Annotated in this window: 52 protein-coding genes (1 of these 52 running past the window's edge); 45 read left to right on the top strand and 7 right to left on the bottom strand. The window is 42.6% G+C overall.

The window, feature by feature from the left end:
- From C505_RS24110 to C505_RS0117590, 31 genes are all read left to right on the top strand, one after another.
- A partial coding sequence (locus C505_RS24110) for an EF-Tu C-terminal domain-related protein (protein ID WP_018693919.1) occupies nucleotides 1–96 on the top strand: 96 nt, incomplete at its 5' end.
- 178 nt (nucleotides 97–274) lie between these two features.
- Nucleotides 275–1,222 (top strand): Wzz/FepE/Etk N-terminal domain-containing protein, encoded by a 948-nt coding sequence (locus C505_RS0117440; protein WP_018693920.1) that lies wholly within the window; start codon nucleotides 275–277, stop codon nucleotides 1,220–1,222.
- 211 nt (nucleotides 1,223–1,433) lie between these two features.
- Nucleotides 1,434–2,558 carry a non-hydrolyzing UDP-N-acetylglucosamine 2-epimerase gene (wecB, locus tag C505_RS0117445; protein WP_018693921.1) on the top strand — a complete coding sequence of 375 codons (1,125 nt, stop codon included), beginning with the start codon at nucleotides 1,434–1,436 and terminating at the stop codon, nucleotides 2,556–2,558.
- A gap of 2 nt (nucleotides 2,559–2,560) precedes the next feature.
- Nucleotides 2,561–3,835, top strand: coding sequence for a UDP-N-acetyl-D-mannosamine dehydrogenase (gene wecC / locus C505_RS0117450; protein ID WP_018693922.1), 1,275 nt, complete (start codon nucleotides 2,561–2,563; stop codon nucleotides 3,833–3,835).
- A gap of 21 nt (nucleotides 3,836–3,856) precedes the next feature.
- Nucleotides 3,857–4,849 (top strand): NAD-dependent 4,6-dehydratase LegB, encoded by a 993-nt coding sequence (locus tag C505_RS0117455; protein ID WP_018693923.1) that lies wholly within the window; start codon nucleotides 3,857–3,859, stop codon nucleotides 4,847–4,849.
- Nucleotides 4,849–6,003: a LegC family aminotransferase gene (locus C505_RS0117460; protein ID WP_018693924.1), complete on the top strand. Its 1,155-nt coding sequence runs from the start codon at nucleotides 4,849–4,851 to the stop codon at nucleotides 6,001–6,003. The genes C505_RS0117455 and C505_RS0117460 overlap by 1 nt, the downstream gene beginning before the upstream one ends.
- The gene (gene neuC / locus C505_RS0117465) at nucleotides 5,996–7,174 is read left to right on the top strand and encodes a UDP-N-acetylglucosamine 2-epimerase (RefSeq protein WP_018693925.1); all 1,179 of its coding nucleotides are present in this window, start codon (nucleotides 5,996–5,998) and stop codon (nucleotides 7,172–7,174) included. The genes C505_RS0117460 and neuC overlap by 8 nt, the downstream gene beginning before the upstream one ends.
- Entirely contained in the window at nucleotides 7,171–8,244 is a 1,074-nt protein-coding gene (gene neuB, locus C505_RS0117470) for an N-acetylneuraminate synthase (RefSeq protein ID WP_018693926.1), read from the top strand. Before neuC ends, neuB begins: the two co-directional genes overlap by 4 nt.
- Nucleotides 8,241–8,882, top strand: coding sequence for an acetyltransferase (locus C505_RS0117475; protein ID WP_018693927.1), 642 nt, complete (start codon nucleotides 8,241–8,243; stop codon nucleotides 8,880–8,882). The genes neuB and C505_RS0117475 overlap by 4 nt, the downstream gene beginning before the upstream one ends.
- 9 nt (nucleotides 8,883–8,891) lie before the next feature.
- Nucleotides 8,892–9,947, top strand: a complete 1,056-nt coding sequence (locus C505_RS0117480; RefSeq protein ID WP_018693928.1) for a nucleotidyltransferase family protein — start codon at nucleotides 8,892–8,894, stop codon at nucleotides 9,945–9,947.
- Nucleotides 9,944–10,660, top strand: a complete 717-nt coding sequence (locus tag C505_RS0117485; RefSeq protein ID WP_018693929.1) for an acylneuraminate cytidylyltransferase family protein — start codon at nucleotides 9,944–9,946, stop codon at nucleotides 10,658–10,660. Before C505_RS0117480 ends, C505_RS0117485 begins: the two co-directional genes overlap by 4 nt.
- A gap of 1 nt (nucleotide 10,661) precedes the next feature.
- Nucleotides 10,662–11,666 (top strand): Gfo/Idh/MocA family protein, encoded by a 1,005-nt coding sequence (locus C505_RS0117490; RefSeq protein WP_018693930.1) that lies wholly within the window; start codon nucleotides 10,662–10,664, stop codon nucleotides 11,664–11,666.
- 3 nt (nucleotides 11,667–11,669) lie between these two features.
- Nucleotides 11,670–12,989, top strand: a complete 1,320-nt coding sequence (locus tag C505_RS0117495) for a glutamate-1-semialdehyde 2,1-aminomutase (protein WP_018693931.1) — start codon at nucleotides 11,670–11,672, stop codon at nucleotides 12,987–12,989.
- Nucleotides 12,990–13,086: 97 nt separating this feature from the next.
- Nucleotides 13,087–13,884 (top strand): nitrilase-related carbon-nitrogen hydrolase, encoded by a 798-nt coding sequence (locus C505_RS0117500; RefSeq protein ID WP_018693932.1) that lies wholly within the window; start codon nucleotides 13,087–13,089, stop codon nucleotides 13,882–13,884.
- A complete protein-coding gene (locus C505_RS0117505; RefSeq protein ID WP_018693933.1) occupies nucleotides 13,877–14,665 on the top strand; it encodes an oxidoreductase in 789 nt (262 codons plus the stop codon). Before C505_RS0117500 ends, C505_RS0117505 begins: the two co-directional genes overlap by 8 nt.
- A 50-nt stretch (nucleotides 14,666–14,715) precedes the next feature.
- Nucleotides 14,716–15,687 (top strand): Gfo/Idh/MocA family oxidoreductase, encoded by a 972-nt coding sequence (locus C505_RS0117510; RefSeq protein ID WP_018693934.1) that lies wholly within the window; start codon nucleotides 14,716–14,718, stop codon nucleotides 15,685–15,687.
- A 27-nt stretch (nucleotides 15,688–15,714) separates the two neighbouring features.
- On the top strand, nucleotides 15,715–16,674 hold the full coding sequence (locus C505_RS22840; protein WP_018693935.1) for a Gfo/Idh/MocA family oxidoreductase: 960 nt from the start codon (nucleotides 15,715–15,717) through the stop codon (nucleotides 16,672–16,674).
- An 8-nt stretch (nucleotides 16,675–16,682) separates the two neighbouring features.
- Complete coding sequence (locus C505_RS0117520) at nucleotides 16,683–18,095, top strand: lipopolysaccharide biosynthesis protein (protein WP_018693936.1); 1,413 nt, start codon at nucleotides 16,683–16,685, stop codon at nucleotides 18,093–18,095.
- Nucleotides 18,088–19,161, top strand: coding sequence for a hypothetical protein (locus C505_RS0117525; protein ID WP_157369181.1), 1,074 nt, complete (start codon nucleotides 18,088–18,090; stop codon nucleotides 19,159–19,161). The genes C505_RS0117520 and C505_RS0117525 overlap by 8 nt, the downstream gene beginning before the upstream one ends.
- Nucleotides 19,158–20,348 (top strand): hypothetical protein, encoded by a 1,191-nt coding sequence (locus C505_RS0117530; protein WP_018693938.1) that lies wholly within the window; start codon nucleotides 19,158–19,160, stop codon nucleotides 20,346–20,348. The genes C505_RS0117525 and C505_RS0117530 overlap by 4 nt, the downstream gene beginning before the upstream one ends.
- Complete coding sequence (locus C505_RS0117535; RefSeq protein WP_018693939.1) at nucleotides 20,345–22,120, top strand: hypothetical protein; 1,776 nt, start codon at nucleotides 20,345–20,347, stop codon at nucleotides 22,118–22,120. The genes C505_RS0117530 and C505_RS0117535 overlap by 4 nt, the downstream gene beginning before the upstream one ends.
- Nucleotides 22,121–22,153: 33 nt before the next feature.
- Entirely contained in the window at nucleotides 22,154–24,004 is a 1,851-nt protein-coding gene (gene asnB / locus C505_RS0117540; protein ID WP_018693940.1) for an asparagine synthase (glutamine-hydrolyzing), read from the top strand.
- The gene (locus C505_RS0117545; RefSeq protein ID WP_040440253.1) at nucleotides 24,001–25,611 is read left to right on the top strand and encodes a heparinase II/III family protein; all 1,611 of its coding nucleotides are present in this window, start codon (nucleotides 24,001–24,003) and stop codon (nucleotides 25,609–25,611) included. The genes asnB and C505_RS0117545 overlap by 4 nt, the downstream gene beginning before the upstream one ends.
- Before the next feature lie 48 nt (nucleotides 25,612–25,659).
- Nucleotides 25,660–26,850: a glycosyltransferase family 4 protein gene (locus tag C505_RS0117550; protein ID WP_018693942.1), complete on the top strand. Its 1,191-nt coding sequence runs from the start codon at nucleotides 25,660–25,662 to the stop codon at nucleotides 26,848–26,850.
- On the top strand, nucleotides 26,847–27,836 hold the full coding sequence (locus tag C505_RS0117555) for an NAD-dependent epimerase/dehydratase family protein (protein WP_018693943.1): 990 nt from the start codon (nucleotides 26,847–26,849) through the stop codon (nucleotides 27,834–27,836). The genes C505_RS0117550 and C505_RS0117555 overlap by 4 nt, the downstream gene beginning before the upstream one ends.
- Nucleotides 27,833–28,846 (top strand): MraY family glycosyltransferase, encoded by a 1,014-nt coding sequence (locus C505_RS0117560; protein ID WP_018693944.1) that lies wholly within the window; start codon nucleotides 27,833–27,835, stop codon nucleotides 28,844–28,846. The genes C505_RS0117555 and C505_RS0117560 overlap by 4 nt, the downstream gene beginning before the upstream one ends.
- 200 nt (nucleotides 28,847–29,046) lie before the next feature.
- Nucleotides 29,047–30,975, top strand: a complete 1,929-nt coding sequence (locus C505_RS0117565) for a polysaccharide biosynthesis protein (protein ID WP_018693945.1) — start codon at nucleotides 29,047–29,049, stop codon at nucleotides 30,973–30,975.
- Nucleotides 30,976–31,140: 165 nt separating this feature from the next.
- A complete protein-coding gene (gene glmU, locus C505_RS0117570; RefSeq protein ID WP_018693946.1) occupies nucleotides 31,141–32,514 on the top strand; it encodes a bifunctional UDP-N-acetylglucosamine diphosphorylase/glucosamine-1-phosphate N-acetyltransferase GlmU in 1,374 nt (457 codons plus the stop codon).
- A 4-nt stretch (nucleotides 32,515–32,518) separates the two neighbouring features.
- Nucleotides 32,519–34,351: a glutamine--fructose-6-phosphate transaminase (isomerizing) gene (gene glmS, locus C505_RS0117575; protein ID WP_018693947.1), complete on the top strand. Its 1,833-nt coding sequence runs from the start codon at nucleotides 32,519–32,521 to the stop codon at nucleotides 34,349–34,351.
- A gap of 365 nt (nucleotides 34,352–34,716) precedes the next feature.
- On the top strand, nucleotides 34,717–35,739 hold the full coding sequence (locus C505_RS0117585) for an SGNH/GDSL hydrolase family protein (protein ID WP_018693949.1): 1,023 nt from the start codon (nucleotides 34,717–34,719) through the stop codon (nucleotides 35,737–35,739).
- Nucleotides 35,740–35,842: 103 nt separating this feature from the next.
- Nucleotides 35,843–36,973: a thioredoxin domain-containing protein gene (locus C505_RS0117590; protein WP_169337066.1), complete on the top strand. Its 1,131-nt coding sequence runs from the start codon at nucleotides 35,843–35,845 to the stop codon at nucleotides 36,971–36,973.
- Nucleotides 36,974–37,013: 40 nt separating this feature from the next.
- Here C505_RS0117590 and C505_RS0117595 read toward each other — a convergent pair whose 3' ends face one another.
- Nucleotides 37,014–38,201 carry a putative manganese transporter gene (locus C505_RS0117595; protein ID WP_245556375.1) on the bottom strand — a complete coding sequence of 396 codons (1,188 nt, stop codon included), beginning with the start codon at nucleotides 38,199–38,201 and terminating at the stop codon, nucleotides 37,014–37,016.
- A gap of 338 nt (nucleotides 38,202–38,539) precedes the next feature.
- Between C505_RS0117595 and C505_RS0117600 the strand changes: the two genes are divergently transcribed.
- From C505_RS0117600 to C505_RS0117615, 4 genes are all read left to right on the top strand, one after another.
- The gene (locus tag C505_RS0117600) at nucleotides 38,540–38,932 is read left to right on the top strand and encodes a hypothetical protein (protein WP_018693952.1); all 393 of its coding nucleotides are present in this window, start codon (nucleotides 38,540–38,542) and stop codon (nucleotides 38,930–38,932) included.
- 45 nt (nucleotides 38,933–38,977) lie between these two features.
- A complete protein-coding gene (locus C505_RS0117605) occupies nucleotides 38,978–39,508 on the top strand; it encodes a hypothetical protein (RefSeq protein ID WP_018693953.1) in 531 nt (176 codons plus the stop codon).
- 113 nt (nucleotides 39,509–39,621) lie between these two features.
- Nucleotides 39,622–40,068, top strand: a complete 447-nt coding sequence (locus C505_RS0117610; RefSeq protein WP_157369183.1) for a hypothetical protein — start codon at nucleotides 39,622–39,624, stop codon at nucleotides 40,066–40,068.
- Nucleotides 40,043–40,399, top strand: coding sequence for a hypothetical protein (locus tag C505_RS0117615; protein ID WP_018693955.1), 357 nt, complete (start codon nucleotides 40,043–40,045; stop codon nucleotides 40,397–40,399). Before C505_RS0117610 ends, C505_RS0117615 begins: the two co-directional genes overlap by 26 nt.
- Nucleotides 40,400–40,425: 26 nt before the next feature.
- Here C505_RS0117615 and C505_RS0117620 read toward each other — a convergent pair whose 3' ends face one another.
- Nucleotides 40,426–42,264: a M1 family metallopeptidase gene (locus C505_RS0117620; RefSeq protein ID WP_026318065.1), complete on the bottom strand. Its 1,839-nt coding sequence runs from the start codon at nucleotides 42,262–42,264 to the stop codon at nucleotides 40,426–40,428.
- A 186-nt stretch (nucleotides 42,265–42,450) separates the two neighbouring features.
- Here C505_RS0117620 and C505_RS0117625 point away from each other — a divergent pair, with 186 nt between their 5' ends.
- Nucleotides 42,451–42,786 (top strand): hypothetical protein, encoded by a 336-nt coding sequence (locus tag C505_RS0117625; protein WP_018693957.1) that lies wholly within the window; start codon nucleotides 42,451–42,453, stop codon nucleotides 42,784–42,786.
- A gap of 11 nt (nucleotides 42,787–42,797) precedes the next feature.
- Here the strand turns inward: C505_RS0117625 and C505_RS0117630 are convergent, their stop codons facing one another.
- The 5 genes from C505_RS0117630 to C505_RS0117650 are packed head-to-tail and all read right to left on the bottom strand — an operon-like array spanning nucleotide 42,798 to nucleotide 48,772.
- A complete protein-coding gene (locus tag C505_RS0117630; RefSeq protein WP_018693958.1) occupies nucleotides 42,798–43,637 on the bottom strand; it encodes a phytanoyl-CoA dioxygenase family protein in 840 nt (279 codons plus the stop codon).
- A gap of 14 nt (nucleotides 43,638–43,651) precedes the next feature.
- Nucleotides 43,652–44,461, bottom strand: coding sequence for a PhzF family phenazine biosynthesis protein (locus tag C505_RS0117635; protein WP_026318066.1), 810 nt, complete (start codon nucleotides 44,459–44,461; stop codon nucleotides 43,652–43,654).
- A 17-nt stretch (nucleotides 44,462–44,478) separates the two neighbouring features.
- On the bottom strand, nucleotides 44,479–45,663 hold the full coding sequence (locus tag C505_RS22845) for a hypothetical protein (RefSeq protein WP_040440249.1): 1,185 nt from the start codon (nucleotides 45,661–45,663) through the stop codon (nucleotides 44,479–44,481).
- A 9-nt stretch (nucleotides 45,664–45,672) separates the two neighbouring features.
- Nucleotides 45,673–46,485 (bottom strand): outer membrane lipoprotein-sorting protein, encoded by an 813-nt coding sequence (locus C505_RS0117645; protein ID WP_018693961.1) that lies wholly within the window; start codon nucleotides 46,483–46,485, stop codon nucleotides 45,673–45,675.
- Entirely contained in the window at nucleotides 46,472–48,772 is a 2,301-nt protein-coding gene (locus C505_RS0117650) for an efflux RND transporter permease subunit (RefSeq protein ID WP_018693962.1), read from the bottom strand. Before C505_RS0117650 ends, C505_RS0117645 begins: the two co-directional genes overlap by 14 nt.
- Nucleotides 48,773–49,187: 415 nt before the next feature.
- Here C505_RS0117650 and C505_RS0117655 point away from each other — a divergent pair, with 415 nt between their 5' ends.
- The 9 genes from C505_RS0117655 to sctE form a co-directional block, all read left to right on the top strand.
- A complete protein-coding gene (locus C505_RS0117655) occupies nucleotides 49,188–50,696 on the top strand; it encodes a YifB family Mg chelatase-like AAA ATPase (protein ID WP_018693963.1) in 1,509 nt (502 codons plus the stop codon).
- 164 nt (nucleotides 50,697–50,860) lie between these two features.
- Entirely contained in the window at nucleotides 50,861–51,499 is a 639-nt protein-coding gene (locus tag C505_RS22850; RefSeq protein WP_018693964.1) for an HD domain-containing protein, read from the top strand.
- Nucleotides 51,500–51,780: 281 nt separating this feature from the next.
- Nucleotides 51,781–52,251, top strand: a complete 471-nt coding sequence (locus C505_RS0117670) for a type III secretion system chaperone (protein ID WP_018693966.1) — start codon at nucleotides 51,781–51,783, stop codon at nucleotides 52,249–52,251.
- A 14-nt stretch (nucleotides 52,252–52,265) separates the two neighbouring features.
- Nucleotides 52,266–53,810, top strand: coding sequence for a hypothetical protein (locus tag C505_RS0117675; RefSeq protein ID WP_018693967.1), 1,545 nt, complete (start codon nucleotides 52,266–52,268; stop codon nucleotides 53,808–53,810).
- Between the two features lie 236 nt (nucleotides 53,811–54,046).
- Nucleotides 54,047–55,132, top strand: a complete 1,086-nt coding sequence (locus tag C505_RS0117685) for a DUF1521 domain-containing protein (protein ID WP_018693968.1) — start codon at nucleotides 54,047–54,049, stop codon at nucleotides 55,130–55,132.
- A 48-nt stretch (nucleotides 55,133–55,180) separates the two neighbouring features.
- Nucleotides 55,181–55,480, top strand: a complete 300-nt coding sequence (locus C505_RS0117690; RefSeq protein WP_018693969.1) for a hypothetical protein — start codon at nucleotides 55,181–55,183, stop codon at nucleotides 55,478–55,480.
- A 15-nt stretch (nucleotides 55,481–55,495) separates the two neighbouring features.
- Nucleotides 55,496–56,119 carry a hypothetical protein gene (locus C505_RS0117695; RefSeq protein ID WP_018693970.1) on the top strand — a complete coding sequence of 208 codons (624 nt, stop codon included), beginning with the start codon at nucleotides 55,496–55,498 and terminating at the stop codon, nucleotides 56,117–56,119.
- A gap of 71 nt (nucleotides 56,120–56,190) precedes the next feature.
- The gene (locus C505_RS0117700) at nucleotides 56,191–56,676 is read left to right on the top strand and encodes a SycD/LcrH family type III secretion system chaperone (protein ID WP_018693971.1); all 486 of its coding nucleotides are present in this window, start codon (nucleotides 56,191–56,193) and stop codon (nucleotides 56,674–56,676) included.
- A gap of 9 nt (nucleotides 56,677–56,685) precedes the next feature.
- Nucleotides 56,686–57,671 carry the 5' portion of a type III secretion system translocon subunit SctE gene (gene sctE, locus C505_RS0117705; protein WP_018693972.1) on the top strand. Its footprint extends 175 nt past the window's final position, so 986 of the gene's 1,161 nt are visible here — the first part of the coding sequence; the start codon lies at nucleotides 56,686–56,688; its stop codon lies beyond the right edge, outside the window.

Genomic DNA, 57,671 nt, shown 5'->3' on the forward strand with positions numbered 1-57,671 from the left:
ATCTGCCCAATCGCAATGGATGAAGGTCTACGTTTCGCGATCCGTGAAGGTGGCCGTACAGTTGGTGCTGGTGTTGTTGCTAAAATCATCGAATAATTTCGAGATTGACAACACAACCCATCATGAGAAGCAGCTCTTTGAGCTGCTTTTCTCATTTCTAGGACACAGAAAATCCTGATTACCTTAGAAATATGTCAAACATTCATCAAATTGCTTTTATTTCAGCCAACAAGCCCGCATAATGAGCCTGTCCCGAAAAAATGGGTAGGTGCTTATGACAACAACAGTAGCTGTATCTTCTCAAGAGGTTCTCATTGATCAAAAGGAACTATTGCTTCAACTTTGGAAAGGACGGTGGTTTACTTTTTTTTGCTTATGTTGTGCGATAGGGCTTGGTGTATTAGTGAGTCGCAATGCTACGGATATCTACCAATCTGAGGCGACATTGATCCCAGCCCGGAATCATGTTGGCATGGGAGAAAGCTCAGGTGGTGCAATGGGTGGATTAGCCATGCTCTCAGGGATTGGTCTCGGTGTTGGAAAAAGTTCTCAAGCTGAGCTAGATATAGCAACGATGAAATCCCGTCAATTTATCATTAAATTGATCGATAAATATCAATTGGCCCCTTTGATCATTGCCGTAAAAGATTGGGATATGCAGCAGCAAGAAGTAATTTTTGATACGGAAAAGTACAATCCAGGCAGTCAAATTTGGCTAGATGAATCGGGCCAAAAAACAAAGCCTCCATCAGTACTTAAGTTGTATAAAGAATTTATGGATAACTTAATCATTGACTATGATTCAGTCACTCAAATCACTAGGATTAAGTATAATCATATCTCCCCGAAGCTCTCTAAAGAGTGGATTGAAATCCTAATTAATGAGTTTAATCTATGGGCTAGACAAAAGTCTGTTACGGACTCGACAAAAAGGATCCAATATTTAAAAACTGCCATTTCCAATACTAAAGTAGCGGAAATGAAAGCGTCTTTTATGCGTGTCATTGAAAGTCAGCTACAGTCGCTGATGATGGCTGAAGTTCAAGAAGATTTCGCTTTTGAGATGATTGACCCACCCCTTGTTCCCGAATCACCCATTCGACCAAACCGTGTTTTGATCATGCTGATTGCAATCGTGGCAGGTGGCCTATTCTCTTGGATGGTGATTGTACTACGTTATTTTATTCGTCAATCCCGTCAGTCAATTGCGCCATCGGGTTGATAAATTCATATTGACCAATATTCATTTATCAACCATTTTTATAATAAGTTATTAAATATCGTACCAATTTAAACAATAAAACCAGAACAAAATGTGAAGAAAACGTACAAATAATTCGTTAAAGTGAAAATAGATTTGCTGTCTGTGATGCTCGTTTTTTGCTGTGACCGTCCAATAAATCTGCTGTTCTATCTGCTACAGAGATTTTTTTATGAGAGTTTTGCTCGTATTTGGAACACGGCCAGAAGCAATCAAAATGGCGCCACTTGCGCTGGCAATGAAAGAAGATGCTGACTTTGACTGTCGTGTCTGCGTTACAGCACAGCATCGAGAGATGCTCGATCAGGTATTGGCGCTATTCGAGCTGACGCCTGAATATGATTTGAATATTATGCAGTCTGAGCAGACGCTCAATGATATTACTGCAAAGATCATCACGTTTATTCGCCCGGTGTTTCATGATTTTGAACCGGATTTAGTGCTGGTTCATGGTGATACGTCAACGACGTTTGCTACGGCGCTTGCTGCATTCTATGAACAAATTCCTGTTGGACATGTTGAGGCGGGTCTACGTACTGGCAACCTTTATTCTCCCTGGCCAGAAGAGGCCAACCGCCATCTAACGGGCGTGCTGACACGCTATCATTTTGCGCCAACTGAGAATTCACAGTCGAACTTACTGAAAGAGAATACCGATCCCCAACACATCTTTGTAACAGGGAATACGGTTATCGACGCATTATTGATTATTCAGGATAAAATTTCCAAGTCTCCAGCCTTAGTTGAGCCACTGGTTCAGGAATATCCTTTCTTATCCAATGATCGTCGGATGCTACTTGTTACTGGACATCGCCGCGAGAATTTTGGGAGTGGTTTCCAAAATATTTGTCAGGCACTATGTGAATTTGCCCAAGAAAATACATCTATTGATATCGTTTATCCCGTTCACCTCAATCCAAATGTAAAAGGGCCTGTCAACAAACTCCTTGGCCATGTGGACAATATCCACCTCATCACCCCGCAAGATTACTTACCGTTTGTTTACTTGATGACAAGAGCAGAAGTGATCCTGACAGACTCGGGTGGGATACAGGAAGAGGCGCCTTCACTTGGAAAACCCGTCCTTGTCATGCGGGATACAACAGAGCGTCCAGAAGCGGTTGAAGCTGGAACAGTCAAGCTTGTTGGTACTGATAAAGCAGAAATTACACGAGCACTGAACGCTTTATTCCGTGATAAGGATGAGTACGAGAAAATGAGTCAGGCACATAACCCATACGGAGATGGCAAAAGCAGTCAAAGAATTTTAACGATCATCAAAAAGAATAGAGGCTAGTTATGTCCTATCTTTTCAACTCCGTCAGTATTGTCGGCTTAGGCTACATCGGTTTGCCGACAGCTGCCGTGATTGCCTCCCACAAAGTTCAGGTGGCTGGCGTTGACATCAACCCATCGGTCACAGATTTAATTAATCAGGGCAAAATACATATTGTTGAACCCGATCTGGAGCAGCTTGTGAAATCAGTTGTTCAAGAGGGGTATTTATCTGCGTCGACTGAGGCACACTCCGCAGATGTCTTTATCATTTCAGTCCCAACACCATTCAAAGGCGAGCATACGCCTGATTTATCTTATGTTCGCTCTGCCTGTGAGACGATTGCACCTGTCTTAAAGCAAGGTGATCTCGTGATTTTGGAATCTACTTCTCCGGTTGGGACGACCGAAAAAGTTTCTGATTGGTTAGCTGCGAATCGCTCAGATCTAAAATTCCCACAATACGATCGAGATGTACCGGATGTGTTTATTGCACATTGTCCTGAACGGGTTCTTCCTGGGCGGATCATTCGAGAGCTAGTAGATAATGATCGTGTGATTGGTGGGTTAACCCCTTCATGTTCTGAGAAAGCGGCTGCGTTCTATCAAATCTTTGTGAAAGGTGAGTGCATACTTACTGATGCTAGAACCGCTGAAATGACAAAGCTCACAGAGAATGCATTTCGTGATGTGAATATTGCCTATGCAAATGAACTCTCTCTGCTATGTGACAAATTTAATGTGGATGTGTGGGAACTCATTTCTCTGGCGAATCGCCATCCACGCGTCAATATCCTCAGCCCTGGACCGGGGTTTGGTGGCCATTGTATCGCGGTTGATCCCTGGTTCCTTGTTTCTGCTGCACCTGACGATGCGCGTTTGATCCGATGTGCACGAGAAGTAAATGATTCAAAACCATTCTGGGTGATGGAGCAGGTGAAATCGGCCTGTCTGGATATCGCAATTCAGGAAAATCGCCCAATTTCGGAAGTTTGTGTGGCGTGCTTTGGGCTCACTTTTAAAGCGGATATTGATGATTTACGCCAAAGTCCTTCTCTACGAATTGTTGAAGAGCTGGATCGGGAAGGGGAATATCAACTTCTTGCCGTTGAGCCGCATTGTGATGTTGTCCCAAATACACTGAAAAATACAACTCTTGTGTCATCTGAACAAGCCCTTGAAGCGGCTGATGTCTGCGTGCTGTTAGTTGATCATAGCGAATTCAAACAACTCCCAATCACAGGGATAAAGAGTAAAGCAGTCGTTGATTTAAAGGGGATCTGGAAAGCGGTGAGCTAAATCCAGAAAAGGTAGAAAAAAATGAATAAACAACAAACACAGGTTTTAGTGACGGGCGCTGATGGATTTATTGGTTCTCATTTGGTTGAACTACTTGTTGCAGAAGGCTTCCAAGTGAAGGCGCTCAGCCAATACAACTCATTCAATCATTGGGGGTGGCTTGAAGATATTGAATGCTTACCACAAGTTGAGGTTGTCTGCGGTGATATCCGTGATCCGCACTTTTGCAGACAACTCATGCAAGATGTTGATGTTGTTTACCATTTGGCTGCTTTGATCGCGATCCCGTTTTCTTATGTTGCACCTGAGAGTTACGTTGATACGAATATCAAAGGTACACTAAATATCTGCCAAGCAGCTTTAGATCATGGCGTGAAGCGAGTGATCCATACTTCAACAAGTGAGGTGTACGGTACAGCTCAGTATGTGCCCATTAATGAAGAGCATCCACTGCAACCTCAGTCACCTTATAGTGCATCAAAAATTGCGGCGGATGCAATGGCAATGAGTTTCTTCAATGCCTTTGATTTGCCATTGACGATTGCCAGACCGTTCAATACCTATGGACCGAGACAATCAGCAAGAGCAGTGATCCCAACCATGATCACCCAAATTGCCTCGGGTGCGAAGGAAATCAAACTCGGTGACTTATCACCAACACGAGATTTCAATTACGTGTCGGATACTTGTCGCGGGTTTTTAGCGCTTGCAAATTCGCCTGATGCGATTGGAAAAACGGTCAATATTGGTTCGAACTATGAGATATCCGTTGCAGATACGCTCAATCTCATCAAAGAAATTATGCAGAGTGACATTCAAATCCAATGTGATGAACAGCGAATTCGTCCTGAGAAGTCTGAGGTCTTTCGTCTTTGGTGTGATAATTCTCAAATCAATGCACTGACAGGATTTCAACCCAGAATGTCGATTCGACAAGGGCTGGAAGAGACAATTGCTTGGTTCACTCAGGCTGATAACCTTCAAAAATATAAAGCAAATATATATAACGTATGATGCGCGAAACAAATCAACTCATTGAGTTCATCAGGGATATTTTTCATACGCATGATTTTATTCCTTTGCACGAGCCCTCGTTTTCTGGTCATGAGAAAGCCTATGTGCTGGATACGATCGAGAGCACATTTGTCTCCAGTGTTGGTGCTTACGTCGGGCAATTTGAAGAGCAATTATCAACCTATACAGGTTCTGATTTTACGATTGCAACAATGAATGGTACAGCAGCATTACACACAGCGTTGTTGCTTGCGGGTGTTCGACAAAATGACATTGTGATCACTCAAGCACTGACATTTGTTGCAACGTGTAATGCAATCCATTATTGCGGAGCTGAGCCTGCGTTTATTGATGTTGCTCGAGAAAGTCTTGGGATGTGTCCAGAAGCTTTGAGTCAATTTCTTGAAGAATATGCGATATTGGATGACCACGGTGATTGCCTCTTAAAGGAAACCAGACAAAAGATCAGTGCCTGCCTCCCAATGCATACCTTTGGGCATCCAGTTGATCTCGATGAGCTTGAATCAGTCTGCCAACGTTGGCATCTCCCACTCGTAGAAGACGCAGCAGAGTCACTCGGTAGTTTATATAAAGGGCAGCACACAGGGACCCGAGGCTTGGTTGGGGTATTGAGTTTTAATGGAAACAAAATCATGACCACGGGTGGTGGTGGTGCAGTGCTGACACAGCGTGAAGAGCTATTCAATCAAGGTAAACACCTCACGACCACAGCGAAAGTCCCTCATCCGTTTGAATATGTCCATGATCAAGTTGGCTATAACTATCGACTGCCAAATCTGAATGCTGCACTTGGTGTTGCACAATTAGAACAGCTGGATGAGTTCATTATTAAAAAGCGACACTTGGCAAGTGCTTATGCGGCTTTTTGCGAATCCGAAGGCATTGAATTCCTCCAAGAGCCACACTATGCCCGCTCGAATTATTGGCTGAATGCCATGATCTGTTCATCAATGGATGAGCGAAATCAGGTGCTCGAAGTGACGAACAAACAAGGTGTGATGACGCGTCCGATTTGGAAGCTTGCTTGTGATTTACAACCATACTCTCAAGCGCTTCGAGGAGACTTATCGATGTCACGTTGGCTGGAGCGGCGTGTCGTGAATTTACCCAGTAGTGCGACCGCTTATGAATAAGAAACAAAAGATTTGTGTCATCACAGGTACCCGAGCTGAATTTGGGCTGCTATCACGGGTCATCGCAGGTATTCATGAACACGAGATGCTTACATTACAACTTGTTGTGACAGGAACGCATTTATCACCAGAACATGGTCGTACGTTATCAGAAATTCGAGAAGAGGGGTTTCCAATTGCAGCAGAAGTTGAAATTTTGTTGTCTTCGGATTCTCGCGTAGGCATGAGCAAAAGTATGGGCCTCGCCGTGCTTTCATTGACAGACACATTGTCACAGCTCAAGCCGGACTGTCTCTTGATTTTGGGTGATCGGTTCGAAATCCTGGCCGCAGCACAGACGGCGATGATTCTGGGGATCCCTATTGCGCATATTCATGGTGGGGAAGTGACAGAAGGTGCGGTGGATGATGCGATCCGTCATGCCGTTAGCAAAATGGCAAGCCTTCACTTTGCTGCATCAGAGTGCTTCAAACAACGTCTAGTCCAGATGGGGGAGTCGGAAGCGCGAGTTTATGTCAGTGGTGCGCCGGGTATTGACAATATTTTGCATACGCCGCCTTTATCTCGACAAGCATTGGCGCAAAGCTTGGAGATGTCGTTCATGGACAAAGTGATTTTGCTGACGTTTCATTCTGTGACGAATACCCTTGATCCGAAAGAAAATGACGTTCAGCAGCTGATTCGCGCATTAGAAACACTTCAAGATACTTCTGTTGTGATCACTGCACCAAATGCAGATGCAGGAGGTCAGCGTATTCTCGATGATCTAAATGCATATGCAGAGCAAAACCCAGCGCATGTTCGACTGGTCACTTCTTTAGGCTTTCACCGCTATTTAAGTATGCTTAAGATTGTCGATGTTGTGATTGGCAATTCATCCAGTGGTTTGATTGAAGCGCCTTCTTTTGATTGTATTACGATCAATATCGGCCCAAGGCAAAAAGGGCGGCCAAGAGCGAACTCTGTCATTGATGTCCCAAATGAAACCAAAGCGATTTGTGGCGCATTAGAAACCGCTATGTCACCCACTTTTCGAAATCAGATCTCGCAAAATAATGAAAACCCATATGGCTCTGGTGGCGCGGCGCAGTTGATCATATCCGTTTTATCTACGACTGATTTTTCGAAACTTCCACCCAAACAGTTTATTGATTTGGAGCAAGTACAATGAAACAACATGTGAAAGTCATTGCAGAAGTTGGTGTGAATCATAATGCACAATTGTCACTTGCGAAGGCATTAGTGGATATCGCATTGGACGCGGGGGCGGATATCGTGAAGTTTCAGACGTTTGTTCCAGAAGAGTTGGCCACAGCAAAAGCTGAAAAAGCGACTTATCAAAAGCAAGAAACACAAAGCCAATCCCAACTGGAGATGCTCAAGCAGCTCTCATTATCATTCGATGACTTTTGTACATTGAAATCTTATTGTGATCAGCGAGGCATCGAGTTTCTTTCAACAGCCTTTGATACACCATCGCTGATGTTTCTAACCAATCAAATCGGTCAGCGTCGTTTCAAAATTCCTTCAGGTGAGATCAATAATGCTCCGTTTGTGTTCGAGCATGCAAAATCAGCACAGCAGTTGATCATTTCAACGGGTATGGCGACCTTAGGTGAAATTGAAAATGCATTATCGGTGGCTGCGCTTGGTTTCCTTTATCCTGATCATCCAGCGCCTTCGATAGAAGCGTTTCAAGAAGCCTATTCCTCAACGGAAGGTCAGCAAGCGTTAAAGGAGCGTGTGACGATACTACACTGTACCTCACAGTATCCAGCTCCAGTATCGCAGGTGAATCTCAATGTATTACCCACACTTGCGCAAGCATTTGGTTGCGCGGTTGGCTATTCGGATCATACTGCGGAAGTATTTACACCTGCGATTGCCGTTGCGAAGGGTGCAACTTTAATCGAAAAACATTTCACGCTTGATAGAAGCTTACCTGGACCTGATCATCAGGCATCAATGGAGCCGAATGAGCTGAAAGAAATGATCCGAATGATCCGTGTAACAGAAAGCATGCTTGGTCACTCAACGAAAGCACCACAGCAATGCGAATTTGAAACAAAAGCAGTGGCACGAAAAAGTTTGGTTGCATTAAAACCAATTCGTCGAGGCGATGTTTTCAGTGAGGAAAACATGGGAGTGAAACGACCGGGAACAGGGATTTCACCAACAGAATACTGGCAATTTTTGGGGACAATTGCGGGCCAGGATTATGATACGGGTGATCTGTTGTGAATGAAAAAAAAGCGATCTTACTTGGTGCTGGTGGGCATGCAAACGTTGTTGGAGAGATTGCTTTATTGGTGGGATTCGAGGTGATTGGTTTTATTGATCCAAATACACCACAAAATATGGAAGGACTTTTTGGCTGGCGATGTCTGGGGGATGACACAGTACTCAATCAATATAATCCCAAGGAAGTCATATTGATCAATGGCATCGGTAGCTTGCCGAAAGACAAGCGGATCCGCGAAACAGTCTTTCAACATGGGCGGGAAATGGGATTTCAGTTCGCCACATTAGTTCATCCCAAGAGCGTAGTTTCGAGCTATGCAACATTGGGTGAAGGGGTGCAGGTGATGGCGGGGGCCATGATTAATCCTTATTCCCAAATAGGAGAGAACACCGTCGTCAATACTGGGGCGGTGGTTGAACATGATTCTCAGATTGGTCGTCATTGTCACATCGCACCAAGGGCTGTGCTTTGTGGTAATGCAATCACAGAAGAGCACGTACATATCGGTGCTGGATCGACTGTGATTCAAAATATTACGATTCGAAAAAATGCGGTAATCGGGGCAGGTTGTGCTGTCACACGTAATATAGAACCAGATGTCGTTGTTTATCCAGCTCGGCCTTGGGTCAAAAGCTGAGTAAAAAAGATGAGCCACAACTGGAAAAATATCCTGATCAAGCCGGATGCCAGCTTGCAATCTGCACTGGAAACGAGTGATAAAGAAGGGCTTCGGTTAAGCCTGGTAATTGATGATGACGGACGTCTCATCGGTTCTGTGTCCGATGGTGACATTCGAAGAGCGATGTTAAAGCGATTACCATTTGATACACCTGTGTCGCAGATCATGAATCGCGCTCCCAAATATGTTGTCGCTGAAGAAACCCGTGAAACTATTTTGCGTATGATGGAAACCTACGAACTGATTAGTGTTCCTGTCGTCGATAGCCACAAGCGTGTGATTGGGCTTGAAACACTTCATCAGATCATGAAAACCAAACGATATGATAACCCTGTTTTTCTGATGGCTGGAGGATTTGGTACACGATTACGTCCGCTGACTGATGACTGTCCAAAGCCATTGTTAAAAGTGGGAGATAAGCCAATTTTAGAAACAATCCTTGAGGGGTTTATCGAAAGTGGTTTTCATGACTTTTATATCTCGACCCATTATATGGCAGACAGGATCCAAAAATACTTTGGTGATGGAAGTCGTTGGGGAGTCAGTATCACTTATGTTTATGAAGATACACCTCTTGGGACAGGTGGAGCATTGGGTTTGCTGCCAGAAAGAGCAAAAGAACAACCACTTATTATGATGAACGGTGACATTCTGACAAAGGTAAACTTTGAACAGCTCCTTGATTTTCATTTAAAAAGCAATGCAAAAGCTTCTGTTTGCGCGCGCGAATATCAGTTTCAAGTTCCCTATGGTGTCATCCAATTTCAAGATGAATATGTCACGAGTATGGTTGAAAAGCCAACGCAAAAGCATTTTGTGAATGCAGGGATTTATGTTCTTTCCCCAGAAGTTACTCGCAGTATTCAACCAAATCACCCACTGGATATGCCATCACTCTTATCAAATTTGATGGATGAAAGAGAATGTAATGTCAATATGTTTCCAATTCATGAGTACTGGTTGGATATTGGAAAAATGAATGACTTTGAGCAGGCGCAGGAAGATTACAAGGGGTTTAAATGATTTCGGATAGAAGGGTTATTGCCGTCATCCCGGCAAGAGGGGGCAGCAAGGGCTTACCAGGTAAAAATATTCGTCCACTGCTTGGTAAACCAATGATTGCCTGGTCAATTGAACAGGCTCTGAATACGCCAGAAATTGATACGGTTGTTGTCACAACTGATTCTGAAGAAATTGCCTGTGTGGCAAGAGATTATGGGGCGGAAGTTCCATTCTTAAGACCTCATGAATTGTCAACAGATGAAGCGATGAGTATCGATGTCGTGATGCACTGTCTTGAGTTTTATCGTACGCAAAGAAATCAGGAGTTCGACTATGTACTCCTGCTTGAGCCAACATCACCTTTGCGGGAACGTGACGACTTATCGAAGATAATTTCCCTACTTCGCTCTCGCGAAATGGAGGCGAATGCAGTGATTAGTGTTGGTGAAGTTCAGGAACATCCGATGAGCCAATTTATTATGGAAGAAAAGAAATACTTACAGGAGCTGATCATTGATTGTAAGACAGAAACAAGACGTCAAGATAAACCCGCTTTCTATATCTCCTATGGTGGTGTATATCTTGTTAAAAATGACGTTCTGGTTTCAGAAAAAAGCTTCTATCCACACCGTTCCCTTGGCTTTCCACTAAAACGTTATCAAAACTACGATGTAGATGATCTATATGACTTTATCGCGCTAGAAGCCGTGATGAAATTTGAATGGGGACTTTAACATGAATATTTTAGTCATCGGTTTAGGCTCGATGGGGAAGCGTCGGATCCGGAATTTACAGGCGATTGGTGGTCATGTGTTGGCAGGTTTAGATGTACGACCCGATCGCCGTGAGGAAATCACAAAGAACTTTGGTCTGCAGACGTTTTGTGACCTTGATGAAATGTCCCAACAATTTAGCCCTGATGCGATTGTGATTTCAACACCACCAAAGCTACATATGACTTATGCGAATTGGGCGGTTGAGCAAGGGTGCCATTGTTTTATTGAAGCATCAGTCACAGATCGAGAAGCAATTGAATCTTTAGCAAAGCGCGTTCAATCAACAGATTTGATTATTGCTCCTTCTTGTACAATGACCTTTTATCCCGGACCACAAAGGATCGCACAGATATTACAGGACAGACTCATCGGTGATGTTTTGTCGATCAATTATGTGACAGGACAATACTTGCCTGACTGGCACCCTTGGGAGTCAATTCAGGAATATTATGTCTCAGACCGGGAAACTGGGGGCGCGAGAGAAATCGTACCATTTGAGTTGACCTGGTTAAATCAACTATTTGGAACACCGGAAGCTTTATCCAGTGTCGTGATGAAAAAGACGGATATGCCCGCGGAGATTGATGATATTTACCACTGTTTATTGCAGTATCCAAAGCATAAAATCTTGTTAAACCTGACAGTGGAGGTGATCTCGCGTCCAATCGCCACGCGGGAGATGGTGATATTAGGCTCTGAAGGTAAATTACAGTTCAGTAGTCACCGTAATGAAGTCGCTTATTGTAATACGAATGAGCCACAGTGGGTCCGATTCCCGCTGGATAAGGGGATTGTTGAACAACATTATATCAATCCTGAAGAACCTTATATACAGGAAGTAAAAGCATTTTTGGGGGCGATTGCATCGCAAGGAAAAACACCATTCCCAAATTCCTTGGAAGAAGATGCACGTGTCTTGTCGGTTTTGGAGACACTTGAAGATAAGAACCTGATGAGAGCATAAGGCATGTCTGACTATCAAAAACGACTACTAAAAGCGATACCGGGTGGAGCACATACTTATTCCCGTGGTTTTGATCAGTACCCAGAAAATGCACCAGAAATTTTAGCTCGAGGAAAAGCGGCATCTGTCTTTGATGATCAAGGAAGAGAGTACCTCGATTATGGTATGGCTTTACGCGCGGTTTCATTAGGTTATGCAAATGAAGCAGTCGATGAAGCAGCGTTTACGCAAATCAAAGCGGGGAATAACCTGACAAGACCATCGCTCATCGAATTGGAAGCTGCGGAAACGCTGATTGACTTAATCGATAGTGTCGATATGGTGAAGTTTACCAAAAATGGCTCGACGGCTGTCTCCGCGGCAGTGAAACTTGCCCGTGCTTATACAGGACGGGATCTGATTGCCAGGTGCTCAGAGCATCCTTTCTTTTCTTATGATGATTGGTTTATTGGGTCGACCCCAATTCAAAAAGGTATCCCTAAAAATATCATCGAACAAACAAAGTGCTTTGCATACAACGATATTACTTCGTTAGAAGCACTGTTTGAACAATATCCAGATCAAATTTCCTGTGTGGTTTTAGAGCCAAGTAATGTCGATCATCCTGCACCTTCGAGTACACATCCCGGTGAAACTTATTTGCATGATGTACAGCGGCTGTGCAAAAAGTACGGTGCTGTATTTGTGCTCGATGAAATGATCACGGGATTCCGATGGCATATTAAAGGCGCACAGCATTTTTATAATATTCAGCCAGATCTGTGTACCTTTGGTAAGGCAATGGCGAATGGGTTTTCGCTTGCCGCGGTAGCAGGAAAAAGGGAAATCATGCAGCTTGGCTCAATTGAAAAAACTGGTGAAGAGCGACTCTTTTTACTCTCCACAACACATGGCGCAGAGATGTGTAGTTTAGGGGCATTTGTCCGTTCAGTTCAGTTTATTCAAGAACATGATGTGATTGCTCATTTATGGGGGTATGGGGAAAAACTGATTGCGATGATGAATCGTCTGGCAGAGCAGAAAGGCATTGCGCATTGCTTTGAGGCGGGTGGGGTCGCTTGTTCTCCTTGGTACATCACAAAAGATCACACCGGACAGATATCCATGCCTCTTCGTACATTGTTTTCGCAAGAAATGATCAATCAAGGGGTATTAATGCCTTGGATAGCACTGTCTTTTTGTCATCAGGATGAAGCGTTTGAGAAAACACAAAACGCGATGGACAAAGCGCTCGATGTCTATGTCCAAGCAATTGAAAAGCAGAGTGTTGAAGGGTTGTTGCATGGCGCAGTCATCAAGCCCGTTTTTCGCCAAAGAAATTAAATCAATGATCGTGTAGCGTTTTTGTTGTCTGTTGTAGGACGCTCTCAATCAATGCGTCGATCCGATTATGGATCTCAAGTGCTTGAGGGGAAGTTACATGAAAGTCGCACTGGTCTCACTTGATCAGGTTTGGTTGGATAAATCTGAGAATTTTAATCGTTGCCAAACTATTCAGGCCGATCTTTCTGCGCATCAAGATGTGGATGTGGTGATTTGGCCAGAAATGACATTGACCGGATTTGTTGTGGATCAACCGGACTTAGCTGAAGAGCCGGATCAGTCAGAGACAATTGCGAAATTTCGCATGTTGAGCCACTCGACAAAAACACATCAGATTTTCGGATACTTAGCCAAGGAAGACCAAGTCACGAAGAATCGCCTTTGCCATATAAACCCTCAATTCGAGGATATTTTGTCTTATGACAAGATCCATACTTTTTCTTTTGCGGGGGAAGACAAGCACATTGCAAAAGGGCATCAACTGCAATCAACAACTATTGGAGACAGTTGTTTCGGCTTTGCGACCTGCTACGACTTACGCTTTCCAGAAATATTTACTGCATATCGTTCATACTGTCACGCTGTTGTTGTGATTGCGAGCTGGCCAGCTTCTAGAGTGGGGCACTGGCTTTCCCTGCTTCGTGCACGTGCCATCGAAAATCAATGTTACCTCATCGGGGTCAACAGAGTTGGTAAAGATGGAAATGGTCTGCGTTATGAAGCATCCAGTGTTGTTTTTGACCCAATGGGTGAGCGTGTTTTTCCGATAGCAGAAGGAAAAACATGGCAAGTTGTAGAAATCCAGGCTGAGAAAGTTGTGGAAACAAGGCAACGTTTCCCATTTGAGCAAGATCGTGATGTTCGCTTCTACAAGGAGCTCTATTCCCATGGATAAACAAAACCACAATCAAACGCTTGATGGGAAAAATATTATCGTGATTGGTGCAGCTGGATTGCTGGGTCAATCATTTGTCAGGCAACTGCTGCATGATGGGGCAAAAGTGACACTGGCAGATCATGCACTGGCTGCTGCAGAGCAGTTTGCGTCTGAGTTAGGGGTCAGCAGTGATGACACGATGATCACCCATGTTGATATCACAAATCGCCAATCACTGGAGGGTTTGATTGATCGATCGAGAAGTCAGCTTGGTGAAATTCATGGTGTAGTCAATACGGCTTATCCGAGAAATAAAAACTATGGCCGAGTTTTTGAAGATGTTGAATATCAAGATTTTTGTGAAAATATCAGTCTAAATTTAGGCGGGTATTTCCTCACAAGTCAGGTATTTGCCAAATATTTTGCCCGTCATGGTGGGGGGCACATTATCAATATTGCCTCAATTTATGGGGTGATCCCACCGAAGTTCGAGATTTACCGTGATACACCGATGACGATGCCAGTCGAATATGCCGTGATTAAATCTGGGTTGATCCATTTATCGAAATATATCGCCAAATATTACAAAGGAAAAAAAGTTCAAATCAATACCGTGAGTCCAGGCGGGATTTTTGATCATCAACATGAAACTTTTGTGGCGCAATATCAAGATGCCTGTCTGAACATCGGCATGCTACAGCCGGAAGATATCTCCCAGGCCATTTCATTCTTGTTTTCACCAGCTGCGCGGGGTGTGAATGGTCAAAATCTCGTGATTGATGATGGCTTTACACTCTAGAGATCATGGTGTTGATTTTTTAAGTTACCGAATTTAGTTGAGAGTTTGTTATGAAAAGAATAGGTCTAATTGGTGCGGGGCAATTGGGGAGCCGGCACCTGCAATCACTTGTGAGTCTTGGTCCTTGCGCTGAGATTTTTGTTGTTGAGCCCAATGGTGATGCCATTGAGACTGCTGCAATCCGTGTTGCTGAGGTGGCACAAAGTCTAACACAGTCTTCTATCGCTCACTTCTCAGAGTCTATGGCCTCTCTCCCTGAAAAACTGGATTTTTGTATTGTGGCGACAGGTGCAAAATCACGTTATAGCCTGTTTGAGCAGATTGTTCAGCAAGTAGAAGTGAAAAACTTTCTACTCGAAAAAGTTCTATTTCAGGATCTGGCTTCCTACGAACATGCGCGCCATTTAGTGAAAGACCATCATTTGAAGGTATGGGTCAATTGTCCACGTCGTTTATTTAGAGGTTACGCCAGGCTGAAGATGTATATGCAACAAGATATCGCCTGGAAGATGTCCGTTACTGGTGGACAGTGGGGGTTGGCGTGTAATGCAATTCACTTTATTGATTTATTTGCATTTTTGACAGAGCGAGTGCTTGAGCGTGTTGATTGTGGTGAACTGCATCAGAAATTATTTGAAAGCCAGCGAGCGGACTACATTGAATTTAATGGCACGCTTCAAGCGTATTTCGATCGTGGTCACCAACTCTCGATGTCTTGTGAAGAGACAGATGAACCTGTAGAAATACGTTTACAGTCTGAGCAGACGCAAATTATCATTCGCGAAGATTTAGACAAAGCGACCATACTGAAAAAGGGACAAGATTCCGTCCATATCCCCATATCACCTCGTTATCAAAGCGAACTGACAGGTGGGGTTGTGCAGAATATTCTGAGCTTTGGTTGTTGCAAGTTACCAACAATCCAAGAATCCAGCCAATTGCACTATCCACTGATCCGCGATCTTCTTTCTTTTTACCGTGATACATCTGGAGACCAGCAAGAGTTTTTACCGATTACATGAATGTAAGAAATCCTGAAGGGGGTCAGTATGATTTGGTTAATTGGTGCCGGCCACATGGCAACAGACTATGTGGATGTCTTGAAAAAAATGAATGTTCACTTTCAAGTCATCGGGCGAAGTGAAAAGAATGCTCAGCGCCTGCAAAAAGAAAAAGAGATTTCTGTCCAAGCTGGTGGATTGGCAACTTGGTTAGCACAGCAGCCAGAATTACCAGAAGCGGTGATAGTTGCTGTTGATGTGGATGATTTATATGAAACGACACATCAATTGATCACTTACGGGGTGCAAAAAATCCTGATTGAAAAACCAGGCGGGATAAACTTTGAGGAAATCAGTCACCTCAATGAATATGCCAGTGCAAAATCGTGTGCGGTATATATTGCTTACAATCGACGATTTTACGCCAGTGTGATTGAAGCAAAACGAAGGATTGAACAGGATGGTGGCGTTTCTTCTTTCCATTTTGAATTTACGGAATGGTCGGACGCAATCGGTGGACTGCCTAAATCTTCGCGCTGTAAAGAAAATTGGCTCTTAGCGAATTCCAGCCATGTAATTGATCTTGCATTCTTTATTGGTGGGCAGCCAGAAAACTTTCATGCGTATCAAGGAGGCCAATCTCGTCTTCAGTGGCACCCGCAGAGTGCCATTTATACAGGCGCAGGCGTGACGGAAACAGGCGCTTTCTTTAGTTATTGTGCAAATTGGGATGCGCCAGGTCGTTGGTCTTTGGAATTTATGACAGAGAAAAATCGATATGTTTTCCGTCCCATGGAAGTTCTTCAAGTGCAGGAAAGAAACTCAGTACATTTTGAAGAAGTGCAATGTGACTATTCGCGTGAAACCGATTTGAAGTCAGGGCTGTGCGACCAAGTACATGGATTTTTGCAAGCTGATGTATCACCAGAAATCATGCGCTTAGGTATGCAGGTAAGAAAACAAGCGATTTATGACACGATCTTACACGGAGGCGTATATGTCAACTGAGAATACCTATGCCTAAGTTGCTACAAAGCATTTCTGTGTATGCACTGGCAAACATCATCGGACAGTTGTTTTCATTTGCGTTAGTTGCTGTATATACATCTGTTTTGACGCCAAGAGAGTTTGGGTTACTTTCAACGATTGAAGTCGCAATCTTCTTATGTAACTCCTTTGTGCTACTTGCATTAGATAGGGCAGCACAACGCTATTACTACGATGAAGATGAGCAGTATCCGAAGCGCGTGATCAACACGGTATTCTGGTTGGTGTTTGGCTGGACGCTTTGCTTGATGAGTGTTATGATAATTCTAGATGCATGGCTTGGTTTGTCCGAGCTTTGGTTGTCTCAGGCGAATATCTTAGGCTGGATCATCTGGATTGCATTTGGTTTCGCGATGAATTCGTTGACCTTGGTGTATTGCCAAATTCACCAAAAGCCGCACGTGTATCTCAGGTTCATCTTGTGTAAAGTCATAGCGCTTGGCGTACTAACCTGGTGGTTTATCTATGAACAAGATCAGGGGGTACAAGGGTATCTCCATGCACAAGCTGTGACTTTTGCGGTATTGGCATGTATTGCTATGCCGATCCTGAAGGTTCGCTTCACCGGGTTGCTGTCATTTTCGAGTATTCGGCCATTGTTTGCGTTTTCTCTGCCATTCGTGCCGACACTTATCAGTAGCTGGTTGATGGGGATGGCAAATCGGCTTGTTCTAGAGCAGGAAGCAACCCTTGAGGCTGTTGCTATTTTTTCTTTGGCTTATAAAATCTCATCCGTTTATTTCTTAGCGACATCAGCTGTTGCTTTGGCATTCACACCAACCGTTTACGAAACCCTCAAAGAACACAAAACACTGACAGCAGATGTGTACGCTTTACTCTCCAAACTCCACATGGCGCTTGTACTTTTTGCGGTTCTCATTTGTTTGTTTGCGCAGCCGATGCTTTCGTGGTTCTTTCAAGCAGAATATCAGCCTTCTTTTGCATTGATTGGGCCATTGCTGCTTGTTCATTACTTGTCTGCATATATGGGATTGACTTCCAATCTGACCCTGTCTTTTTTCAAGCGAAATGTCCATCAGATGTGTTTTTTTATTGTCTGTTCTGTCCTTTGTGTTGGCCTGAACCTATGGCTGATTCCACACTATGCATCTTATGGTGCAGTACTGGCATCGATTGTCAGTATGGTGTTTCTAACCTTGATCCACTGGACTGCAACTCGACGGCTGAAATTGCCTGATATGGTTATTCGGCAGGCGATGATAGGGGCTGGGATTCTATTGGGATGCTGCATTGTGAATGCTCAATTCATTTATGAATCTTTTGAGCTCAATGCGATACAGGCCCTGCTCATGAAGTTCATTTTGATTTCAATCATTGTTGGAGCTGCCATCATCCATTTAAAAGGGGGGCAGCGTGTCTAGGATACTTATCGTGCCAACTTATAATTATCTCAGTGCACCGCTCATTGATAAAGTCATCCGATTTTTTGGAGAAAATCATCAATATGCATTACTAACGCATCATGAACATGGAGCGAACTTTGGAGAACTAGAGAGGGATGTCCGTGATCGATTCTCTATTGATATCCAGTTTCGTCAGCCAAAAAGGCAGCTCTTGGGGGATAAAAGGACTCAGCAAAAAATGTTGCGCTGGGTGGAGAATTACAACCCAATACGGATTGTCACTTTTTCTGATATCACACTGTTTTCGCGTGCCATGAAAGGAACAGAGTTTGAGCAAAAGATGCTAGTGATCCAGCCTTGTTTATTAAATCAGTCACCGATGAGCTGGAAACAGCAGATAAAGCGTATTGTGAATTGGAGCCTTAATTTATGTATCGGAGCACCGATTCGAAATATTGATGCGTTTTGGGGCAAGGGGCTTGCAAGAGCAACATACATTGTATGGGGAAATATTGAACTGGAATTTTATCAGCAAGCGCGAAATTTTATTCGTGGGGGATTACGATTTTCAGCTCTACTTGATGAATTAAAGATGAATTCAGATATCGAGAAACAAACAAGCCGGGAGATTGTGATTATTGCACCCGACTTTAATTTCTATGAGAGCCAAAAACAAGTCGATGCGTATTTTGCTGAGCTAAAAAAGCTGTGTGCTGTGTCCAAGTTCACCGTATCCATTAAATATCATCCATTGAATCAAAGAAGCCTGCCTGAGATACCGAATTTAACCGTGCTTTCTGAATTACCTCTTTCTCGGATACGTCGATGTAGCATAGTGATTTCTGGGTATTCAAATCTGGCAATCTCAGCACGGTGTTTGAATCCCAACATCTATATTTTTGATCAGTGTAAATATGCGATTCCCCACATTTGCTCACCTTATTTTCAGTTTATCCAGTCGCTTGATTGTTTGATTGAAGATATCGATGGTTCTGAAGACAAGAAAACGCGTCAAGAGCAAGATGCATTTTTACAAGATGTTTTTTTTGAAGATAAACATAGATTAAGCGAGCTAAGGATATGACGGTTAGAACGCTCACAAGGACGCCACTGCTTGACAAGCTTTTTTTACTTGCTGTTTTTTTTCCTTTTGTATCCCCATTCCCTATTGGCAGTGATATCCAACCATTGGCAGGTGTGTTTGCTGCGGGTGTTATTGCAGTGCGCTGGTTTGAAAGCAAAGGTTATGAATCAGTCCCTCACTTACTGATGCTGTATATACCTCTCATTTTGTTTTGGTACATTAATCCAGTTCAAGATATCAATATAGATTTGGGTAAGTCAGTATCACTGATATATGGAAGCTTAGTGTTTGTTGCCTTTTATTATACAAAACCCCAAGTCACTCCACTTTTTTTCCGGTGGGTTGTTGTTATTTACTTTACCTATACGATCCTCATCTTTCTTGCACCTGAATTTTTTATAGGGCTGCAAAATCACTTTATTAGAAATACAAATAGTCTGGAGGTGATGGGATATCGAGGTGTCTCTACTTTCTCGACAGAACCGGGGTTATTTGGGGGATTGCTTGTCTTTTTCTTGATTGTTAATGATTACCTTCGTTTGTCTAAGCAGCTCACTTTATCAGCATATGTAGTCAACGCTACGTTGATTATTGCAATGATTCTTGCAACAAAGTCAGGGACTGGTTATGTATATTTCTTAGCCTATCTAGGGATACTTGGGTTTGTGAGTGTAAAGAGTATCTTCTGGCGAATCATCATTGTATCTATTCTTATTACTGGACTTGTTTTTTTAATTAACTCTGATCTTGGCACATCATTAGGTCGCGGCTTTCATATTCTTGCTCGGCTGAAAGATCCTGAACAACTCATCGGGACGGATACATCAATCTTTGGGCGGATCCTCGATTTCTCAGTTGCTTTTGTTTCTATCCTTGAGTTTCCGTTGGGGGTCGGGATGGGGGATATCAATAACTCAGTTCGTCATCTTATCAATGAGTCTCCTTATCTATATCACTACTATGGTGATTCGACAATCGGTTTGGTTTCATCCTTTAGCTTTTTGACGGTTGCTTATGGATTATTCTTTTGGGCATATTTTTCCTTTGTCTTTTTTTATTGTGGTAAAACAACAATGATGGCTCGATTTTTTTCTGCTTTATTTATCGCGATTTCATATTCTTCAGCATTTCCCGCAATTTGGGTACTTTTGCAACTTAAAGAAACGACACATAAAGAGGCTTTATGAATGTTTTTATTGCATTTACAGAAGATGATTGCAGGCACTTTATTTTAGAGATGAACGAAGGAGATATGTTGATTGGAGAAGGTGGTTTCACAGTACCTGAAGGCAACCACTATATTGATGTGAATAAGGTTACCTGTAAACTAGATATTTTTACACAATCAGTACGTGAATGGTTTCATGAGATGATTAAGGATTGTGGCTTCCCAGATACCTTAATTGCCTTTTCGAATAACTTGTTTGAGTGTACGGTTTGGCCAATTATTCGATATATTGAAGCTTTGAAATCAGCATTGTTACAATCTCCTTTCGTTGCTCAGGTTACATTTCAAAAGAAATTATTCGGACATTTATCTGGACCTAATTACTTTCTCGCAGAACATGAGTCACAAGGCATACGTCTTTACAGACGTTCGGATGTGATCCAGCCAATCATTGAAAGATATTTAAAAAACCATCATGCAAAAATTTCGATTCGATATCTTTCAAAAGGGTACCTGCTTCAACCTTTTTATAATTTATTACGACTCAGCGCTGTATTCTTCGTGAAACTCATGAAGGAAATTAAGAGAGCATCTTGGCAAGCATCAACAACAAATCATCAGGAGACTTATTCGAGTATTGAAAGCACGGTTGTTGCTAGGGGACTAAGTGCATTAGAGTTTGTTTCTCCTCTATTGCAGGATACACAGAAAAAAGTTTTATTATTAGTCGGGCAAACCTTTGTTGGGCAGTCGGCTGTTCAGCAAGCAAAGCGATTGCTAAAGGGGCAGCGAAATATATTGATTGCAGAAATAAAGCCCAAAGGAAAAGTGGCTGTTTTTCAGATGTATGTCAAAGCGCTGTGGAAAATTCTAACGCTTAGGACTCAAGTTTGGGAGTGTCAATCGATTCAGGTGGATTTAACGCAAGCTGTTCGGGAGGTCTTGGTTATGTCAGTGGATCTCTCTTTATATGCACAATCACTTGAAATCGAGTTGAATCATTATCCTATGACAGGGGATGTGCTGTTTAGCATGGAACAAAAGTCTCCACATGCATGGGCCGACTCTTTTGTTGCGAATAAGGTGGGGTTGAAATGTGCTCACTTAATGCAATGTGATCAACGGCATAATGATTTGCCTTATCCTGTTTTTGGGCACTTCTTTTTTGTTGATACTTTACGTCGTAAACACTTATTCGAGTCCAGTTGGTCTACTTGTAAAGAAAAACTACGATTTTTAGGTGCAATTAAAGCGTCACCACTGCATTACTCGTCAATCAGTCAAAACGAACATTTTACAGCTTGCTATTTTGCGGATTGTGATGATGTGGCATTGTCATGCAACCTTACTGTTGTTGCGTTGCTGGAGCGTGAGGCTAAGGAGAATCCTCGATTTAGTTACGCAATCAAACTTCATCCTAGAGATAAAGGCGTATGGTTAAAATCTTTTAAGTCTTTACGAGGCAGAGTCTTCCATCATGGCACGGTTGCTAAAGGAGATTTATTATCAATGTTCTCAGTTGCGATTTCGAACCCTTCAGGAATAGTATTTGATCTTCTCTGCCAACAGAAGCCTTTTATCTTGCTTGATATCATCGAACAATATCAACAAAGCGAACAGGTGTACTGTGATACAGAATATATTGGCTACATTCGTTCTTATGAGCAGATACTTCCGTTATTGATGGATATTGAGAGATTAGAAACAGAGGTTCGTTTGCTCAGGCAGCGTGTGCTGGGTCATATGGAATGGCCGGTGACATTTGATGCATTGGTTCAATGTGCATCGTGACATGCTGACAATCGAAATGAAAAGTGAGTTTCTATGTGCGGAATAAGTTTTTATTGTATTCAAAATAAACATCAACAGTCAGCATTAGAAGAGAGTTTACTGAATATTCAGCATCGAGGGCCGGATGCATCGGGGACGTTTTTTACGACATTGGGGGACTACCATGTTGGCTTGGGACATAATCGGTTGAGTATTATTGACTTGTCTCCTGCGGGAACGCAGCCCATGCATGCGCTAGAAGGCAAGTTGAGTATCAGTTACAACGGTGAGATTTATAACTTTAAGCAGCTGAGGCGAGATTTAGAAAAGCAAGGTGTTTGTTTTCAGACAAATACAGATACCGAAGTGATCCTGCAAATGTATGCATGCCACGGGACTGCGGCTTTTTCGCAACTGCGAGGAATGTACGCCTTTGTGTTATTGGACATGAGAACGCAGCAATTATTTGTTGTACGAGATATGGTTGGGATTAAGCCAATTTACTTGTATGAAACCGAACAAGGTTTATTTGGAAGTTCAGAAATTAAGGGGCTAAAACCATTCTCAGACATTGATCTAAAAATCGACCGCTCTGATATTTTTGAGTTTTTCACCCATGGGTTTCTGTATGAACCAAATACAGGGTATCAAGGTGTGAAAAAGCTCATGCCAGGTCATATGCTGACGTTTGATTTAAGAAAGAAACAACAATCAATTTCGCCTTATGCTGCTTTGGATCATTATCAAAACCCAAAACCGCTTGAAACCAAGATACAAGAAGCAGTGAAGCGTCAAACAGTCTCGGATGTACCATTGGGCACTTTCTTTAGTGGTGGTGTCGACTCAAGCCTGCTTGCCGAGGCAACATCTGATCCTGAGCTGTTTTTTGCCCGGTACGAATCCGATCCCGTTTCCGATATTGATCTGCAGTACTCACAAAAAATCGCGACTCACTTAGGGAAACAGCTCAAGGTTGCTGATCTTTCTTCCGAGGATAAATCCCGTGAAGCATTACTAGCAAGTGTCGATTTTGTCACTCTTTATAGCGAGGAGCTGATTTCCGACTACACTTTTTGGTCAACATACCAACTTTCTAAAGCAGCACGGGACAGTGGTTATCGCGTCATGCTCTCTGGGATGGGGGGGGATGAGGCTTTCGCGGGGTATCCTCGTTATCTTGTGTTGAAGTATCATGGTGTATTGCGAAAACTGCGGTTTATTCTAAAGTTTCTTTTAAAAAACAAGCTTTTTCCAAGAAGTCTCGATAAGAAATTTGAACGATTGGTCTCATATAGTTATGAAAAAAACTGGTATTTGGCTTATAGCCGCATGCTTGGATATTTTAGTCGACAAGAATTGGATCACCTTTTTCATGATGCTGAAGAATTGGAAGAAGTCATGTGTCATAAGCTGAAGCAAATCCCAGGCTCAGCAGTGAAGAACACAAAAGATAAAATCAAAGTTGCGCAATGGATGGATGCGAAAGGTTTTCTCTCTCATAACTTACTCGTCTCGGACAAGGCAAGCATGCTTGCCAGCATTGAGCTGAGGGTTCCGTTGTTAGATGAAGCGGTCATCGCGGATGGGTATCAGATGCCAAGTCGTCAACTACTCAAGGGAAATCAGCCGAAGCATCCATTGAAGTCACTCCTACGCAGGATCTTGCCCAAAGAGCTTGTTGAGCGCCCTAAAACTGGGTTCAACCCTCCCCTTGATGGCCTGATTCATCGGCTTGGGTCGGAGGAATTAAAAAAACAACTGAAACATACGCATCAATTGATTGATACAAGCATTGTAGAATCAATGATAGACGATCATTTCTCAGGAAAATCAAACCATACCTACAAGCTGTGGCAGCTGCTGTATTTTTGCCGTTGGGTGAAGATGCAGGAGATAGCCGTTTGATTGCGAATTATTATCATACATTAAAATACGTTAAACCAATTCAGGTGATTGATCGGATCAAGCGGAAACTGATCCGGGTAAATCCAAACCAGCAGGAGACGGCAACACTGACGGAGCCTCAACAGGCGTGGGTTGATTTACCTCTGGTGCCACAACGGATTTTTTCGATGACGTCCGCCCGTTTCTTAAATGAACAAGGCTCTCCCAGCGAATGGTATCAACCTCACAAGTCCAAGCTTTGGTGTTATAACCTGCATTATTTTGATGATTTAAATGCTTGGGATCATCCCAATCGGCAAGCATTACACCGCGAACTCATCGATCATTGGATTAAACATAATCCCCCGCTCAAAAACGACGGTTGGGAACCTTACCCATTGTCACTGCGTATTGTGAATTGGATAAAGTGGTTTCAACATCATTCACCAGAGTCAGCATGGTTGGATAGTTTAACGAAGCAGGCTCATGTTCTGACGCAGACTTTGGAATATCACCTTCTCGGAAATCACTTGTTTTCGAATGCAAAAGCACTCATCTTTGCGGGGTGCTATTTTTCAGGCTCAATGGCTGAAAAGTGGCTGAAAATGGGGCTGCGGATCTTAGATGATGAGCTCCCAGAGCAGGTCCTTGCGGATGGGGGAAACTTTGAGTTGTCCCCGATGTATCATGCGATTATGCTGACGGATTTGCTCGATTTGATCAATCTCACCTATGTTTACCCCAAAAAACAAATGATCCATCGACTAGAGCAATGGAAGTCTGTGGTGTTACAAATGTTTACTTGGATGGATGTAATGACCCACCCCGATGGAGAAATTTCATTTTTTAATGACTCGGCAATCGGTGTTGCAGCAAATTATCAAACGTTGGTGGCTTATGCGCAAAAGTTAAATATGGTCGCTTCCAAGTCAAGCTATCAAGTTCATCATTTAAAACAAAGTGGTTATATTCGAGTGAATCAACGGCAATATGCCCTGTTGATTGATGCAGCAAAAGTGGGGCCTGACTATATTCCGGGGCATGCCCATGCAGATACGTTGAGTTTTGAATGGTCCTTTGGTAACCAACGTGTATTTGTGAATTCAGGCACATCTGTCTACGGTGTCAGTCAGGAGCGTCTTAATCAGCGCAAGACCTGTGCACATAATACAGTCGAGGTGGATGGAAAGGATTCTTCAGAAGTTTGGGGCGGATTTCGGGTTGCTAGGCGTGCTTATCCTTCTGATGTGGATCTCTTGTCGAGTGAAGCATGCATTTATATCTCGGCTTCACACAATGGATACCGAACCTTACCAGGGAAAGTTCAACATGAGCGCACATTCCAGTGTCGTTCAAATCAGATACAACTCATCGATCGGCTCTCGGGACGATTTCAGTATGCAAAAGCGTATTTTCACTTACACCCAGAAATCACCCCCCAGCTGGTGGATGATCAAACATGTCGTTTAATGCTGCCAACAGGCGAGCACCTGACATTCTCTTGTAAGAATGCCAGTGTTTCCATTGAGGCATCACATTGGCATCCGGAATTCGGTTTATCTGTGAAATCTTCGGTGTTGATTGTGGCTTTTCAAGCGAATGAAGTCATGAGTCAGATTACTTGGTGATTGAACTCCAAGCGGTACTTCATAGTTGAATGAATATTGGGATTTTATATGCGGGTTCTTGTACTGACTTTTTATTATGAACCAGATTTATGTGCCGGTTCATTTCGCGCAACGGCGCTTGTGAACAAGCTGAAAGAACAGCTTCCCAAGGATGCAGAAATCGATATCGTGACGTCACAGCCAAATCGTTATCAGTCATTTGCACATCAGGTTGAAGCATTTGAAAAGCGTCAAAATATCAACATATGGCGTGTATCATTACCAAAACATAAGAGTGGCATGGTCGATCAGGTGATTGCATTTAACCACTTCTATCGTAAAGTGATGCAAATTACGCAACCACGAGAATACGACTTGATTTTTGCGACTTCCTCTCGTCTTTTTACCGCTTTTTTAGGCGCAAGAATCGCCGATAGAAAGAAAATTCCTTTGTATTTGGATATTCGGGATATTTTTGTAGATACCTTAAAAGATGTGCTCAATCGAAAGTTATTTTGGCTCCTTTTCCCATTCTTAAGGGGGATTGAACATTACACCTTTGGCCGAGCGACACGGATCAATTTAGTTTCTGAAGGGTTTCGCACTTACTTCAACCAGTATTTCCAGCATCGTCAATATGATGTATTTACAAATGGAATTGATGCGACATTTCTTCGGCGTCAAGATATTCAGGAAGCAGTATCACCTTCCGCAAAAAAGAAACTTCTTTATGCTGGAAATATTGGTGAAGGGCAGGGGCTTCACCGGATTATTCCACAGCTAGCACAGTTGATCAGAGAGCAGTTTGAGATTGTGATTATCGGAGATGGTGGGCGTGTTGTTCAGCTGAAAGAGGCGCTCGCTAAGTTGAATATTCAAAACGTCACATTACTTCCTCCTGTGAAGCAAGATGAACTCGTGGCCCACTACCAACAAGCGGATGTGTTGTTTCTTCATTTGAATGATCATGCCGCTTTTCAAAAAGTACTTCCGTCTAAAATCTTTGAATACGCAGCGATGGAAAAACCGATTTTGGCGGGTGTTTCAGGATATGCAGCGACTTTCATCGAGCGGTATGTCGAGAATGCTCAGTTATTTTCACCCTGTCAGCCGGAAGATGCCAAGCAGGCGCTGCAGAGATTAGATCTGCAAAGAACCGAGCGAAGACAGTTTATCCAACAGTTTAATCGCCAGACTATCACCACAGCAATGGCGCGTTCCATAATTGCAATTTGTCCGGCAAAGGAAGAACTATCATGAATGTTTTCTTGACAGGTAAAACGGGCTTTGTTGGCGAGCGCCTATTTCAGCACTGTTTAATGGATAACACAGTTGATGTTGTTTATACCCCTACAAGGGAGTTACAACGGTCGATGCATCACAAACATCATCCATTCGAATTTCATTCATTTGCGGAATCTGAAGGGTGGGACGAAGAATTGGCTCGCTGTGATGTTGTTGTTCATACTGCGGCACGTGTGCATGTGATGAACGAACATTATCGTGACCCATATCATGCATATTATGAAGTAAATACAGCGGGGACAGCCGCATTAGCAGCAGCTGCTGCAAAAGCAGGTGTGAAGCGATTTGTTTTTTTGAGCAGCATCAAAGTCCATGGAGAGGAAACCCCTTTCTCTCGACAATACCAAGAAACGGACCCTCTTTCTCCAATGGACGCTTATAGTCGATCCAAATGTGAAGCTGAAGAATCGCTCAAGAACATCAGTCAGGAAACAGACATGGAGGTTGTGATTATTCGTCCGCCTTTAGTTTATGGCCCTGGTGTGAAAGCAAATTTCTTGACCATGATGCGCTGGGTTGAAAGAGGCTTTCCTTTACCTTTTGGCTTGGCTGATAATCGAAGAAGCCTGATTGCATTGGATAACCTTGTTGATTTTATCGCAATTTGTATGAAACATCCCAAAGCAGCCAATGAGACGTATTTGGTTAGCGATGATGCTGATGTGTCAACGGCACAATTACTCAATTTTATTTCGCAAGCGATGGGGGGGAAGGGCTGGATCATTCCCGTACCAGTGTGGTTGATCCATGGTTGTCTGAGTTTATTCAAGCCGCAGTTGGCTGAGCGCTTGTTTGGTTCACTACAGCTGAGTTGTGAGAAAGCGAAGACAGAACTGGGATGGCATCCTGTGATTTCAGTAGAACACGCAATTGCACAGACTGTCCAATATTACCTGAATTCTAAAAATGATCTATTGACCACGGAGCTGACTGAAAAATGACGATCACGCCTATCATTTTCACCGTGTTTCTTTCGCTCGTTGCGACTTATTTTCTCCGAATGTATGCCATCAAACGCAATGTGATGGATATCCCCAACCAACGAAGCTCACATGATGTACCTACACCAAGAGGTGGTGGAGTTGCAATTGTCGTATGCTTCCTCTCGGTGCTTGTTTGGCTGATGGCGAATCAGGTCGTGAGTCTTTTCTGGAGTATTGGGTTATTGACGGCAGGGATGATGGTTGCGCTGATTGGGTTGATGGATGACCATGGGCATATTCCTGCACGATGGCGGCTGTGCGTCCATATGATCGCTGCTTCATTCGTGTTGTACTCACTCGGCGGTCTGCCTCCTCTAGAGATTGTGGGTTATCAGATTGATCTCGGTATACCTGGTAATTTACTCGCTGTACTTGCAATGACCTGGGTCGTGAATCTTTATAACTTCATGGATGGGATTGATGGGATTGCAGGTGTAGAGGCGATTACCGCAAACCTGATAGCCGGTTTAATCATGTTCTTTATCATTGACTCACCCGAGCTTGCTTATGTGAATTGGATCATGGCTGCCGCGGTTCTTGGATTCTTGTTTTGGAATTTTCCGCCTGCCAAGATCTTCATGGGTGATGCGGGGAGTGGCTTTCTTGGATTTGTGCTGGCAGCTTTTGCGGTGATTAGTGCACAAGTCAATCCAGATATGTTCTGGGTGTGGATGATCCTTTTGGGGGTCTTTATTGTTGATGCGACGGTGACGTTATTTCGCCGGGTGATCCGGGGGCAGAAGTTTTACGAGGCGCATCGTAGCCATGCTTATCAAAACATGTCCCGCTATTTCAGAAGCCACTTAAAAGTAACTGCTTGTGTCGCGGCGATTAATTTATTCTTCCTAGCACCATTTGCAATTTTCGTTGCACTTGGCGTTATTGATGGAATATTCGCGGTTATACTAACGTATACGCCGTTGATATGCTTAGCTTATTTTTTGGGGGCTGGATGCGATGAGAATTGATCACTGGAGGTGATATATTTGCTGTATGAACCATGGAATAACGGGCTCATTTTAGCTGAATGGACGCTACAATGAAATATTCAATATATTTATTTGATAAATCAAACGGATAAAATGTCTAGTTTCTAGAGGTTTGTTGTTGGTCAGCTGACGGACATTTCCAGATGTACTTGATTCAATACAAATACTCAGGAGCTATTATGACGTTCATTGAGACTCTGTTATCTTTACCAAGAGTCCACAAGCGCCTTATTTCGCTAGTGATCGATTGTGTTTCTCTGACATGCGCATACGTTTTTGCATTGTTTACTTATGTCGGAGATATCAATCAGGTATTATCCTTGTCAGCGCTTAGTGTTTTTTTACTTTCATTACCTGGAACACTCTTTGTTTTTATTCGGTTAGGTTTGTATCGTGCTGTTGTCCGTTACCTTGGCCAACAGGCTCTACTTGTCGTTGTAATTGGTGTGTTTTCATCGACAGGGCTTTTGTTTTTTTGTGCAAAATGGTCTGATTACTCCCTCCCATTCTCAGTATTGGTCACTTATACCCTTGTGTCTCTATTGACCATTGGTGGTATACGGATCCTCATGCGGTCAATTTTCCAAAAGCAACTCAGAAGGCAAAAAGAGCCTGTGCTCATTTATGGTGCTGGTTCAGCTGGTCGTCAGCTTGCATTAGCATTGAATAATGGTGATGAGTACTTTCCTCATGCATTTATTGATGATGATATCTCCTTGCAGAATACGACCATTGTAGGATTGCCTGTCTATGCACTGGATTCAATCCCTTGTGTTTTAAAGTCAGATAAAGTGTCCAAAATATTGCTTGCTATTCCAAGTGTTCCCCGTTCAAGAAGAAAGAAGATTATCGAGGAGTTAGAAAGGTTTAGTTTGCCGATTCAGACGATCCCCGGGTTTTCTGACATTATCAATGGCAAAATGAAAATTGATGAAATTCAAAATATTAAGATTGAAGAGCTGCTAGGCCGTGATGCAGTGGAGCCTCGTTCTGACTTAATGCAAGCCAATATCCACCACAAAGTTGTGATGGTCACAGGTGCTGGTGGATCGATTGGGTCAGAGCTATGTCGGAACATTATTCATCAACAGCCGAGAATGTTGATTTTATATGAGTTGAATGAATATTCTCTCTATGAAATTGAACAAGAATTGGCTGCACTCAGGACCGCTGTTGAAATTGTGCCAATCCTTGGCTCTGTACAAATTCAGGAAAGAGTTGAATCAGTGATGCGCTCTTACCATGTGAATACGGTCTATCATGCAGCAGCGTATAAACATGTGCCCATGGTGGAATACAATATTATCGAGGGAGTGAAAAATAACGTTTTTGGAACCTGGAACACAGCAGAGGCGGCCATTAATTCAGGTGTTGATACGTTCGTACTGATTTCAACAGATAAAGCCGTCAGGCCAACAAACATTATGGGTGCCACGAAACGAGTCTCTGAATTAGTTTTGCAAGCTTTAGCGTTGAGGCAAACAGAAACACGTTTCAGTATGGTTCGTTTTGGAAATGTATTGGGCTCATCTGGTTCCGTAGTGCCATTATTTCGTGAGCAAATTCGTAAGGGTGGCCCTGTGACGGTCACTCACCCAGAGATTATCCGTTATTTTATGACAATTCCAGAAGCATCCCAATTGGTGATCCAAGCAGGCGCAATGGGTAAAGGTGGGGATGTATTTGTATTAGATATGGGAGAACCCGTAAAAATCTCGGATCTGGCGAAGCGAATGGTCAACCTGATGGGGTTAGAAGTGAAAAGTGATGATAATCCCCATGGTGATATCGAAATCAAATATACAGGCTTGCGCCCGGGGGAAAAATTGTTTGAAGAACTGCTCATTGGTGAAAAAGTCAGTGGAACAGAACATCCACGGATCCTGACGGCAAAAGAAGCATGCATGAGCTGGTCTCAAGTCAGCTTTCTCTTGAGAAGACTCGAAGATGCGTGTGAACATTTTAACATTTCCAGGATCCAACAAATTCTTCAAGATGCACCTGCTGGATATACACCGATGGGAACAATTCGCGACCTCGTTTGGAACCAGAAAAATAACTCTTCGCAAGTGCTGCAACTGAGTCAGAAGAAGAAAAGGGTGCCATAACGCTAGGTACAGGCTAAAGAGATTTTGATTGTCAGTATTGACACGGTTAAAATGCACCACTGAATTCAATTTTGAGGATGGGTGGTGCGCTAGCTGCTTTTTGAAATTTTCATTCATTTCACGACTAGCATACACATTCTTTGCAACTAAATATTAGGTTTTTGAATGAGTTTATCCGTCATTATACTTGCTGCTGGGAAAGGGACGCGTATGAAGTCTTCTTTACCCAAGGTGCTTCATGCTGTTGCGCATAAACCCATGATCCAACACGTTATCGACACGGCAATTTCTTTGAAAGCCGATAAAATTCATGTTGTGTATGGTCATGGTGGTGAACAATTAATAGAACAATTGCAGCCACAATACCCGGATTTACAATGGATTCACCAAGAAGAACAGCTGGGAACTGGACACGCGGTTCAACAAGCAATGCCATTGATTCAACCGGAAGAGAATGTCTTGATCCTTTATGGAGATGTTCCTTTAGTGACACAGGACAGCCTGACAGCGCTCTTTACTGCATACCAGAAAAACAACGAATTTGCTTTAATGACGGCCACGTTCGCCGACCCCACAGGTTATGGGAGAATTGTGCGCCAAAATGGCGATGTTCAGGCAATCGTCGAACAAAAAGATGCTTCACAAGAAGTCCTTGCTATACAAGAAATCAACACGGGTGTTATGTTGGTTCAAGGAAAGAAGCTTCTCAATTGGCTCTCAGAACTAAGGGCAGAAAATGCCCAAAAAGAATATTACTTGACGGATATCGTTGCAATGGCAGTACAAGAAGGTTGCAACATCCAAACTTCAGAACCCCATCAGGTGTGTGAGATTATGGGGGCAAATGACAAAATTCAATTGGCCCAACTGGAGCAGGACTACCAACGTCGATTAGTACAAGAGCTCATGAGCAATGGTGCTTCTGTCCGCGACCCCCAACGGGTAGACATTCGTGGTGAAGTCACGATTGGACAAGATGTTGAGATTGATGTGAATGTGATCTTGGAAGGACGTGTTCACCTTGGTGATCATGTCAAAATTGGTGCGAACTGTATTTTGAAGGATTGTGAAATTGGAGAGGGGACCGAAATTCACCCATTTTCGATGATCGATAGCTCGATAGTTCATCAATATTGCCAAATTGGCCCATACGCACGCTTAAGGCCTGAGACGACCTTACAGGATAAAGCCAAAGTCGGGAACTTTGTTGAAGTGAAGAAGTCCACACTCGGCACCGGCGCAAAAGCGAACCATCTAGCTTATATTGGTGACGCTGAAGTCGGCGAGAAGGTCAATATTGGGGCTGGCACAATTACATGCAATTATGACGGTGCGAATAAATCCAAAACAGTTATTGAAGCAGGCGCATTTATTGGTTCAAATTCCTCTTTAGTTGCCCCTGTATCTATCGGTAAAAATGCAACGGTTGGCGCTGGGTCAACAGTAACAAAATCGGTTGGTGATGAAGAGCTTGTGATTGCGCGTGGAAAACAGCGCCATATACAAAATTGGCAAAGACCAGTGAAGAAAAAAGGATAAGCATATGTGTGGCATTGTTGGTGCGGTAGCACAAAGAGATGTAAAAGATATTTTGCTTGAGGGTTTGAGACGCCTTGAGTATCGCGGATATGACTCAGCAGGCATTGCTGTGGTTGATAAAAAAGGTGAGTTAAACCGGATCCGCAAAGTCGGAAATGTTGCTGAACTCAGAGATGCTTGCCAGGGACAAGATTTATCGGGTGCTACCGGGATTGCACACACACGTTGGGCAACGCATGGTGGGGTGACAGAGCAAAATGCACATCCACATGTTTCTGAAGGGAAGCTTGTGATTGTTCATAATGGTATTATTGAAAACCATGCGGAGCTTCGCCAATTACTTGAAAGCAAAGGATATACCTTCACTTCGGATACTGATACGGAAGTCATGTTGCATCAAATACATGAAGATCTGAAACAAACGGGTGACCTACTCAAGGCAGTTCAAACAACAGTGAAGAAACTTCATGGTGCTTATGGTACTGTTGTCTATGAAGTGAATAACCCAGAGCGTTTAATTGTCGCCCGTTCAGGCAGTCCATTAGTCATTGGATTGGGAATTGGTGAAAACTTCGTTGCATCAGATCAATTCTCTCTTCAACCAGTGACAAACCGCTTCCAGTATTTGGAAGAAGGCGATATTGCAGAGTTAACGCGTGAACAAGTACGTGTTTTTGATCCAACTGGAAAAGAAGTTGAGCGTGACCAGTTTGAGTCTGATATCAGCCATGAAAGCGATGGCAAAGGTGAATATCGCCATCATATGCTCAAAGAGATTCACGAACAGCCAACAGCAATCCGCAATACGTTACAAGACCGTATCTTAGAGCTTACGATTGTTGATAGTGTATTTGGTGAAGATGCGTCAGCGCTATTGAAAAAAGTAGAGCATGTGCAGATTGTTGCTTGTGGAACCAGCTATCATTCTGGTCTTGTTGCGAGGTATTGGTTGGAGCAGTATGCGAATGTGTCTTGTAGTGTTGAGATTGCATCAGAGATCCGTTATCGCAAATCCTTTGTCCATAAAAATGCATTGTTTGTCACGATTTCTCAATCCGGAGAAACAGCGGATACGCTTGCAGCACTGCGCTTGGCGAAGTCGCAAGGTTATATGACGTCTTTGGCGATATGTAATGTTCCGAATTCTTCCTTGGTTCGCGAATCTGATCTCTGCTTTATGACCAAAGCCGGTGCGGAAATTGGTGTTGCTTCGACCAAAGCATTCACAACCCAGTTGGTTGGTTTATTGATGTTGGTGGCTGCACTTGGCCAAAGCAAAGGGATTGCGGCGAATGTCATCAAGCAAATCACAAATGCACTTCATAGCTTACCAAGCAAAATCGAAGAATCATTGGCACTGAGTGACGAAATCGAAAAACTGGCAGAAGAATTTGCAGATAAACAGCATAGCCTGTTTCTTGGGCGCGGAGAACAATACCCGATAGCAATGGAAGGTGCGTTGAAGCTTAAAGAGATCTCGTATATCCACGCAGAAGCATATGCGGCTGGTGAATTAAAACATGGCCCATTAGCACTCATTGATGCAGATATGCCAATCATCGTCGTTGCGCCAAACAACGAGTTGTTGGAAAAACTAAAATCAAACGTAGAAGAAGTCCGCGCGAGAGGCGGAATCTTGTATGTGTTTGCAGACAAGCACGCCCAGTTTGAGTCAGATGAAACAATGCGCGTCATTGATGTCCCCAACACAGATGACATCATAGCCCCAATTGTTTACACAATCCCACTTCAACTCCTGTCTTACTACGTCGCTATCATCAAAGGAACAGATGTCGATCAGCCACGTAACTTAGCGAAGTCAGTGACGGTGGAGTAGGTAAAAGCTGAATAAATGCATTGATGTGGGAGAGGAATAAAATTCTCTTCCTCATTTTCTCATCATTATTTTATGAAAGTTTCCGCTATCGAATAAATAGTCATGTTACAAATGGTATTTTGATGTTTCGGCCCAAATTGTTCATGGCGATAACCGCTTATAACCTGAGTGACGACGACCAGTTTGAGTTCGTGTGCCACAAGCATCGGATATTGCAAAAAAACTTGTCTATACCATAATAACCTCATGGAAATTCATGAGTTTTTTGTTTTTTCATGAAAGTGAATCAGGATATCTAATAATAAGAAGGGAATATTTCTCATGGCATGAAATAAATATTCCCTGATACACCGAAGGGTGATCCGATGAATAACTTACGAAAACAACAGGAAGTCAACTGGAGTAGATTCAAGAAAATTGGGATTGCATTCCCACTGCTTACACTCTCTCAATACGCTTTTTCCACCCCGATAACCCTCCCAGAAGTACCCACAATGATCAATATACAGCATACGGCTGTCGCTGGTGATAGTCTCACGAAAGCATTTGGCGCAAACTGCGAGGCGAATACATCATGGTTGGATTTACTGTGTCTCTTAAAAGCTGATCAGCCTCACCATTCATGGTTTGATGGCGAAAGTCAGCGTGTAAACAGTATTCATGACCGCTTTAAATCACAAGACAGTTCGATTACTGCTTATCGAGGTGCAGCCACGACAGGTGCAGAACTGACGGGAATACGTGAAGATGGAGAGGAGCCAAGCTTTGCAGCACAGGCAATGATGATTGTATCGCAAAGTCTAAAACCAAATCATGTTGAAGTCTTGTTTGGTGGGAATGATTTATGTAGTCGTGATTGTATCGACCCCGCCCATTGTGATGATCCGCTTTATACAGAAGATGAATGGCGAGATGCTTTGAGAAATGGCTTAAACACTTTAGTTTCGCATTTACCTCAGGGGGCCAGCATTCTTTTAGGAAGTGTCCCACGTGTACAAGATATCCGCCAGGCAGGGTTAGATAAACAAGCGGATAATCATCGTGTGAACTGCGAGTCTATATGGCAGACATTTAATGTTTGTCGAATAGTAACCCAGTCCACGCCTCTCAATGGTGAGTCACTGACCTATCGCCATCAGGCTATCGCAGAAATGCAGCAGCGCTATAACGAGATCTTGGTTGAAGAAGCACGTGCTTACAACGAAAATTCGAATGGCTTGAATCCTACGGGTGTTGAAGTGATTGCTGAATATGTTGATGAACAGACTCCCTCAGGTGGGACTTTCTCATTTGGTGGAGAACATATTAATGGTGGTGACTGTTTTCATCCAAATCTAAATACGCAAAACATCATTGCTGACTTTATGTGGCATGCGAATCCACACTAGGCGCTTTGGAAAGCTCTTTCTGACAAAATTGTGAGAAAGAGCGACTGATAAGGAAAACCAGATGAGAATCGTGAATTATCTTTTTTTGTTAGGTATTCAATGCATGTTTGTTCCTTTATTGTTGGCTCAATCAAAACCAAATATTGATCGAAAGGTGGCGCTGGCTGGGAACGAAGCGATTTATCTATCAGAGCTTGACTTACCACTCACGTTAAAGCTCTATGATCTTGATTGGCAGGCTTATGAAATGAGGTACGCAGCATTAGCACGTCTGTTGGAGGAAAGGAAAAAAAGCAATATTCAAATTCTACTCAAGCCACCACAACCTCCCAGGATACAGCTACCTTCACGAAGACAACCCGCAATTGGTAACAAATCTGCGCCGGTACATCTGTCTATTTTTTGTAGTTATGTTTCCGCGCCATGTGCCAGACTTCAACCTGTCTTATCCTCATTAAAAGAACGATTTGGGTCGTTACTTCGATTTGTGTTTTATGATCGACCGATGCCTTTTCATCGCCATGGAAAGCTTGTTGCAATTGCCGCTCGGTGTGCGCATTCACAAGGTAAATTACAGGATTTTCAACACGCATTATTTGCACAGTTTTCACAGATGGATCAACTGCGAATATTAAGCATTGCAAGACAGCTCAATCTTGAGATCAAATCTTTCCAATCTTGTATGCAAAAGAAAAAATTTGAGCCTGAAGTGATGAAGGATATAAAACTTGCGCAGAATCTTGGATTAGGTAATGTACCTGTTGTATTTATTAACGGACTTTATATCAAAGGTCCACAACAAGTGGAAAATTATGCTGGGTATATCGACTCCGAATTGCTCAAACAAAATATACAGCATGAAGAGATGCAAAGAAGAGACGCTGTTGTATACAAAGAGCAAGCCAAACAACCGCTGATAGGCTCCAATCAACGGCCAATTTCTCGGCGTTGGCTTTCAACACAATTAGTGCATCAAGTTGAACTGGCATCTCAATTTGTGGCGGCAACCCATCAAATCGAAGGTGTTCGATTGTTAAAGTTGAAAAATGTTGAAGCAACACCTTTTTTTCAGGAACTCGGCCTGAAAAGCGATGATGTTGTGCTGCGTGTGAACGGACAATGGGTGCATGAGGAGCATAACCCGCTTTGGTCAGTATTGGAGATGGAAAGCAATGTGTCACTTGAGCTGATGCGGCAAGGGTTACCAGTGAAGTATGATTTCAAAATCCAATAACTGAATGAAGTGCAAGGCAGGAAACCCTGCCTTGATTTCATTACATTTCAAATAGGAAGTAATAGCCATAACCACAAATAAAGGCGGGAATAGCAGAGTACAGGGTTGCAACCATTGCCGCCTTTGGTGCAAGCGCGATTGCTGGGAAGAGTGCGTCACCGTCATTGCTGATTGAGTTCGATATCTGAGCTGAAAATGGAACAACACCCTGTAGATACATGCCTGTGACCAGAATTTGAGGGCCACACCCAGGTAGTAAGCCTATTAGTAATCCAAATAGGGGCATGAATGGGCCGTAGGATTGAAACATTGAACCCAGGTCAAGGTTGAACCACAAGACAGAAAGTTCAAATAATAGAAATGCAGCAATGACCCAAGCTGTGACAAAGTTTGTATCACTGGCAACTTTGTTGATCCACTTCATATCTTGCGTTGCAGGATCTTCAGATGTTACTTCTTGATAATTCGTACCCGTTGAAGAGAGGGCCCAAATGACTAAAACAATCATTGCAGAAGTGGCACCAAAAAGAGTCACTGTATTTTGAGACAGTCCCAATAATACTTCAGGGTCAATCTGGAAGGCGCCGTACACAGCCAGTGTGAGTGCAGGGAAAAAAGCAAACATCCAAAATAGGCTTGCAGCTTTATTCATCAGACTTGGCGTAGAATCTTCATCACAAGTTGCTTGTGCTTGATACTCTGGTGCAAGGTAGTGACGATCATGAATGCGATTGACGACAGCACCAGAGAGTACACCGACAACCATGCCCATTGCGATGATCTGTAATCCTGAAATCGGCTCTTGTGCAAGCAGTACAAAAGCTGCATCACCCATTGTTGCAGTTAATACAGCAACGACGGCACCAAAGCTGACCTGACGTTTCGTGTATTGTGTGACAATGATGATGGCACCACCACAACCCGGTAAGGCACCGAGGAGTGCAGCATAACAAAGCTCAACCCATGGGCGTTTGGATATCCATTCACCGGCGAGCTGCTGTGGGAAAAAACTTTTTAAGCCATAATAAAAGGCAAGTGTTGCAGCAACAAATGCAGAGACTTGCAGAAAAGCATCCGCAAGGACATGTGTTGTCATTTCTCGTGTTTCTGGCCAAACCAGTAAACAGAACACAAATGCTGGAAGAAAAAACCGACGATATCGGAATTGAATAAAACGCCCAAAATCAGGCATTGGGAACGTCTGTTGTCGAAGCATTTTAAAATTCATTCGGTATCACCGCTTAATTAAAATTCATTACCAACAAATATAAATGATAATTATTATCATTAGAATGGTAAGAGCATCGAATTTACGGAAAATAGATCTATCAACTTGTTCAATTTTATCGATTACGTATTGCGATCATACAACTCTAGTATCAAAAATAATGATTCATTCGCCATGTATTGAAAATGAAATTGTGTTGGATTATTTGTGCATTAAATTGATTTTCAATAAGATTTCTGGACAAATGAGTTTGACCTGTGGTTTGATGGTATACCCTGAAATCTTAATCGTAGCGACGTAGAACAGATCTGCTACGAAAGTATGAAGAATACGCATACATGGATTACATCATTCAGCATATCCGTGAAATTCGCCTCATGCTCATTGGTGTTGGGCTTGTGAGTGTAATTGCCGTCATGCGCTTCCATTTTCGTCAAATTCAAGCCAGGCAACATCGTTGTCAGCACAAAAGCACTCAGCAAGAAAGAAGTCGAGAAAATGATTGCGTTCTATCTTTTAGTGCGGACCACTTACAGGAAAAACTTTTACCACAGGTGGAAAGGCAGTCGAAATCGCTTGCACAGCAAGAGTTACTATTGATGTTGTGTGAAGTTTTGTCCGGATATGATGCCCTGCATAAATCCAATGCGCTTCAAGAACAAAGAGATGCAGTACTGAAAGCCGCAAAGGAATATGGCATCATTGACGATTTAGATGTTGATCTTCATTAGCTCAGCAAAAGAAATGGTAGCGAACAATATCTGAGGGGACATGACTTGGATGCGACATTTATTGGTTTTACGACCATTGTAGGTCAAAGCCTGTATACAGTGATCAGTGTCATTTTACTTTGGGTAGCTTTTGCTTTTTTCTCTCCCTCTGATCAGGCCAAATATATTCCCTGCCTTGCAGCAGTTGCATGCAATTATGTTTTTACATCTTTGCAGGAGGCGCTATTTCTCATGGTGCAAGGGAGTATGGTTTTTTATGATATGGCTGCGATTTTGACCGGATTGATGGCTATCTCCAGCCTGTACTTTTTTAAAGCGTTACAGAAACGCCAAATACACACTTGGTTTGATGGTTTGTTTTATGGTTTGCAGTGGTTGTCCATTAGCTTAGTTTTGATCCTCCACGTGAATTCCATTTATCTCGAACGGTATTTTACTTCCTTACTCCCAATGTATAATTTTCTCGTCTATGTCATGAATATTCTTTTAATGCTGGCTGCAATATTTGTTGTTTGTGGCGGTGTCACGAATCGTAAAGAAATGAGCCAAGGAGCAGCCGTTTATCATGAAATATAAAAAATGCACTAACTATCATGAGTCTGTATAACTTTGTATTTGATTATCATTCGCCAAACTCCTGGCTTGATGCGCTTTACATATTGAGTGCATATGGAGGCGTCATCTTGTGTATGATTTGTTTGTATATACATGCATTTGTCGTCGGTCGTCAGAGATGCTCTTTTCCAACATTACTTGCACTGGTCATCTATTCGCTCTTTTCTATGCATCTAGATGACGGAATCAAAGGTGTTGAAGGGCTTTATTCATTATATTTTTTGAGTCATCTTACACTCGTTTTTTTTCTATTTACATTAATGGTCATGTTTCGTTATTGGCAAAGAATTTATACATTAATTCGATACGACTGGTATCTGTTGACCATTGCAGGGACTAAGTTATTTGCTGTTGGCAGTATGCAAGGCTTACTTCATTGGGGAATACAGTTTCAATCGATGACGACACTATATGCCGTTTGGATGCTTCTTTGCCATCTTATACTTTGTGTGTTGAGCCTATATTTATTATTGCTTGGTTATCGGGAGCGTGCATATGAACTACATTCAGTTTCTCATTGATCCCTTCGCTACTCCTTTTTTATTGCTGACAAGTCTTGGGGTTATTCCTGTACTGGTTCTATTTTATTTGGATACCCGCCATAGTAAAAAAGAAGAAGGTATATCTAAGCCTCCGGAATGTGCTTCGTCTATTTATGATGGACCTTATGTGGAAGTTAGGGCTTTTATCGTTGGGCGTATTGTTGCAAAAATTCTTCTAGAGTCAAAAGCACTGGAAGCCAGTCGATCGATGCCAGGTTGTTTAGACGATAATTTGACAAGGAAAGAGCAGGAGTGGCTTCTTCGACGCAAAATTGCGTTGGAAAAAGCCAAGAAAGTCGGATTGTTATAGGGTGTGAAGTATCACACCCTTTCAGGTTAGATTTTTAAAACACGATCCAAGCCATGCTGAGCAATAGGATGATAGCCAAGGCGCGACTTTCGATAGATTTCAAGAGCTAGTTCTCGTTGCCCGTATTGATTCAGTAATTTGTATAAAGGCACAATAAATCGCATACGACCAATACGTTGCATATATGTCGCCAGAGATGTATTCGCCTGCGTGTATTGTAACGGTATGGTTCTTGAAAACCATGCCCAGGCAATTTCTGCATTTTGTGTGGTCGTGAACTGATATCGATTATCAAGCTGTTTCACTTGCTCTAAAGTCAGTGTTTCTGGCAGGTTTTCAATAAAGTACAGCCATTCATGAACACTCCAGTGGTTACTTTTTATCTGAGACGTTGTGATCTTTTGCGCTACCCAGTGATCGATCTGTTCCTGTACTTTCGTAAATGCAGGTGATGTGACATCCGGTGTTGTTTCAGGAAGTCCTTGGCCATATACCCATTCATGAAGTTCTTTTTCTGTCATTCGGCCAGGGTACTTATCGAGTAACTGAGTCTGAATATATTGAGTGAAATGTTCACTCGTCATTGTTTGAAATTGATAGGTTTGAAAATAATTTTTAAGAAATATATCGAATGTTTTTCTTCCAAATTGCTGTTCTAAATAAGTGAGGAATAGCTGTCCCTTGCCATAAGGAATGGCACCAAAACTGTCATCAGGATCCTTATTTTGCGTGTTTACTTTCAATGACGTTTTTTCTAAAGGAATATCTTGGATGCTTTTTCGAACCCAGTCAGAAACGAGTGCCAGCTCCATTTGTGCACGTGCTGGTCCAAATACAGCTTCCATAATGCGATTCTCAACGTAAGAAGTGAATCCTTCGTTGAGCCATAGATCAGCCCATGTTGCATTGGTGACTAAGTTTCCTGACCAAGAGTGTGCCAGCTCGTGTGCGATAAGATTAACTAAGCTTTTATCCCCTGCAATGACGGTTGGTGTAATGAATGACAGGCGTGGGTTTTCCATACCACCAAAGGGAAAACTAGGTGGTAAAATAAGTAGATCATATCTCCCCCAGGCATATGGACCGTAGAGTGTTTCCGCTTCATCGATCATGATTTGTGTATCGGAAAATTCCGCAACTGCTGCAGCGAGTGTTTCTTTTTCAGCATAGATGCCAGTCTGCTGACTCATTGCTTTAAAATGAAGATTACCAACACCTATTGCAATGAGATAGGGAGGAATCGGTTGGGGCATATGGAACATATAGTCCCCATCTTTTTCCGCATTTTGAGTGTTATCTGCACTCATGACTGCACGTAAGTCTGCTGGAGTATGAATGCGTGCAGTATAGGTCAGGCGCATCCCAGGCGTGTCTTGGATGGGGATCCAACTGCGACCATGGATTGCTTGCGACTGGCTGAATAAAAAAGGGTATTTCTTTCCTGCTGTTTGTGCAGGTGTGAGCCACTGCAAACCCGTTGCTTCTGGAGATGTTTGGTAATAAATACGAACACGCTCAGGTTGTTTTGGTAATGAAATCGTGAGCTTTTGCCCAAAAACTGGGTCGGAGGCACCAAGATGGTATGTTGTGCGATACCAGCTTTTATTCTGGCCTTGATACAGGATTTTTTTAATGGAGAGTTGCTTCGTATCCAGAATCAGGCTTTGTGCTTTTGGGTTGTGCCACACGAGGCGATGCTCAGCAAATCCTGCCAATGTTTTCTTTTGAAAATCGACGGATAGGTCGAGATATAAATGTTGAGTACTCACCTGATCAAGTACAGCAAAGGAGTGGGGATCTCTGCTATTTGTAGCATTTGATGTGCCAACCATCAGGAAGGTTATCAGCGTGAAAATGATTCTCATAGCATACTCGTATTTTTAGGAATTTTATGGATACTACAGCGCTGTTTGTAGACAAACAACAGACTTAAACGCACGAAAGAGAGATTGGTCGCAGAGGAATTTAGACATAATTGAATTTCAGCCTAGGCTAAATAACAAGGGTATGTTGATGTCTATGCATCCGAGAAGATTAACTGAAATATTTCTATGAACCAGAAAATATCATCACATCATCAGCTTGCAGTATTGTATCGTTTGGAGCCTGGCTGTTTGGGGCCAAATGGTGTCGAAACTATCGAGGCATTTTGTGCATATGCAAACAAGAATTTTCAGTCCAAATATTGTCGTTTTATGGCACTCAATATTGTGCCAAGATTTGATAAAAACTTGCCAGAAATTGAATATGAAATGAATGGAAAGAAACTGAATCGTATTCAAGCGAATAAATATTTAAGTCGATTTGAGCATGATCTCGATGGCTTGGAAGAGGACTTACAGGAAGTCCTCGCGCATTTAATTGATGATTATCTAGCTGCTCAGTAGTACCCAGTCGATCACAATAAAAAGTCCCCTAATGTTGGACGTTGTAACCAGTTATTTACTGACCAAGTTGAGTGCTGTTCCGTCACATGCATTGTAAATGCCTGCCTTGAACACGCTGAGCGATTGGAACTGCTAAAGTGAGGCATATGACCATCGAATAATACAAGGCTTCCTGCCTTGACTGGAACAGCCTGTGCTTGTTCCAGAGTTGGCCAAGTCATTTCATTGAGCGTTGTATGCTCACCATGTCCTGTTTCATGATCCACTTCAAATCGGCGACGAAGCGGTGTTTGATGGCCTTCTGGTTGCACCCAGAGACAACCATTCTCAGGTGTCGCATCCTCCAAAGCAACCCAAAGGCCAATAATACGGCTGGGTGAATCGATGAGATAAGTCGCGTCTTGGTGCCAACAAACCTCTTCTCCAATACCAGGTTGCTTGAATATATACATGGTTTGCTTGAGTATTGGCTGTTGGTAACCAATATCTCGTAAAATATTTCCAAAAACTGGCTGCGAGCAAAACTCACGAAAAGCAGGGATCAGATCATGCATTGCATGCCCAATTTTATTGATGCATAAATGTTTTGGCTTAAGCAGATTTCCATCTTCATCCAAAGCTTCCGCTTCTAAAAAGCAATGAACCCGCTGCGCTGAATCCATAAAATATTGATCGCGACCACGATCGTTATCTTTCGTTGTGAAGATCGTTTTATGATGATCAATATTAAAATCGGCAATAACTTCTTGGGCTGCTGCCTTTAAGCTTTCCAGCTGTTGTGAATGGAAAAGCTCAGGTAAAACGAGAAAGCCTTGCTGATGAAAATGTTGTATTTGGTGCTTATCCAACATAAACGCGTCTCTTCTTAAGCATGTTGAAGTGTGATCTCAGAAGTAGGCAAAGTGATCACGCCTTCCATAAAAGCAACCGCTTGACCGATGATTTTGACGCGGTCACCATCCAATGTGCAGTCAAGATCACCACTGCGCTGAGAAATCTGACGAGCGTGACATGATTGCTTTCCGAGCTTTTCAGCCCAAATTGGCATGAGGCTGCAATGTGCACTACCTGTGACTGGATCTTCAGGGACAGATAGCTCAGGTCCGAACCAGCGACTCACAAAATCAACCTGCATTCCAGGTGCAGTCGCGACAATACCGCGATAAGGTAGTCCTTTGAATTTTAAAAAATCCGGAGTCAGAGAAGCAATTTCTGCTTCTGTAGAAAAGACACAAACAAGATCATCTGCAACATAGCATTCAACTGGTTCTGCGCCCAATGCTTCACAAGCATGTTCGGGGACATCAATTTTCTGAAGGGTATTTGCGGGGAAATTCAGCGCATAGCCACTTTCTAGAATATCGACATAGAGAGGACCACTTTTGCTCATAAATTTGAGCGTTGTTTCCGTGACACCTAGCTTTTGATGAAGTACAAAAGCAGTCGCAAGGGTTGCATGTCCACAGAGGTTGACTTCAGCTTCTGGAGTGAACCAACGGATGTGATAATGCTCTTCTTCGTGTACAAAAAAAGCGGTTTCTGAGAGATTGTTTTCACTCGCGATCTTTTGCATGAGTGAGTCAGGAAGCCAGTTTTCAAGAGGGATGACACCGGCTGGGTTGCCATGAAATAAATGACTTGTAAATGCGTCTATCTGATAAAACTTTAACTGCATGATCCTATCCTTGTACATTAAAAGTAATAGTGAAGATTCAACTGCAAGAAATCATCATTTCTTGCAAAATATAAAAGATCATCTTGGGTCTTTGCCTGGAAAATCCAAGCTTCGATTTCTAATTTCATGTGTTCGGTTAGACGAGTGGTCGCTTCTAGCTTGGCTGAACGGCTGTCTGAAAAATTTAAATCTTGACTCATCCCAAACAGTACTTCAGAGCTGTCAGCATCATTCAAGCTCAGTCTTAACCCTAAAAACAAATCATTTTGCCCAACGGAAGAGGCAGATTTTCCACGTTCATCCCATTGATGTTCTGCAATCCAGCCTAAATCATAAATACTGTCCATAATGCCGATATGCGTATATTCAAAACCAATTGTGGTGGCTGTGAATGTTTCACGCAGGTTTCTACGGTGTATCCCTTCAAGCTTCCATAACCATGCTTCATAGATGTACTGCAGTTCAAGACCATACTGCCGCATTTGCGGATAAAAGGGGCGAAGTTTTGGTGCTGTTGGGGTGCCAGCTGGCATGAAAAACGGCTCTCGTTGAGTGCCATCAAAGAAGGATATGCCGACTTCCCAATCTTCAATAGAGTGGCTCCATCGAAATGCGAAATCAAGGTGGTGTTGTTCTGCTGCACTCTCATACTTCGTGAGTTGTTCATCAATGAGAATTGGAAAGCGTAATCGTCCTTCGCGACCAACAAAGGTTCGTTTTCTGAAATAGGGCATCAGATACATTTCAAACATACCGTGGTCGCTGGTATATGTGGTATGTAGCATGGGTTGCCCAAGTTTATCTTCTCCATCAATGCCTTCTACAATGTCCGTTTGATTGATCACATCAACAAGATGCTGTGATTCAGTCGTTCCCCAAAAGACTTTACTGATACCCACACGCCATTCTAAGTCTCCTTGTACATTGAGCCACATGAGTTCACGAATATCCCCATGGCTGCGATTGTCATCTTGAAAATCTAATCGATAAAAAGGTTTGAATGTCAGGCTGTGTGTTTCATCTTGCCAGCTGAAATAAAACTCAGGCTCCAGCACAATGGAAGGCTGATGCGAGGGTTGTTCTGGAAATGTCGGATTTTGGTAGAAATACCGTTCCTCAAAGGACATTAAACCGGTTACTTCAATAGCTGACACGCAGATTGGTGTCAGCACAAAATAGATGAGTGTTAAAAATCTTGCCACAGATAAACCTTAACGAGCCCGTTTCAGTGTTGCTTTGTTAAAATCTTTTTCTGAAAGTCCGGTCTTAAATTTCAGAGAATGGGTAATCAGCTCAGTGCGCTTTTTGGTAATGTGGTTTTGCATCAGTAACAGATCCGCACGCCAATATTGGTCTAGATATTGTTGATACTTTTGAAATGTCAGCGTTTTAAGTAGTGCGCCTTTGCGATCATAGTATTCAATTTTTTGTGGGCGATATTCTTTTTGATCAACCCAAGCAACTAATCTGGTATATCCGGAATATTTATCAGTCGGCTTTTGTTCGACAACAAAACAAGCTTGTCCATTCACGACTTCATCTTTTAGGTATTGATAAGTGTATTTTTCAATTTCAAATGAGCTTAAATCTTCATAGGCAAACTCGCTACCCATAAACGGGCCTGACTTATTCCTTGAAGAAATACGTTTCACACGCTTCAATGCAGGAAGATACAACCATTGTTCATCTGGACGCATCGCATGTGAAAAATTAAGAAAAGCTGTGCCTTTGACATCTCTAGGCTGATCGAAAATAGTCAACCCTTTATCTCCGTCATCCTTTACTTCCAATGTTTTCAGTTGCATCAATCGTTTACTTTGCTGCCCCTGTGCATTGTGCAGGATCATGCTCATTTCCGCGATGGAATCTCCCCATCCTTGATCACGATTTTTTCGTTCAATTGCGATACTTTTCCCTTTATCTGCGGGATCCATTGCGCTCGCAATCGCAGGGGTGAGAAGTGTGCAACAAAAGAAAGCGAAAAGAGGGATCCGCTTGAGATTATTCAGTTTAAATCGCTGCATGTGTGGCCACCTTCTTATTATCAAAAATGATCAAAAACGCTGGTAAGAATAAGAAATCAATCAGGAGTGCGATCACGAGGATCATGCCAGTCAACAGACCCATATCTGAATTTAATCGAAATGCAGACATCGCCAGAACAATAAATCCTGAGGAAAGAACAAGTGTTGTGATCCATAATGCGCGACCTACACTTGAGAATGCGTAATGAACTGCTTCTTCAGCACATAAGCCTTCTTCATCTCTGGCATGCTTATACTTTGACAGGAAATGGACGGTATCATCGACAATGATCCCAAGGCTCATTCCTGCTACGACGGCGAGGCCCAAGTTGATTTCTCCGCTGATCAATCCCCAAACACCAAAACCAATGGTTGCTGGAACAATATTTGGGATCAAACTAATGAGTCCCATCCGTAGGCTTTTCAGTGCAAATACCAGAAGGCCAGAAATCAATATTAATGCCAGCGGTAAACTTTTCAGCATACTTTGCATATTGGTCTGCCCCACATGAGCAAACATGAGAGAGGGGCTTGCTGCTGTAAGCATGTAACTGGTTTTTTGTTTTTCAAACCACTGCTTTGCTCTGTATTCAAAAGCGATAAACTCATTTGACCCAAGGTTTTTTAATGTCACGACAATTTTTGTTGAAGATTTATCGATGTTGAGCTGATTGTTTAAATCCAGACCATAAGGAAGGGACATTTCGTAAAGCAGCAAATACTGCGCTGCAAGCTCGCGCTCTTGTGGGATTGTATAATGATCGGGGTTATCTGCATGCATGTTCATGTTCAATCGCTTAAAAGTATCACTGAGCGTTGCAACATGATCGACTTCGGGTTGTTCTCTGAGCCAACTTGAGAAAGATTCGAGAGTTTTGATGAATTGGGGATCGTTAATCCCACCAGGCACAGGTGTTGTCATTGCAAAATCAACCGTAGACATACCACTGATATTTTCTTGCAAAAAATCAACAGCCTGTCTGAACTCGGTTGTTTTGGCAAAGTATTTGGTCGCCTCATCGTTGACTTGATTGAGCACGATAAACCCTGAACATAAGGCGATGATGAAAATATTCACAACCAGCAGAGGCTTATGTTTTCGAATGACCCACTGTGCAAATTTTTCCATCGTCCCATTTGTTTGTCTGGCTTTCGCTGTTTTTATTGGCATGAGTATGAGCAGAGCAGGGAGCATCGTCATCGATAAGATGCAGGCGATCATGACACCCAGCGCAGTTAGATTGCCTAAATCTCTGATCACAGGAACATCTGAGAAGTTGAGCGTCATAAATCCAATGGCTGTGGTTATCGAAGTGATCCAGATCGGCATTAAATTTAGCTGCATACTATAAAGAATGGATTCACGCTTAGATTTTCCCTGCCTTAAGGCGAAGTTCATTGTGGCAATCACATGTACACAGTCAGCAACGGCAAGCGTCATGATAATGGTGGGTACATTGACAGTCGCTGTACTCATGAAATATCCCATCCAACCGGATATTCCCATCGTAGAGACGATAGATACAACGATCACGATGAGTGTTGCTATCGTTCCACCGATTGAACGGAGTAATATCAAGAGCATGATTAAGATAACCAAACCCATCAGTGGTACGAGTGTCTGAGAGTCCTTTTGTGCTTCTGCTGCAAAACTGTAATTCATGAGCACGATCCCAGAATGAAAAAACTGAATATCGGGATTGTTCTGCTGTACCGACGCGGTGAGATTTCGAACAAACTCTGTGATTTCGTAAACTTGCTCGGTTTTGTCGTCGTCGGGTAGGTTGACCGTGATATTGATGATGGAAACGCGTCCATCTCCAGAGATGAGGCGGCCGAGCAGGTTCGGTTCAGTGGTCGCAATGTTCCTGATCTGCTCAATTTTTTGGGGGGTGAGTTCAACATCTTCCAAGAAAAGGTCTTCGACAATTAAGTCATCTCCATCTGCTTCGGTGTGTTGGAAATTGGTAATGGAGTCGACCCGAGATGAGTAGGGTGTTTGCCAGCTGGCCTCGGTAAGATCTTGGATTAGCTTGAGTCTTGCTGGCGTAAAAACATCGCCTTCTTTTGGGGCAATGGCAATGGTGATATTTTCATTTTTATTGAAGATACGTTGCATATCTTCGTATTCAATGCGTTGTGGGTAATCATCCTCAAAGAAGACTTTATAGTCCCCACGAAAGTAGAGTTGGCTTGAGCCATATCCTGCTAAAAAAGTGAATAAAACAGAGATAAAAAGGATGAACCAAGGTCTGTTTAGTACAATATCCAACCAGATTTTTTTCATTCTATGGCCCTGTCACCGAATCATTTCTAACACAGAGGTGAGTTGGTCGTATTCACCCAAAAGGACTAAAAGCATTTTTCTTTCATGAAATTACATTGAAGAGAGCATTATTCTACTCACAAAAAAATAACGAATGGAAGAGATTTAGGAACCGAAATGAGAAGAAAATGGAAACTTGATCGATTAAGTATTCAGGTCAGTTTGATTTTGTTGTTTTATCATTGGGCAAGCATGGAAAGAACAGACGGAGCTTTAGGCTAAAACGGAATAGTTTTAATACTGAAAATACTATTTAAGTATTATTTTTTTAGGCACCTAACTAGTGTTATGATTTTCAGTGAAATCAAGGACTGAACTTCGACATTGAGCAAAAGCTGATTTTTTTGTATCAAAGTCAAGAACCAAGGATAGGACAATGACGTTGTCAATCGTACACACTCGTGCCAGTAATGGGATAGAAGCGCCTCAAGTTACAGTAGAGGTCCATATTGCCAATGGACTCCCCGGTTTTTCCATCGTCGGTCTGCCCGAAACTTCCGTGAAAGAAGCCCGCGATCGTGTCAAAAGTGCTCTTCAGAATTCTGGTTTTGAGTTTCCAGCAAAGCGGATCACTGTCAATTTAGCCCCAGCAGATTTACCAAAAGAGGGTGGGCGTTTCGACTTGCCGATAGCAATAGGGATATTGAGTGCCTGTGATATGCTGCCAGGTATCGATTTATCAAAATACGAATTCTATGGCGAATTAGCGCTGTCTGGAAAAGTGAGAAATATTCATGGAGAAATACCACTCGCTTTGGCTGCAAAACAATTGGATCGTTATTGTATTCTTCCTGAAGGAAACATGAAAATGGCGAGCTTGGTCAGGGAAGCGAAATGCATTGCAGCACCGTCACTTAAAGAACTCTACCACCATTTATTGGGGCAGGATCTTTTGGAGTTAGGTAAATCCGCGCCAATGCCGAATGAGATGCAGTTTCACTATGACTTGCGGGATGTCATCGGCCAGCAGGTTGCAAAACGTGCTTTAGAAATAGCAGCAGCTGGCCAGCATAACCTTTTATTTCTTGGCCCGCCAGGAACTGGTAAATCAATGTTAGCACAGCGTTTACTCTCGATTCTGCCGCCTATGACAGAAGAAGAAGCCGTTGAGACTGCTGCAATACATTCTATTTGTGGAAAACGGCTCTCCTATAGAAGCTGGTGCCAACGACCATTTCGTGCGCCACATCATACGAGCAGTGCAGTTGCACTTGTGGGTGGCGGGAGTCAGCCAAAACCCGGAGAAATCAGTTTGGCTCATAATGGTGTACTGTTTCTGGATGAACTTCCTGAGTTCGATCGAAAAGTTTTGGATGTTCTACGTGAACCAATGGAAACAGGAGAAATCACGATCTCACGTGCTGCCAGACAAGCTGACTTTCCATCACGTTTTCAACTTGTTGCTGCAATGAATCCAAGTCCGACAGGACACCATGAGGATGGAAGAGCGACAGCAGATCAAGTCATGCGTTATTTAAATCGACTCTCTGGCCCTTTACTTGATCGAATTGATATTCAATTAGAAGTCCCTCGTTTACCAAAAGGGATCCTTTCTAGACGCTTACCTGACTTTGAAACTAGTGCTGATGTACGTGCAAGGGTCATCCAGGCGAGAGAGAAACAACTCAATCGCTCAGGTTGCCCAAACGCACTTCTTTCTGGAGATCCTTTAAAGCAAGCAACACAGCTTATTCAGCAAGATGCTGAGTTTTTGGAAAATGTTTTGGAGCGGCTAAAGTTATCGACGAGGGCTTATCATAAGATATTAAAAGTGGCACGCACCATCGCAGATTTACAAGGAGAAGAGAATATACAACGACCTCATTTGGCAGAAGCACTTGGTTTTCGAGCGATGGATAGGCTCCTAAAGAACATGCAGCAATAGTGATTTGTTGTACGCTTGAATGTGTTGCTCTATTAATTGAGTCGAATAATTTTTGTGAATGGCACTAAAGAAGTCAGAAAATATATCTAGAATTAAAGGGTGGGAATGAAAGATAATAACTCGTCTCATCTCGCTTTTCTGTATCTCACTTCAAAGGAGTCTATATGAAGCCATTGGTACAAAAACTGGAATCGATTCTACTCACTCATATGGATGATGATGCTGCCCACGATTTAAGCCATGTTCGCCGTGTTTGGAAGAATGCACAGATTATGATCCCAGAGGTCTCTTCTGACGTATGTCAGGAAACGGTTCTCGTCTCTTGCTACCTTCATGATATTGTCAATATCCCCAAAAATGATCCACGACGTTCTCAGGCTTCAAAAATGGCTGCAGAAAAGGCAATTTATTTGATCAAATCAAGTCTGCCTGAGATATGTATTCAGAAATATCCAGGGATCAGTCACGCCATTGAGGCACATAGTTTTTCTGCTGGTGTTGATCCAATGACACTTGAGGCAAAAATTGTCCAAGATGCTGATCGAATTGAATCGCTTGGCGCAATGGGTTTGGCAAGAGTATTTTATACGGCTGGCCGGATGAAATCAGCGTTGTTTCATCCCGAAGATCCACTGGCGCATACAAGGGAGATGGATGATAAAGCATTTGCGCTGGATCACTTTTTTACAAAATTGTATCACCTACCAGGGTCGATGCAAACGAAAGCGGGTCAGCGCCTTGCAGAGCAAAGAGCTGCTTATTTACGTCAGTTTGTTGATGATTTAATGTCTGAAATTCTATAGCAGATTTTTCTCATACATATTTCTATGAAGTGCAGGTGCGATGCCTGCCACTTGGTTTACAATTCTTGACAAAAATCCTCTTTCATTATCTGAATAAATATTTTTTTTCATCATAATTTCTGACTGAAATACCACGCCATATTTGTTATTTTTTCGCTCAATGCTTGAATGCTCTATTTTTCCCCATTTTGAACAAAAAATTCACGTGACTGTACAACCTGTAATCCTTTATAGTTACCAAGGAATCAATAAAAAACAAAAATAAAACTTTAGGATGACTTATGTTGCGTGAACTACTACAGCAAATGTCAGAGCACATTGAGGAAAATGCAATTTCTCTGGATGAAAATGGGCATTGTGCACTTCTGATTGACCAGCAATTTCCGGTCTATCTTCAACAGAATAATGACCAGGAAGTCGTTTTTTTTGCAAATTTACCAACCTTGGCAGATGTTTGTTCAAAAGATATTTATGAAGAACTACTCCATTCAAATTTCTTCGGGCTTGGTGCGAAAGGTTTTGCATTGGGTTTGAATCCACAGACCCGTGAAGTTGTTCTTTCACGAAGAGTATACGAATCAGCGTTAACCTTCGAAAGGTTTGAAACATTATTAGCTGATCTCGTAGAAGCAATGGCTTTTTGGAAAATACAACTTGAAAATTATCAACACAACTTAATCGATACAATAACGAGTGCTGATCAAGTCACGAATATTAATCAAATGGATGCAACGATGATGACAAGGGTCTAAGGGAGATAACATCAATGACAAATTTAAATGTGACAGGGCAATACAACAGTAAAGATTTCTTCTCTGTTGCTTCAGCAAGTGACACTCGTGTTGTGGCAAAAGACGGGAAAGTGGAAGCGGCTGGTTTTTTTGATAAGGGCTCTCGTTTGAGCACGATCTGTAATTTAGCTGATGGTCACTCGACAGGTGACTTTCTCAAGGAAAATAAAACAACTGGGGCTGAATTAGGGATTGCACTAAAAAATGACTTTGATCACCTGGGTGATAAAGCATTTTCTATTGTCAGAGCAAAAGCCTGGTCTGGAGAGCCAATTACCCAAAGAGATGTTGCGGAAATTAAGCGATTGGTCCCTCAGTTACAAATTAATGCAGAACAATTCAACAAGCTAACGATGTTGTTCCGATCTGTTGCAAGTGATAATCGCTTTATTGAGGTCTTAAAGCACATTGCTCCGGGGGAAAAAGAAGGCGGAGCAAGAGGATTGGCAGAGAAGTATGTCATGGGGCCAATCGATGTTATGAAAGATTCCCATAACCATGATGATGTTGTGATTCAAAAGCTATCGAGAAAAGAGTCGACAGAAAACCTGATGAGTGTCGGGAAGTTTGTATTAAGTGTTCTTATCCCTCCTTTAGGATTAGCCATTGCAATGCATAAAATATGTGAGTCTTCTGATAAGGAGGCTGCTCACGGTGCAATTCTTTCCGTACTTGCTCAAGAAAAATCTGGATTAAAAAATGATTTTGCAAGTGCGTTGGCGAATACGCTTTATGGTGGCCATGAAAAAGATGCGACAAACACGGCCGCAAAGTTGACTGTGACCACCACAACATTACCTTTGGGTACCGTCATGACAGGAACAAGCCTGGGGATGGGGGAAATGATTAAAGAGCAAATTGCAGAAGCTGCTTGTTGTGCAACAACAGCGATGGTTGCAAAAGCTGGCTATTCCTCATCGATTGCTGTTGCTAAACAAGGTGTCAACTATACGGGTGTTGCGCAACTTGCGGAGATGGCTGGGAATGATGGGATAAGGGAAGACCTTTCGATCCTACCTCGGATGGAAGTTGCAGATAAAGACTTACATCAAAGTTTTGACTTACATCAAAATGCGAATGTAGTTCGAGCGTTATTACTTTATCTTGGGCCAGAGGAAAACTCCGATATCACGGAAAACCCTGATACACCTAAGGAGTGGAAGGATCTAGAAAATGCACGTATGGAATTAAAAAGGGAACTAGGTTCATTCCCACAAGAAGACCTGGTCCCTGGCGATCAAACTCAGATAGCGCTTAAAGATCACAATAAAGCTTTAATAGAATCGTTGAGCTTCGGGGCATTACATAATCCACTCAAAGGAAATCGTCAGTTTCATTCAACCTTTTTGGATGATTTGCAGCGTGATACTTCTGAGCCAGCAAAAAGTAAAGCTTTTATTCCATTGGAAAAAAGAGAGATAGAGCGCGCGGAGCTCATGCATGATTACCCCCAGGAAGATGGTACAAAAGGTACACCGAGTGCATTGCGGATGTTATACGCAGCAGAAGGTTGGTTATAGCTTAAAGAAAAGCTTAATCATGGCATCATTGAAAATACTCGGAGCCATATTGCTTATGGCTCCATTGACCATCATCGTTTCAGCTTTTCTCATTTTGATAATCGCGTTTCGTGACTACATTTGCGCTTTGTCTTGATGAAAAATTTATTTTTGCAACCTTTTTTAATTGTTCGTTACTCATTCAATGAGCGGTACAAAAATAACAAGGGCAACGCCCACACAATCAGGAGCGCATTATGACAATGCAAATTAATGCAGGTGTGACGAACAACCTGCAAGTAGGGAATACTGCAAATATAAATCTTCAAGATTTATTTATGACCGTAATGACGGAACGCTCAAAAATTTTAGATGAACAAATTAGAGGCCAAGCATCAAAAGTGCAAGGTCAGAATGACAAACTAAGGCAGATGAATGAGTTGGTGTCTCAGGTTCGATTAGGGCATTTTTCTCAACCAACAAATCAGACGCCGTTTTCACAAAAAGAGCTGTCAAATGGAGATGAGTTCTTAAATTTAGGAGATGGATACGGGGTTATCGTTGAACAAACTGGTGCGAATCGTTCGTGGAAAATTGTTGAGTACGAAATGGATAAGCACGGTAACCCAGTTTTGGATACTAACGGTGATCCAAAGATAGCTTCTTCCACGCGTATCTGGGGTGATCCGCATGTTGATGAAGCTGACGGGCGCTGGGACTTTAAAGACCAGTCGTCATTTATATTACCAAATGGTACGAAAATAACAGTCGCAACAACAGACTGGAATAATAATGAAAAAGTATCGGACGCATTATATATTGCACGTGGCAATGAGCAGATTAAAGTCTCAAACTTGTCAGATAACTCTGGTACAGACGGTGTTGCGAATGACACGTTTGAGATAACCCATGATGGGACACTGTTTTCTGACAAAGATATTAACGATGGTGCGGTGTTTGTAAGTGCAACGGGCAAAGTTAATGACTGGAAACAGTTGCAGGGCAGCGATCTGACGCAAGGCGATAAAGTCAATTATAATGCGCAAACTGGTGAGTATTATACAATGTCACTGACGGATGCAAATAGGGCGTTATTAAATGAAATCGGTTTCGATTATACGTCATTTGCAAATGGATCAGTCATAATAATGGATGAGACTACGCTTGAAAGTTTAAAGCAGGGTATCGGAAGTTTTACTGATTCTTTGACTGGTAACTCTCAGCTAGAGATGACGAAGTTACAATCTGTGATGGGCAAATACAATCAATCGTTTGAACAGTTATCAAACTTTTTATCGAAGTATCAAAGCTCACTGGATTCTATAACTGGTAACTTACGCTAACCGAAGGGGCTCTCTTTTGGTTATGTGGTGAAGAATTAGGAAAAGATTATGTCAAAGCAAACAACAGAGCAGAAAGTTGAAGAAACTTTGCGTCAACAAGAAGATATTATGGAGCAGGCATTGGCAATGCTCCAAGCGACAGAAGATCTTTTTGCAAATTATGGTGTAGAGCGAGAGGCACTAATGTCATTGGAAAAATTGAGTCCAGCTCAACGTCAGCAGGTTGAGGAAGAGCAACGTAAGTTTTTTCAAGAGTTAGATGTTGAGGTCAAGCATGCTGTCGATCAAAAGAAAGCAGAGCTATCACCAAGACGTTCTGGGCCAAGACGTAATCGCGTATTTATTTAAATTTGGAGTAGTCAAATGTCATCAACACCTGCATCAACTGGAAATTTCCCAAAACCGGATCCGATTGGCTCGGGTCCATTACAAACTAGTTTTGACCAATATCAGCTCTCTCTTGATGAGCTAATGTGGCAGGTACAAACAGATCGAGCCAATATTCTTGATGATCAGGTTCGTCAAGAGATTGAGGAGATCCGAAGAAAAAATGGAATTTTGAAAGAAGCAAATAAATTCTTACAAGAAGCAAGGATACAGCATAACTCGATAGAAGACGATGATGGCAAAGCCACAATGTCATCAGATATGTACGCCTTCTTTAAAAAGGAAGGTGTATCAATGCCTTCAAGTACTGCGACAGCTAAGGCGGATGAAGTCTATGAAAAGTATAAGAAAGGTGAAATTTCTAAAGATCAATTTGACGCTCATTTTGAATCAAATCCGGTTGAATTTGATAAAAATGGATGGGAAAAAATCATCAATAATACAAGTACAACGATCGACTCTTTAACATCAAATTCACAGCTGGATATGGCATCGTTGCAAGCGAAGATGGGTAAATACAACCAGACATTTGAAGCGTTGTCTAACTTCTTGAGCAAATACCAAAGCTCTTTGGGCACGATTATCGCAAATTTACGTTAATACTTGGTTTGAAGTTTTTAAGAAGGTTGGTCGAATTTTCGGCCAATTAAAGCAGGCAGGAGCAATTAGTTATGACTGAGCAAGTCAGTGAAGCAGCAGAAGATGTTACTAAGTTACTTGAAGAGTTTCTTGGCAAAGGTGGTACCTTTAAAGATTTGAAAAACTTTAGCGATGGCAGTATGGAAGCAATTTATAATGTTGCTTACAATTTATATCAAGTTCAAAAGTATGAAGACTCTCTAAAGATTTTCAAATTCTTAGGCTTCTTTGATCATTTTAATAAGAAGTATTTCATGGGCTTGGCAGCATGCCATCAAATGCAGCAAAACTATCAAGAGGCAGTTGACGCATATTCGTATGCTGGAATGCTTGATGTAAATGACCCGCACCCGCCGTTATATGCAGGCGAGTGTCATTTAGCAATGGCAGATTATGAAAAAGCGGAAAGTGGATTTTATGCAGCAGTCGAGTTTGCTGGAGATAATCCGGATTACGCTCAAACTAAGTCAAGGGCACAAAGCCTTCTTGAGCTGGTTAGGGCCAAACAAGAGAAGTAGGTTAGTTATATGGCTATCAACAAAGTACCAAATGTCGATATGTCTCCGCAGGCATTTTTGGAAGGCAATCTCCAAAGTGAAGCACATCGACAGTCTACAGAAGCGCAGGGTGTGATCAAGGAGTATTTAGATAAAGACCCAGATCTTGTTGTTTCAAATGGGAATGATTTAAAACCCCAAAACGCAAATCAAAGCACTTATCAACCACCAATTGAAAAACCGATATATGGGAAGATAAAGTCGGAGAGGCTAAAAGAAAAGCTATCTGATATGGAAGATCTCATAAGGGAATTATTTGGAGTGAACCAGACTCTCTCTGATGAACGTCTAGTGCATAACTCGGAACAAATTCGCAAAAAAATGGATAGTCGTGAAGAGCTAAATAAAGAAAAGCTGGCGAAAATTGATGAAGCTATCAAAAAGCAAGAGGAAGCGAAAAACCAAGGTATTTTTGCGAAAGTATTTGGCTGGATAGCGACTGTTGCTTCAGTTGTAGTCTCAACGGTAATTGGTGCGATGTTAATCTTGGCAGCTCCGCTTGCTGGCCCGTTTGCGCCATTTGTGGCAGCTGCAGGAGCATTGCTGATTGCTAGCGCTGCACTGCAATTAGTGGCTGCTATCTCTGCAGAAACGGGCGATTGGTTGAATGAAGCCGTGGCCGATGTACTTGTATTTGGTTCAGAGCTCTTAGTTGGTATGGGTATTTTGGACAAACCTCTTTCTCATGAAGATGCAATGAAAGCTGCTCCTTGGATAGTTACCGCTACCGTCATCATTATGGCAATACCATCAATGTTTGCTACTGGTGGTGCATCTTCGCTTGGTCTTGGTGTATCAGCTGGAGGTAAAGCTGCCTCTGCTGCTGCAATGTTTGCAAGCAGAGGTGGCAATTTAGCTAAAGCAGGAGCACAAGCTACTGGTGCAGTTGCTCAGATCGGGGCGGGTGCTGCCAATATGGTTGCTGCCACAACTGGATATAAAGCTGAACAGTTAAG

This window comes from Algicola sagamiensis DSM 14643, assembly GCF_000374485.1.
GTDB classification, from domain to species: domain Bacteria; phylum Pseudomonadota; class Gammaproteobacteria; order Enterobacterales; family Alteromonadaceae; genus Algicola; species Algicola sagamiensis.

What these genes read in the sequence shown, in the direction of transcription:
- wecC (WP_018693922.1), top strand. Translation starts at nt 2,561, where the DNA reads ATGTCCTATCTTTTCAACTCCGTCAGTATTGTCGGCTTAGGCTACATC.
- C505_RS22840 (WP_018693935.1), top strand. Translation starts at nt 15,715, where the DNA reads ATGATTTGGTTAATTGGTGCCGGCCACATGGCAACAGACTATGTGGAT.
- C505_RS0117655 (WP_018693963.1), top strand. Translation starts at nt 49,188, where the DNA reads ATGACGTTGTCAATCGTACACACTCGTGCCAGTAATGGGATAGAAGCG.
- C505_RS0117510 (WP_018693934.1), top strand. Translation starts at nt 14,716, where the DNA reads ATGAAAAGAATAGGTCTAATTGGTGCGGGGCAATTGGGGAGCCGGCAC.
- C505_RS0117635 (WP_026318066.1), bottom strand. Translation starts at nt 44,461, where the DNA reads ATGCAGTTAAAGTTTTATCAGATAGACGCATTTACAAGTCATTTATTT.
- C505_RS0117550 (WP_018693942.1), top strand. Translation starts at nt 25,660, where the DNA reads ATGCGGGTTCTTGTACTGACTTTTTATTATGAACCAGATTTATGTGCC.
- C505_RS0117595 (WP_245556375.1), bottom strand. Translation starts at nt 38,201, where the DNA reads ATGAATTTTAAAATGCTTCGACAACAGACGTTCCCAATGCCTGATTTT.
- C505_RS0117630 (WP_018693958.1), bottom strand. Translation starts at nt 43,637, where the DNA reads ATGTTGGATAAGCACCAAATACAACATTTTCATCAGCAAGGCTTTCTC.
- C505_RS0117590 (WP_169337066.1), top strand. Translation starts at nt 35,843, where the DNA reads ATGTTTGTTCCTTTATTGTTGGCTCAATCAAAACCAAATATTGATCGA.
- C505_RS0117500 (WP_018693932.1), top strand. Translation starts at nt 13,087, where the DNA reads ATGAAAGTCGCACTGGTCTCACTTGATCAGGTTTGGTTGGATAAATCT.
- C505_RS0117685 (WP_018693968.1), top strand. Translation starts at nt 54,047, where the DNA reads ATGACAATGCAAATTAATGCAGGTGTGACGAACAACCTGCAAGTAGGG.
- C505_RS0117555 (WP_018693943.1), top strand. Translation starts at nt 26,847, where the DNA reads ATGAATGTTTTCTTGACAGGTAAAACGGGCTTTGTTGGCGAGCGCCTA.
- C505_RS0117695 (WP_018693970.1), top strand. Translation starts at nt 55,496, where the DNA reads ATGTCATCAACACCTGCATCAACTGGAAATTTCCCAAAACCGGATCCG.
- C505_RS0117520 (WP_018693936.1), top strand. Translation starts at nt 16,683, where the DNA reads ATGCCTAAGTTGCTACAAAGCATTTCTGTGTATGCACTGGCAAACATC.
- C505_RS0117615 (WP_018693955.1), top strand. Translation starts at nt 40,043, where the DNA reads ATGAACTACATTCAGTTTCTCATTGATCCCTTCGCTACTCCTTTTTTA.
- C505_RS0117560 (WP_018693944.1), top strand. Translation starts at nt 27,833, where the DNA reads ATGACGATCACGCCTATCATTTTCACCGTGTTTCTTTCGCTCGTTGCG.
- C505_RS0117625 (WP_018693957.1), top strand. Translation starts at nt 42,451, where the DNA reads ATGAACCAGAAAATATCATCACATCATCAGCTTGCAGTATTGTATCGT.
- C505_RS0117670 (WP_018693966.1), top strand. Translation starts at nt 51,781, where the DNA reads ATGTTGCGTGAACTACTACAGCAAATGTCAGAGCACATTGAGGAAAAT.
- glmU (WP_018693946.1), top strand. Translation starts at nt 31,141, where the DNA reads ATGAGTTTATCCGTCATTATACTTGCTGCTGGGAAAGGGACGCGTATG.
- C505_RS0117490 (WP_018693930.1), top strand. Translation starts at nt 10,662, where the DNA reads ATGAATATTTTAGTCATCGGTTTAGGCTCGATGGGGAAGCGTCGGATC.
- C505_RS0117645 (WP_018693961.1), bottom strand. Translation starts at nt 46,485, where the DNA reads ATGCAGCGATTTAAACTGAATAATCTCAAGCGGATCCCTCTTTTCGCT.
- C505_RS0117690 (WP_018693969.1), top strand. Translation starts at nt 55,181, where the DNA reads ATGTCAAAGCAAACAACAGAGCAGAAAGTTGAAGAAACTTTGCGTCAA.
- C505_RS0117650 (WP_018693962.1), bottom strand. Translation starts at nt 48,772, where the DNA reads ATGAAAAAAATCTGGTTGGATATTGTACTAAACAGACCTTGGTTCATC.
- C505_RS22850 (WP_018693964.1), top strand. Translation starts at nt 50,861, where the DNA reads ATGAAGCCATTGGTACAAAAACTGGAATCGATTCTACTCACTCATATG.
- C505_RS0117600 (WP_018693952.1), top strand. Translation starts at nt 38,540, where the DNA reads ATGGATTACATCATTCAGCATATCCGTGAAATTCGCCTCATGCTCATT.
- C505_RS0117675 (WP_018693967.1), top strand. Translation starts at nt 52,266, where the DNA reads ATGACAAATTTAAATGTGACAGGGCAATACAACAGTAAAGATTTCTTC.
- C505_RS0117620 (WP_026318065.1), bottom strand. Translation starts at nt 42,264, where the DNA reads ATGAGAATCATTTTCACGCTGATAACCTTCCTGATGGTTGGCACATCA.
- glmS (WP_018693947.1), top strand. Translation starts at nt 32,519, where the DNA reads ATGTGTGGCATTGTTGGTGCGGTAGCACAAAGAGATGTAAAAGATATT.
- C505_RS0117565 (WP_018693945.1), top strand. Translation starts at nt 29,047, where the DNA reads ATGACGTTCATTGAGACTCTGTTATCTTTACCAAGAGTCCACAAGCGC.
- C505_RS0117535 (WP_018693939.1), top strand. Translation starts at nt 20,345, where the DNA reads ATGAATGTTTTTATTGCATTTACAGAAGATGATTGCAGGCACTTTATT.
- C505_RS0117700 (WP_018693971.1), top strand. Translation starts at nt 56,191, where the DNA reads ATGACTGAGCAAGTCAGTGAAGCAGCAGAAGATGTTACTAAGTTACTT.
- C505_RS0117585 (WP_018693949.1), top strand. Translation starts at nt 34,717, where the DNA reads ATGAATAACTTACGAAAACAACAGGAAGTCAACTGGAGTAGATTCAAG.
- neuB (WP_018693926.1), top strand. Translation starts at nt 7,171, where the DNA reads ATGAAACAACATGTGAAAGTCATTGCAGAAGTTGGTGTGAATCATAAT.
- C505_RS0117460 (WP_018693924.1), top strand. Translation starts at nt 4,849, where the DNA reads ATGCGCGAAACAAATCAACTCATTGAGTTCATCAGGGATATTTTTCAT.
- C505_RS0117530 (WP_018693938.1), top strand. Translation starts at nt 19,158, where the DNA reads ATGACGGTTAGAACGCTCACAAGGACGCCACTGCTTGACAAGCTTTTT.
- neuC (WP_018693925.1), top strand. Translation starts at nt 5,996, where the DNA reads ATGAATAAGAAACAAAAGATTTGTGTCATCACAGGTACCCGAGCTGAA.
- C505_RS0117440 (WP_018693920.1), top strand. Translation starts at nt 275, where the DNA reads ATGACAACAACAGTAGCTGTATCTTCTCAAGAGGTTCTCATTGATCAA.
- C505_RS0117495 (WP_018693931.1), top strand. Translation starts at nt 11,670, where the DNA reads ATGTCTGACTATCAAAAACGACTACTAAAAGCGATACCGGGTGGAGCA.
- C505_RS0117480 (WP_018693928.1), top strand. Translation starts at nt 8,892, where the DNA reads ATGAGCCACAACTGGAAAAATATCCTGATCAAGCCGGATGCCAGCTTG.
- C505_RS0117505 (WP_018693933.1), top strand. Translation starts at nt 13,877, where the DNA reads ATGGATAAACAAAACCACAATCAAACGCTTGATGGGAAAAATATTATC.
- C505_RS0117485 (WP_018693929.1), top strand. Translation starts at nt 9,944, where the DNA reads ATGATTTCGGATAGAAGGGTTATTGCCGTCATCCCGGCAAGAGGGGGC.
- C505_RS0117455 (WP_018693923.1), top strand. Translation starts at nt 3,857, where the DNA reads ATGAATAAACAACAAACACAGGTTTTAGTGACGGGCGCTGATGGATTT.
- wecB (WP_018693921.1), top strand. Translation starts at nt 1,434, where the DNA reads ATGAGAGTTTTGCTCGTATTTGGAACACGGCCAGAAGCAATCAAAATG.
- C505_RS0117610 (WP_157369183.1), top strand. Translation starts at nt 39,622, where the DNA reads ATGATTTGTTTGTATATACATGCATTTGTCGTCGGTCGTCAGAGATGC.
- asnB (WP_018693940.1), top strand. Translation starts at nt 22,154, where the DNA reads ATGTGCGGAATAAGTTTTTATTGTATTCAAAATAAACATCAACAGTCA.